Source organism: Marinifilum breve, assembly GCF_003202155.1.
Classification (GTDB): domain Bacteria; phylum Bacteroidota; class Bacteroidia; order Bacteroidales; family Marinifilaceae; genus Marinifilum; species Marinifilum breve.
This window is the reverse complement of record NZ_QFLI01000010.1, coordinates 1-57,671: the sequence shown is the minus strand read 5'-3', so window position 1 is coordinate 57,671 and position 57,671 is coordinate 1. Positions and strand designations below refer to the sequence as shown.

Sequence of the window (57,671 nt, the reverse complement as noted above, 5' to 3'; positions counted from 1 at the left end):
TTTGTTCAATTCTCCATTCTGAATGTACAACTGAGATAAATCCAATTCGAATGCTCCACTTTTAAAGTTGTTACCATTTGATTTATGGTATTGCAATGCATCTTGGTAAATTCCTATGGCTTTATCCGTCTCTCCAACTTCGGCATACATTGAACCTAAGTCATTTAAAACAGATTGTATGATCCTTTGTCGGGATAATTTCTTACCGATTTTTAGCGCTATCTCAAAATGCTTTTGTGCCTCATCAAATACACCTATTCCCTTATAATACAGACCTAACAAGTTCTCGCAAGCAGCAATTCCTCCTTCATCACCAAAGCTTTCGTATATATTGAATGCTTGAATGGTATAAGAGTATGATTTATTCAAGCGGTTGGTTTCATAATAAACCGTTGCCAATTGTTTGCTGATATCAGCTATATCATTCCTAAAGTTATTTTTCTCTGCATAATGATGTGCTTGCAAAAGATAATCCAGCGAATTATCCAATTGGTTATCGTAGTAGTAGGCTGTTCCAACATAAAACATCGCTTTTATAATTTCAGGGGTACTCTCAAGCGATTGTGCTGTTCCTAACGCATGTTTTGATTTTTCAATTGCTTGTGCTGGGTCTATGTTCCAATAAAATTTACTAAGGTCCAGTAAAGCATTCAATTTATTTTGGCCTGCCGAAGAACCATATCTCTTTTGCAGACTATCCAAACTAACTTGAGTTTCGAAGCTTTCAAAACCATAGGATGGGAAACATAATATTATAAAAATATATAGGGGGAGTTTTTTCATGCCCCTAATATACTATTTTATGCTAAAAATATCAACATTGGTCAAAATTGCATGTTTTATAACAACAAAACGGCCAGAATTCAATAAAATCTGGCCGTTTGTCAAAATTAGAGTTTTAATCTTAGAAACTAACTAAGGTAATCCCTACTGTAAACGGTGTTAACTCGGGACCTTTGCCACTTTCAAACAACTCTGTTAAACTATAAGTTGCAAAAAAGTTCAATGAACGGTAGCCTATACGAGCATGAGCTGCATATCTCAAAGTCTTCAACTTAAAGTCATCATGGTCTTTATCTTTATCGCCCCCATGTTTTATTTTGGTATGTGAACCTAGTCTTAAACCTCCCACAACACCTGCAGACATGTGAACTCTTCTCTTCTTGTATTTTACAGGAATTTGAAATTCCATTAATAATGGAACCGTAAGGTAAAGAGTTGTCAGTTTTGTCTTTTTAATATTCCTACCGGGATATGCAACGGATAAATCTAAAGGTTGTATCACTCCATTTACTTTTTGCAAAGTAATGTCATTATCAAATCTATAGTTGTTCCACTCTAAACCTAGACCTGTAACCAAACCAATTGTATTTCTTTCTTTTTGTAGGCTAATATCGTATTGCAAGAAATTTAGATTAACTGCAATAGATTTCGCCATATCCAACTCCATAAAATCGTAAGAATAGCCTGTATAATCATCATTTGAGAAGCCATTTATCCCCATTTCAAATCCAGCCCAATGTCCTCTAAAATGAGGTTCTTTTTCCATAAAGAACTTATCCTGATCTGGATCCCAAGGGTGTACTTTCTGAATCTTAATTCTGGTTCCATGCCAACCGTCGATAATGTTAATCTGCTTTCCGCCTATTCTAATTTTGGTTGTATCACGTCCTTCCTGATAGGCAAATTTTCCAATTTTACCTACCTTAATCTTGCCTCCTTTTTCGGTTTGAACAGCCTTAACTACATCTCTGTTCATAAACTCCACCTTCATGGTATCCTGATCTACAGTTTTTTGAAAGGTGTGCTTGGTTTCAGCTTTCTTCTTTTTATTGGACCAACTATCTTCTATTAGGATTTTTTTCTTCTTAAGAGTATCCGTTTTTAATGTATCGATTGTATTTTGAGCGTAAGCACTACATCCAATTGCAAGTGCAAAATACATTACAAGTAATTTCTTCATAACAATATTTTTAGGTAATTCTATGGGTAAGACGAATCAACAGCCCATTAGTTACAGGTAATTTTTATTTTATTGAAGTAGAAAAGCCTATACCTTTGGTATTGAAGTTTAAACGTGTCTTTTCTGTTTCTGAATCGTATTGTTTTTCTAATTGTACTTTCTTTCCAGCAATCTCCCCTATCTTGTCAACACCCATTTTTGCCACCGCATAAAGCAATGAGTTGTTTTTTCGTTTCGCTTTTACGCTTGATTTCCATGACATGCCTAGATTTGCCAAACCAGTGTTAACAGGAACCTCATTCATTTCCTTTTTCTGATTTGAAACCTCAATTTTTGGCTCAATCACCTCAACATTGGCTAAAACTTCAAGTTCTGCGGTTTTAATGACTGCGGGCAAACCAACTTTTTGAGTTTCGGTTTGCATATTTTCTGTTGTGCTCTCTGTAATTGCTGTGTTAGTTACAATCTTATCTAATTTTTTTTCTATTGTTTTGCTATTTGCAATCACATTTTCAACTTCCTCAAGCTCTGGTTTTATTTCGTCTTGCTTTGCTATATTCGATTCTGACTTAACACCTACCAATTTTTCCAACCTATCTGAATCTTTTGTTGGTGCAATCACCACCTTTTTTACAGAATCATTGTAGGCAACTTTTTTAGTTGAATCCTGCTCAGTACTTTTATCAGAAATGGTTGTATTCCAAACTGAGAAAAGAAGCAATACAGATGCGGCAATTCCCACTCCTGAAATCATCCAGTAAGGAATAATTTTACGTTCCTTTCTCTTAAGCTCTTCCTTATCGGGATAAATGATACCAATATCAGCTTTAAGCTTTGTTTTTTCATACAATTGATATTGAGCTTTGCCAATGAGATTCTCATTCAAGTATTTAGTGAAAGCAATCTCTTCTTCTTGTTCTAAATCACCTTCCAGTTTGGCTACACAGAAATCTTCAAAATCTGTTTCAAAAGGAATTTGTTTTAATGATGATTTATCGAAAGTAATATTCTCCTCTTCCAACTCAATAAGGCACATTTCTTCCAACTCCTCCTTTAAATCCGGATTAAGAACAAGGAAACTTTCCAGATTTTTCTTCTCTGAATCGTTTAAATTTCCTTCTAAATAATCAAGAAAGAATTCTTCGTAATTGTGTCTATCTATTCTTCTCATCATCAATCTTGCTACACCAATGTTTCTATACTACCAATGAAACTTTTCAAATTTTTCCTGGCTCTGTAAATATAAACTTTCACCTGCGATTCACTTAGATCGGTAATCTTGGCAATTTCTGCATAGGAATATCCTTCATAATCTCTCAATAATATTACGGATCTTTGAATATCTGAAAGCTTCTCCAATGCAATATTTAAAACCTCCTTTAAATCGCTATACTGTTCCGAATGTGAATATTCTTTTACATCAACATTCTCAAAATCTTCTTTTCTTTTCTCTTTTCTTATCAAATCGATCATGGTATGATAAGCTGTAGTAAAAAGATATGATTTGACTTTCTGGTAATTTACATTCTCAATATTTCGCCACAACTTCTCGAAACTGTCTTGTACAATATCACGCGCTTTATCCTCATCTTTAATGTTTTTAAGGATAAAGCGAAACATGCCATCGGCATACTTGTCTACGCTTTTATTGTACTCTACAGTGTTCATTTAGGCCAGTTTCATATCTAGGACGCACAACATATTTGAAATGTTACAGCTATTTTTTATTATCTTCGAATTTAAACCATTTTTTTTCCTTTCCGTGTAAATCCGATCACCAAAAACGAAGGTGAAAGTTTAAAATTATAACACAAACTCACATGAGAAAAATATTTTTTGCGATTCTAATCGCTTCCGGCCTGTTTGCTTGTCAGCAAAATCCTGCAAACAACAAGGATACACAAAACTCAAATGAACATTTGGTAATGGCTACTCTATGGTATCAGAGAGCATCAGAATGTAGAGCTTTATACTATCAGGCATTTAATGCTGCCAAACTATCACTAGACAAACAATTGGCTACCTATTCGGGTAATAAAGCTAAGGCAGTAGTAGTTGATATTGATGAAACAGTTTTAGATAATAGTCCATTTGAAACCAACTCCATTAGAACTGGAAAATCTTATTCATCAGCTGCATGGAAAGAATGGACCGATATGGCAAAAGCTCAAGCTACTCCTGGAGCCTTAGAGTTTTTAAAATATGCAGAATCAAAAGGTGTTGAAACTTTTTATATTTCAAACAGAGATACTTCTGCTACAAACAAAACATTACAAAACCTTAAAGAGCTAGGTTTTCCTTTTGCAGATAAAGCACACATTCTGCTAAAAACCAATACTAGCGTAAAAACTGTAAGAAGAAATAAGGTGAGCGAAACGCATGATATTCTTATTCTTGCAGGAGATAATATTGGAGATTTTGATGAAATTTTAGAAGACAGATCTGAAAATTATGGTTTCGGAAAAGTTGATGCCATGAAAGATCTTTTTGGAGCAAAATTTATTGTGCTTCCTAACCCGATGTATGGTTCATGGGAAAGACAAGTATTAAAGAGTGATAAAAACCTCAATGCAGATGAAAAAGAAAAACTTAGAGTAAAACGCCTCATTGGATACGAAGAAATATAAACTCAAAAGCCCGTAAGAAATTTACGGGCTTTCTTTTGCTTCATGCAAGAGCTCAATAAAATAAAATTATCTTTGTAAATAATTAGTGGTAATGGTACACGAATTATAATGGCTTTCATCAACTCATCAGTCTCTCCCGTTCATAAAACGGTATTTCAAGATTCTTCTCTTCAAGTCAATTTTAAGCTAGATAGCTTAAATAATGGGAAAGATACAACTGATCAGACAGCTGGCATTATTGCTGATAGTACAAAAACAGACTCAATTCACCTGAATCTCATCACACTTAAAGATTCAATTACAACGGATAGTATTGAACGACCTTTAATCAGAGAAGGAAAATTAATTGAAACATCTCAAAGTGATTGGATGGTTGGCGTTAGTCTATTTGTAGTGATTCTGATGGCAATTATACGATTTTCATTCAGCAAATACCTGCAACGCCTTATTGATGCAATTGTCAATTATCAAGTATCAAACAATTTGTTCCTGGAAAAAAACATGAGAAACCTTCGTGGTAGTATTTTCTTGAATGGATTGTTTTTTATCAATGCCTCATTTTTTGCAGTACTTTATTACAACTATTGGTATTCCGACTCTGGTATCAAAACAAGCTTGCTAACCTTCCTTTATACATTAGCTGCTTTTCTGATAATTTACTTCGGAAAATTTGTCGTGATAAGAACATTGGCATACATTTTTGATGGTGTAAAAGAGGGAAAAGAATACCTGCACAATGTTTTTATCTACAATAAAAATCTTGGAATTTTTCTTTTACCCCTTACCCTAAGTATACCTTTCATAGCTGATTTTGCAGCATATTTACTACTAAATGCAGGTTTAGTAATTGCTTTAATATTTTATTTATTTCGACTATTTCGAGGGATTAAAATATTATTTCGCAAACATGTTTCAATATTTTATATGATTTTGTACCTTTGTGCCTTGGAAATTTTGCCCTTACTTGTGATTTACAAACTGTTAATATCATTGGTATAAGGCGGTGTAAAGAATTGTTGAACTAAACTCTAGTGTTTTGAGAATCAAGACTATACTGGTATCACAACCCAAGCCCCAAACCGAAAAGTCACCGTATTTTGATTTGGCAGAAAAATACAATTTGAAAATTGATTTTCGTCCTTTCATCCAAGTTGAAGGTGTTTCAACCAAAGAATTTAGACAGGAAAGAATCAATATTTTAGATCACACAGCTGTTATTTTTACTAGTAGAACAGCTATCGATCACTTTTTCAGAGTTTGTGAGGAATTAAGAATTACAGTTCCTGATGATATGAAATATTTCTGTATTTCTGAATCAACTGCATTCTATCTTCAGAAGTATATCGTTTACAGAAAACGAAAAATCTTCTTTGGAGAAAAACGTTTCGAAGAGTTAATGGATATTATCGTGAAGCACAAATCAGAAAAATTCCTGATTCCGCTTTCAGATATTCATAAACAATCAATCCCTGCTTTGCTTGATAAAAATAAAATCAAGTATACGAAAGCAATTTTGTATCGTACTGTAAGTAGTGATTTATCTGATTTAGCTGATGTTAATTACGACATCTTGGCTTTTTATAGCCCATCAGGTATTGCTTCTTTGTTACAAAACTTCCCTGATTTTGAACAGAACAATACAATTATTGCTGCATTCGGACCTGCTACTTCAAAAGCAGTTAACGATGCGAAGTTAAGACTTGATATTCAGGCTCCAATGCCACAAGCTCCATCTATGACTATGGCTTTGGATCAATTCATCAAGAAATATAACAAAGACAATAAAGACAAATAGTCTTTAACAACATAAAAGAAAGAAGGGGAATTTGTTTTCCCCTTTTTTTGTCGATTTTTGTAGTATAATCCAGAACAGAATGACACGTAAGACACGTTTTACTTTTGAAAAAGCTGAAAGACTCACTCACAAGATTCTTATTGGCAAACTATTTTCCGAAGGGAACGGATTTACTTGTTATCCTTTTCGAGTGGTATGGAAAGCTGCTGATCTTCATTCCGATTATCCGGCACAAGTTGCCATAACAGTCTCGAAAAGAAACTTTAAACATGCGGTAAAAAGAAATCTTTTAAAAAGACGAATTCGTGAAATTTACCGTTTAAATAAGCACAAGCTTTACGAAGAATTAGAGAAAAAAGAGGTGCAAATTGCTTTTATGCTTGTATACCTTCCTAAAAAAATCATGGAAACAAAGGATATGGAAGAACAATTAAAAAAGGCATTGCAACGAATTCCAAGAGAATATGAAAAACATTCTAAACCTACTGAAACAGGCAGCTCTGTTCATCATGATTCTGCCGATTAAGTTCTATCAGTATTTTATTTCTCCCCTTACTCCTTCTGCTTGTAGGTATACTCCTACCTGTTCTTCCTACGCCATTCAAGCTTTAAAAAAACACGGCCCATTTAAAGGATCTTACCTTGCCATTAAAAGAATTTTATCCTGTAATCCCTGGGGTGGACACGGTCATGATCCTGTACCTTAAAAGGAATTTTATTCCTTTCTAATCTACTTTTATTGAACCATTTCACTTCTCAATCGTAATACCATTAGAAATTACCATGCACATACATTGTAATTCAGTACAATAGGGTTAAGAAATGTTAAAGGTGATAGATTTCCATTGGGATTAGCTATATTTGTTATTACCTACTAATAAAATTTATACTTCAGAGTGATTAGTTTGTTTTAGGGAAATCTCCGCAAGGGTGAATTAAAATATCAATTAAAAAAGAAATATATGAAGCTTCGAGGAAAAAGAGGAGCCATTTGGATGCTGGCTATTCTACTGTTTTGTAGTGCGGCATTTTTCGGGTTCAGCAGGGATGAGAGAAATTTTGAAATCAGTAAAAACCTGAATATCTACTACACCATGTTCAGAGAATTGAACTTGTTTTACGTAGATGAGATTGATCCGGGTGACTTGGTAAAAAAGAGTATGGATGCCATGCTTAAAACCCTCGATCCTTACACCACATACATATCAGAATCGGAAATTGAAGATTTTAAATTGATGACAACTGGTGAGTATGCCGGAATTGGAGCTTTAATCAGCAAACACAAAGATGAAGTAATTATTGCAGAACCTTACGAAGGATTTCCTGCCTATAAAGCGGGTTTAAAAGCGGGTGATGTAATGCTTGAAATCAATGGAACTTCGGTTAAAGGTAAGAGTACTGATGATGTTAGTAATCTTTTAAAAGGACAACCAAACGTTCCGCTTACCATTAAAATTAAGCGCCCAGGTGTTAAGAAAACCATGGATAAAAAGCTGGTTCGTGAAAAAATTCAGCTTAAATCGGTTCCTTACTATGGCATGATTACCGATTCAATTGGATACATTCACCTTAACCAATTCACAAATAAATCGGCAGGTGAAGTAAAAAATGCATTGAAAGAGTTAAAAGAACAAAATGCAAAATCCATTGTATTGGATTTAAGAGGAAATCCAGGAGGTTTGTTAGATCAGGCCATTGAGATTACCAACCTATTTGTAAATAAAGGTGAAGATATCGTTAGCACAAAAGGGAAAGTTTCGAAATGGGACAAGAGCTACAAAGCAACAAAGTCGCCTGTTGATTCAGAAATTCCTATCGCTGTATTGGTAAACAGAGGATCGGCTTCGGCATCTGAAATTGTTTCTGGAGCAATTCAGGATCTTGACAGAGGCGTTGTACTTGGTAATAGAACATTTGGTAAGGGATTGGTTCAAACAACCAGAAATCTTACTTACAACACCAAATTAAAAGTAACTACAGCCAAGTATTACATTCCTAGCGGAAGATGTATCCAGGCATTGGATTACAGTAACAGAAACGAAGATGGTAGTGTTGGTAAAGTTGCTGATTCATTGATTACTGAATATCACACAAAAAATGGTCGCAAGGTTTACGATGGCGGAGGTATTCTTCCTGATGTAAAAATAGATCCTGAAACCTATAGCATTTTAAGCATAAATATGATACGTGATTTCATGTTCTTCGATTTTGCTACGCTATATGCAAACAGCAACGAAAGCATTGCTTCTGCCAAAGAATTTGAAGTTAGCGATGAGCTTTTTAATGAATTTGTGAAGTTTGTAAAAGAAAGTAAAGATTTCACTTACAAATCGGAAAGTACTGAGATTTTAAAAGCATTAAAGAAATCGGCCGAAGAAGAGAAGAACTTTGATATTTCTACTGATGAATTTGCTGCTTTAGAGGCTAAATTAGCACCTAATTTAGATCGCGACATACAAAGATTCAAAGATGAATTAAAAGAGCTTCTGGCTCACGAAATTGTAAAGAGATACCATTATCAAAAGGGTGGCATTGAATTCAGTTTGCGTGATGACAAAACTTTACTTCGTGCCATCGAGGTTCTTGAAAGCAACAACGAATACGCAGGTATTTTAGATGGCAGCATTGGGTTGCATGCCATTAACAAGTAAAAAGGAATAAGGCAAAAGGATTAAGTAATTTGCCTGAAGCTTATAATAAAATTGATATCAAAAAGCTCATTCTTTCGATGGAAGAATGAGCTTTTTCTTTGACCACACTCCTCTTGTTGATATATACCCCCATTGAGTAAGCAATATGAGCCTATGAGTACTTTAGCTTGTCTTTTGAGTTAGAATATTTAGCAAATGAGTTAATTACAAGCCGCTCTGAGTAGCAATTTTATTGATTTGAGTTAACTCAGACGCCAATATCTGTAACTCCGATGGGTATTTCAGTAACTCAGACGGCTCACTTGGCTACTCCGATGGGTATTTAGCCTACTCAGATGGGATAATTGTTAACTCAGATGGGTATTTGGCCTACTCAAAAGGCTATCTACCTTACTCAAATGGGTCTAATGGCTACTCAGACGCTAATTTCTTAACTCCGATCGGTAAATACTGGGCTACAGAGGATTCTATTTAATCATATATAAAAAATGCCGAACAAAGAACTCAATCTCCATTCGGCATTTGTAATATTTTATTCCTGATAATTAGTGTGCCTGCAACCAGTTCTCTCCTACTCCCATATCAACGGTAAGTGGCACTGAAAGCTGCACTGCATTTTCCATTTCCTCGCGAAGAATTACTTTCATTTGTTCCAATTCAGATTTTAAGCAATCGAAGTTCAATTCATCATGCACCTGAATGATCATTTTCGATTGCATTCCCTCCTTTTTCATTCTTTTGTCGATGTTGATCATGGCAATTTTGATTACATCGGCAGCAGAACCCTGAATTGGTGCGTTAATGGCATTTCTTTCGGCCACTCCACGCACTATTGCATTGCTCGAATTGATGTCCTTCAAATATCTTCTACGGCCCATCAAGGTCTCTACATATTCATCCTCTCGCGCTTTCTCAATACTTGCATCCATAAAGGCTTTTACTTCAGGATAAGACTCAAAATATCCATCTTTAAGCTCTTTTCCCTCTTTTCTCGAGATATCCAATCGTTCGGCTAATCCCCAAGCTGAAATTCCGTAAATAATACCAAAATTGGCAGTTTTCGCACGAGATCGCATGTCTTTGCTTACCTCTTCAACAGGTAGTTTGTAAATTTTTGCCGCTGTTGCCTGGTGAAAATCAGCTGCATGATTAAATGCATCAATCATGTTCTGATCCTTACTCATGTGAGCCATCAAACGCAATTCTACCTGCGAGTAATCGGCAGATAAGAAGATGTGTTCATCTGTTGAAGGAACAAATGCCTTACGGATATATCTTCCCTGCTCCGTTCTAATTGGAATGTTCTGCAAGTTTGGATTGGTAGAACTCAATCGTCCCGTTGCGGCTTCCGCCTGATTGAATGATGTATGAATTTTGCCAGATGCTTGGTTAATATAGGTTGGTAAAGCTTCCACATAGGTCGAAATCAATTTCTTCAGCGATCTAAAATCCAAAATCTTTTGAATGATTTCGTGTTTGCCTTTGAGTTTGGCCAGTACAGCTTCGGAAGTTGAGTACTGTCCTGATTTGGTTTTCTTGGCTTTGCTGTCCAATTCCATTTTTTCGAACAAAACCTCTCCCAACTGTTTTGGCGATGCTACATTGAACTCAACACCTGCCATTTCTTTAATTTCAGCCTCTATCCCATTTACTTCTTCGTTCAGTACTTTGGCGTAATCATTCAAGGTAGGAACATCAAGCGATACACCATTGAATTCCATATCGGCCAAAATGCTCATAAGAGGCATTTCTACCTCATTAAACAACTTGATCAGGCCATTGTCCTCCATTTGCTTTTCGAGCTCCGATTTAAGCTCTAAACCCAATACAACTTCTTCGCAATACTGATCGTGCTTTACTGGTTCAGGTTCCATCATCAAACTCAATTGAGCTTTTTTCCCTTTGCCCTTTACCTCTTCCTGAATTACATTGTAATTCAAAACAGAATTGGCAACAAAGGAGAATTCATGTTTCAATTCTGGTTGAATTAGATAATGTGCAATCATGGTATCGAAAATTGGAGCCTTCACTTCACAACCCAACCAACGAAGCGCTAATATGTCTTTTTTGCAATCGTGACCAATTTTGATGATTTTCTCATCTTCGAAAATATATTTGAATTCCTGGGCCACTTTTTTGGCTTCTTCCAAATTCTCCGGAAATGGAACAAAAAAAGACTTGTCGCTCTTAAATGAAAAGCACAATCCTCTCAATTTTGAGGTGTTTGGATCGGAATCTGACAAAATTGTTCTAAAAGCAAACTCATTTTGAATACACAATTCTGCCTTTAAATCGGCCCTTACCTGCTCGTTATCAAGTACAAAAAACTTAGAGTTTAAAGTATTTATGTCTCTGAGAATGATTTCTTTTTCTTCTGTCGAATCACTGTCCGTAGATTTCTCATTCTGAGAGTCGAAAAGTTCAGTTTGATTTTTAAACACTCTTTCAGCAAGCGTAAAAAATTCCAATTCTTTAAAAATGGCTCTCAATTTGGCTTCGTCGAAATCTATCAACTTAAATTTCTCTTCATCGAAATCTATAGGAGCATTCAATGCAATTGTTGCCAACTCTCTCGAAAATCGAACCTGCTCTTCTGAAGCTACAATTTTTTCTTTCTGCTTTCCTTTTAACTGATCGGTATTCTCATAGAGTCCATCTATTGATTTATACAATCCAATCAATTTTTGTGCAGTCTTTGGTCCAATACCAGGACAACCAGGGATATTATCTGCCGAGTCACCCATTAAGCCCAAATAATCAATAATCTGATCTGCAGTTTCTACACCAAAGTTTTCTCGAACTTCAGGCAATCCCCATACTTCTACTTCTTTTCCCGATCGTTTTGGTTTGTACATGAAAATGTTTTCACTTACCAACTGGGCATAATCCTTATCGGGAGTCATCATGTAAACCGAAAACCCTTCCTTTTCAGCTTTCTTAGCCAAAGTTCCAATAACGTCATCTGCTTCAAAACCTTCCACATCCAATTCAGGAATATTAAAACCTTGAATAATGCTTTTGATGTAAGGAATTGATTTACGAAGATCCTCGGGCATTGGTGGACGCTGTGCTTTGTACTCCTTGAACATCTCATGACGGAAAGTTGGTCCTACAGGATCAAAAACAACTGCGATATGTGATGGCTTCTCTTTCTCTAATACTTCGAGTAAGGTATTGGTAAATCCAAGCATGGCAGAAGAATTAATGCCTGTTGAAGTAAATCTTGGATTCTTGATAAATGCGTAATACGATCTGTATATCAAGGCAAAAGCATCTAATAAAAATAGCTTTTTGCCGGAATTGCTAACTGATGAGTGCATAAAAAATGTATGTATTAAATGTATCCAAACAAAAATACAAGATAATACTGCTATCGCAATTATCAATGAGTAATTATTAATGAATAATTACAGGATGGATTGCAGATTAAGAGTATAAAAAAGCCCGAATGTATAATTCGGGCTCATCCTATATTTTCAAGGTATTATTCGTTATCAGAAGCATACCACTCTGCAAATGATGTTGCGGTTTCGTGCAGTTTTAATGAATGTAACTCGACTCCCTGTGGTAATCTGTTCTTAATTCTTTCTGCAAAATCAGCAATCATGTTTTCACAAGTTGGCTGGTAATCCATCACAAAAAAGCGATCGAACATCTGCGGAATATTCAATTGATCGATATCAGGTGTGTCTTTGCTAAGTACCAAGGCATGATCCAATTGATCAACAATTTCCTCTGCTACAATCCCTTTTAAATCTCCAAAATCCATTACCATTCCCAATTTAGGATTTGATTTATCGGTTATTGGTTCTCCAATTACCGTAACAAATAAAATATAAGAATGACCATGAATATTTTTACACAATCCATCATAGTTCCATAAGGCATGTGCCATTTCAAAATGGAACTCTTTCGTTAATCTAATCTTTGCCATTGTTTACTTCATAAAAAAAACCGGTTTCATCCGGTTTTAAATCTTTATCCATTAGTACAATTGCTGATGCAATCAACAATATTACTCAAACTACAGTGCTTTAAGAAATAATAAGTGTTTTTCCCTTCTCGTTTTGATGAAAGAACACCTTTATCCTTTAAAATTCCCAAATGATGAGAAGTTGTAGATTGTTCTATTTTTAATAATTCATGAATTTCAGTCACCGTTAGCTTCTTGCCATCTTCCAGATAACCCAAAATCGCAATTCTCATTGGATGGGCGATTGCTTTTAGCATATTAGCCGCCTTCTCCAGTTTTTCAGGTTCTAATTCTTTAATTTTCATACACTAAGATTAATCACGTAAATTATCAAATGCAAATATATAAATATATTCGTGAATGAAAGGCATAATCATATCGAAATATTTAAATTTCTCGTTTTGTATATAATTTATTTGTAGTCTTAATAAAAACGAGATATTTGTATCTTAAAATTTAGATTCAGCAAGGCTTCCATGAGAAGTTTAAATTGTTAACTTTGGTTTCTATGAGTTTGAAAAAAAGCAGTATTAGTATTATTAAAGCTCCTATTGAGAAGGAAATGAAACAGTTCGATTCTTACTTTAAGGAATCGATGAAAAGCAAAGTTCGCTTACTAGATATTATCAATAATTATATTATTAAACGTAAAGGAAAGGAAGTAAGACCTATCCTTACCTTTCTTAGCGCCAGATTACTGGGAGATATTCAAGAGTCGACTTACGTTGCTGCTGCTTTAACTCAATTATTACATACTGCCACACTTATTCATGATGATGTGGTAGACGAAGCCTACGAAAGAAGAGGTTTTTTCTCGATTAATGCACTTTGGAAATCGAAAGCAGCAGTTTTAGTTGGCGATTATTTACTTTCAAAAGGATTGCTTGTTGCTCTTGAAAATAAAGAGTACGATCAGTTACAAGTTGTTTCGGATGCTGTTAGAGAAATGAGTGAAGGGGAACTTCTACAACTGGAAAAATCACGTAAGCTTGATATTACAGAAGATGTTTATTTTGATATCATTTACAAGAAAACAGCAAGTTTAATTGCCTCTTGTACCCAACTTGGAGCTTTATCGGTTGGAGCAACAAAAGATCAACAAGAAAAATTAAAGAGATTTGGAGAATGCCTGGGAGTTGCCTTCCAAATGAAGGATGATTTATTCGATTACGAAAAACAGGGTAATATTGGCAAGCCAACGGGTAATGATATTAAAGAAAAGAAGCTCACTCTCCCATTGATATATGTTCTTAGAAATGTTTCTGATAAGGAACGCAAATGGGCTCTTAAAATCATTAGAAAGCACAACAAGAATTCTGAAAAAGTAAATGAATTAATTCAGTTTGTGAAGGAAAAAGGTGGAATTGATTACACTAGAAACAAAATGCTGGAATACAAACAGAAAGCATTAGAAATATTGTCTAATTTTCCTGAATCTGAAGCCAATACATCTTTGAAAGAGCTGGTAGAATACACCATCTCGAGAACAAAATAATTAATTAGCTTTAGGCAAACTAAAAGTGAAAGTACTGCCTACAGCTACTTCACTTTGCACTGTAATGCTTCCTCCATTTTTTTCTATAAACTCTTTACAAAGTATAAGCCCTAAGCCTGTACCTGACTCCTCTTTGGTTCCCAATCGGGTATAATTGGTATCAATTCTGAATAATTTTTGCTGATTTTCAGGACTAATGCCTATTCCACTATCCTGAACACTACAAATCACCTGATTCTTTTCCTCTGTGATTTGAATTTTTACACTTCCATCTGTTTCGGTAAACTTTAATGCATTAGAAACCAAATTTCGAATTACGGTTTCAAGCATATATTTATCAGACAAAACATTGGCTTTCGGATTACCATCTACTTCAATGGAAATATTTTTACTCTCGGCTACTGCCCTATGAAGAAGTAAATTTGAATCAAAAAGATCTCGAAGCTGAATGCTCTCAGGTTTTAATTTAATTGCCCCTGTTTGTGCTCTTGACCATTCCAAAAGGTTTTTCAAAAGATTGTATTCCTGCTTCACCGAAGAATCAATTAATTCAATCATTTCAGAAAGCTGTTCTCTTTTCATATCAATATGATTCTCCTTTAAAATATGCACGATAGGTAACATCGCGTTAAAAGGATTTTTTAAATCATGAGCGATAATTGAAAAGAATTTATCTTTTGTTTTTACAGCTTCTTCCAATGCCCTTTCGTTTAATTTACGAGCAGTAATATCTCTCGCTACTGCCAAAATTGTTTCAGTTTGACCTTCTTCGTCAAACTCTGGAATTAACTGCCAATCAAAATATTTATCTTCTCCATCGACCTGAATTGAAAACTCAACAGCTTTTAACTTCGAACTTTGAAAAACTTTATTCATCTCTTCCTCCCAAAACTTACACATGTGTTCTGGAAAACCAAGTTCATCGTGCGTTTTTCCAATAAACTCCTCAGGTTCAATGTTCAAAAGTGTTTTCGTGGCAGAATTAACAAACAAATGTTTGTAGTTTTTATCGAATCGCATAATCAGATCCGGAGCATTCTCGACTAAAGTTCTGAATCGCTTTTCACTTATTTTTAAATCTTCTTCTGCTTTTTTACGCTTCTCTAAATTTCGAAGAGAAACGAAAAATAGCCTTTGCCCTTGTAAAGGGATAAGCGTTGCACTTATTTCAACTGGTATTCTTTCTCCTGATTTACGAATCAATTCAGTTTCAAATAGCAAATGATCTTTCTCTTTCATATGCTCTTGGCGACTACCAAATTTCATGGAATAACGAGGATCATCAATGTCAATTACCGATAATCCTTTAAACTCCTCCACGCTATATCCTAATAAAACAGGTAATTTGGATCCAAAATCCAAAATATTACCATTGGAGTCATGAATTAAAAATGCATCTCCAGCAGATTCAAAAATATTTTTGAAAAACTCTTCTCTTTGTCCTACTTTATCTACAAGTTGATAATAACCACTAATATCCTTACTTTCAATTACCAAACGTTCAACAATTCCTTCTTCATTTAAAATGGGGCTAACCGTTTTTTCCTCAAATTTAATGGCGTTATTGAATTCGTATGATTTTAAAAATCGATTTGCATTTCTTGTACTAACAACCTCTTTAACAATACATTCTTTACATGCTTCATCTAAATCGTAAAAAGCTTTGTAGCACTTATCTCCAATAATTTCATTTCTTTTTTTACCTAATTGACTTAAACGGTTTTTGTTTACTTCTATAAGAGTAAAATCAGAATCAATTACAGACAAATATTCTTGTGTTTGACTTTTTGCATTTCTTAATAAATGTTTTACCAAACCAGATTTTGCTCCAAAAGATTCTTTTACAGCTTTTAACTCAGTTTCAAGCTCTTTTATTCTTAATAGCAGATGTTCTGTAGATTCTTTGTACATCGAGTTAAAAATTAACAGCAGGGTGATTTATATTATCAATATTTTTCTGAAGTTAAATGTTTTTTTTGCTTTAAAAACAAAAAGTCGGAAAAATTTTCCGACTCTTGCTAAAAATTATATTCACAATATTAAAAATATGTGATTGTCTTTTCTTCTCCTGTTTCTATTTTATGAATTTCGGTAAGAAGATTGTTTGCCAAACTTGAAGCACCAATTCTTAAGTACTCGTTATTCAACCACTTCTCTCCTAGATTTCTATTAGAAATTGAGTAAAATTCAATGGCATCTTTCGCTGTTGAAATTCCTCCTGCAGGCTTAAATCCAACCATTCTGCCAGTTTTCTTATGATATTCAGCAATTGCCTGAGTCATGATGTGAGCAGCTTCCAAAGTTGCATTAACAGGAACTTTACCAGTTGATGTTTTGATAAAATCTGCGCCAGCTTCCATTGCTAATATTGAAGCGGTTCTAATATTCGTTGCTGTTTTTAACTCGCCAGTTTCTAAAATCACTTTCAAGTGTCCTTTTCCACAAGCTTCTTTTTGAGCTACAATCTCATCGAATACAGTTTGATAATCGCCTGCAAGAAATGCTCCAATCGAAATAACGATATCAATTTCGTCTGCTCCTTTTTCAACAGCCATTTTGCACTCTAATGCCTTAACTTCAATGTATGATTGAGAAGATGGGAAAACACCGGCCACAGAAGCAATATTTACTCCTTCTGCTTTTAAGTTTTCATTTAATGTTGGAACCTGGTAAGGATATACACAGATCGCAGCAACATTTGGCATGTCAAAATCATTCCGGAAGTTATTTACATTATCAGCAAAACTTTTGGCTCTTTCGTGTGTATCTGTAGAATTTAAAGTTGTTAAATCGATTAACGAAAAGTTCTTCTTTAAATTCTCTACACTGTACAATGAATCAAAATCAGAAGCAATAATCTCTTTTACTTGATTTGCTACCTCCTGATCGTTCAATTCTAAATTGTACGTTTTCAAGATCTCTAAAATGTTTTTCTTCATTTTTTGACGTTTCAAAAATGTAATTAATTAAATTTTAACCGGTTGCGAATATTTTCGCTGATTTTTCCATTTCGTACTTTTCAGTACTCCTCGTAAAGCCACAAAACTATATAAAAAAACAGTTCTTTGTGTCTGATTTTGATCTTATTTCACTAATCAGTAGAAAGTTTCGTATTTTCTTTGTGTCGATTCGCATCTCGATTTGTTTTCTTCTCGAGATTTTTAATCAATGCCTCATTCAAATCAACACCAGTTTGATTGGCCAAACAGATCAAAACCCAAAGCACATCTGCCATTTCATCGGCTAAATCAATTTTCTTATCCTTTTCTTTGAAGGATTGCTCTCCATATTTCCTCGATATAATTCTAGCAACCTCTCCCACTTCTTCAGTAAGAATAGCCATATTGGTAAGCTCATTAAAATAGCGAACGCCGAATTCCTTAATCCAGTTATCCACTCTTTTTTGGGCTTCTTTAATCGTTAAATTATCCATCTATTCTTTGTTTTTGGTATCTATTAAAATCGTAACTGGTCCATCGTTCACCAAAGCAACTTCCATATGAGCACCAAATTTTCCGGTCTCTACATTTGCTCCAGATTCATTTCTTAATTTTTCCACAAAGTACTCATATAAAGGCACCGAAATATCAGGTTTTGCAGCTGCTATGTATGATGGTCTATTCCCTTTTTTGGTCTTGGCATGCAAGGTAAATTGACTCACTGCAAGTATGTTGCCTTTTACATCAAGTAAAGATTTGTTCATTACACCCTCTTCATCATCAAAAATTCTAAGATTACAAAGCTTTTTGCTCAACCAATCGGCATCTTCCTCCTTGTCTTCATTCTCAATTCCAACCAAAATCATCAAGCCTTCATCAATTTTACCAACAACTTCTTTTTCAACTGTTACTGAGGCCTTACTTACTCGCTGCACCACAACACGCATAACTAAATATTTATTAAGATGTTTATATCTGTTTTAGATTTTAAAGATAAGGCTCTCCACTTAAGTTTCATTGATGAAATCGATGACATGTTCAAAAAAAACAACTTATTAAAATTGAGTCTAAATTAAAACTTTTCACAAATATTAATCATATTTGTGTTAGAAAAACAAAATCCAAAACATGAATTATTTCATTAGCAATTCAAACGATCCATATTTTAATCTTGCCTGCGAAGAATATCTTCTTAAGAACTATGATGAAGATTTCTTTTTCGTATACATCAATCAAGACGCATTGGTGGTGGGAAAACATCAAAACACACTTGCAGAGATTAACCTTGATAGAGTAAATGAGGAAAATATTCCAGTAGTTCGTCGTTTATCTGGTGGCGGAACAGTTTATCATGATTTTGGAAATTTAAACTATTGCTTGATTAAAAAAGGTGAAAAAGGAAAGTTGGTCGACTTTAAAGGCTATAGCTCTCCAATAATTCAAGCACTGCAAAAACTTGGAGTAAATGCAAAATTCGAAGGAAAAAGTGATTTGACAATCGATGGAAAGAAATTTTCAGGAAATGCGTCCCATGTATACAAGAACAAGGTTATGCAGCATGGCACAATGCTTTTTTCAAGCGATTTAAAGCGTTTAAACCAATTACTGAAGGTAAATCCCTTAAAATTTAAAGATAGAGGCGTAAGATCTATTAGAAGTCGAGTAACGAATATCTCAGATTATCTTTCCTCTCCTATTTCCATTTCAGATTTTGCAGATAGAGTCATTCTTGAATTTGCTCTTACTTATCCAAATTCAAAACCATTTACTTTTTCAAATGTAGATATTGCTGCCATTGAAAACTTGAAAACAAATAAATTCTACACTTGGGAATGGAACTTTGGATATTCCCCAAATTACAAGTTCGAGAAAATTTGCAACTACCCTTCAGGTAAAATTCTGGAAATCGAAATGCAAATTGAAAAAGGTGTCATTACAGATATCGATATTTCGGGCAATTGCATTAAAAAAGAAGATTTTAATCTATTTCTTGAAACAATTAAAGGATCAAATCACATCAATTCATTGATTTACAATATACTTAATGACACTAATTTAGACTTATACTTTAATAAAATAAGCACAAAAGAATTATATCAATTATTTTTCTGAGCATTTATAGTGTTGTAAATGTCTGAAAAGGAGTAATTTGCGATCGATAATTACATTTAAATAAATCATTCTAATTAAAATATTTCCAAATACTTAAGCCTTTTGAATTCCCAATTTCTTCTGAAATTTCATTTAATGTAGCCTTCTTCACATTTTCAACAGACTTAAACCTTTGGATTAACTTTTGAACCGTCTTCGGACCGATTCCATCAATTCTATCCAATTCGGAACCAATAAATGCTTTTGAACGCTTTTGTCTATGGAATGTAATTGCAAATCGATGCGATTCATTTCTCAAATGCTGAATAATTTTTAATGTTTCTGAATTCTTATCTAAGTATAATGGATAAGGATCTCCTGGAAAATAGATCTCTTCTAATTTCTTCGCAATACCTATTACAGAAATTTTACCTCGCAAATTCAATTTACCCAAGCTATTTAGAGCTGCCCCCAATTGTCCTTTCCCCCCATCAATAACTATTAATTGAGGTAATGTCTGATTTTCATCCAGCAATCTTTTGTATCTACGATAAATGATTTCTTCCATCGAAGCAAAATCATTTGCACCAACCACCGTTTTAATATTAAAATGTCGATAATCCTTTTTATAAGGTCTACCATTCCTAAAGACAACACAGGAAGCAACCGGATTTGTTCCTTGTATATTGGAGTTATCGAAACATTCAATGTGTATCGGTTCATCTTTCAATCTCAAATCCTTTTTCATTCTTTCCATAATTCGATCTGCATTGGGCTGTTTTCTCGATTTCTCCCCTTGCTTTAACTTCTCGAGACGGTAATATTTGACATTACGCAGAGACAAGTCCAGTAATTTTCGTTTGTCGCCACGTTGAGGAATCAAGCATTTTACTCCGCTAAAAGATAGGTCTATTTCAAAAGGAACTAAAATCTCTTTTGCAGTGCTAAATATTTTTTGTCGAATTTCAGTAATTGCTAGAAGTAGTAAATCCTCCTTACTCTCTTCTATTTTCTTTTTTAACTCAATTGTGTGTGCTTGAATTATTGCCCCATTTACAACTTTTAAGAAATTAACGTAGGCAGATTCTTCATCCTCCAAAATAGAATAGACATCAACATTATTAATAGATGGATTTACAATAGTAGATTTGCTTTGATATTTATCTAAGAGTTCAAGTTTTTCTTTAATAGCATGTGCCTCCTCAAACTTATACTCTTCTGCCAGTTCTGTCATCTTTTCTTTAAGATGAGAAGTTACCATTCGAATATTTCCTTTGAGTATATTTCGGATGGCTTGAATGGTATCCATGTATTCTTCCTGATTGATTTTGCCTTCACATGGAGCCTTACAATTGCCAATATGATATTCCAAACAAACTTTAAATTTTCCATTTAAAATCCCTTCTGAATTCAAACTTAAATTACATGTTCGAAGCTTGTACAAAGATCGAATCATATCCATAAGTGTTCTTACCATTTTCACACTAGTATATGGACCGAAATATTCCGATCCATCTTTCACTAGGTTTCTCGTTACAAACACTCGAGGAAAATTCTCTTTCTTTATACATATCCAAGGAAAAGACTTATCGTCTTTCAACAATACATTATACCTAGGCTGATGCTTTTTAATAAGGTTATTTTCCAACAATAATGCATCCTCTTCCGTGTTTACAACAATATGCCGTATCTCAGAAATTTTTCGGACCATGATATTGGTTTTAGCATTATCATGTACCTTATTAAAATAAGAAGCTACTCTTCGTTTTAACCTCTTGGCCTTCCCTACATATATAATGGTATTATTCTCATCATAGAATTGATACACTCCTGGCTCTTCAGGTAAAGCTGAAATTAGCGATTTTAAATGGTCAATATGCTTGTTTTTAATCATCGAATCAGAAAGAGAGAATTACTATTCGTTGGCAAATAAATCTACGACTTTAAATTGGTCTACATCAAACAACCCTTTATCAGATAACTTTAATTTTGGGATAACAAGAAGCGACATAAAAGCAAGTGTCATAAAAGGTGATTCAAAATCAGAACCTAATTCTGATGCAAATTCAGACAAATCTGAGTATTCTTCCAAAAGTTGGCTACCAGTTTTATTTGACATCAACCCTGCCACTTCAAGTTTTACAGATTTACTCTCACCATTATTAACAGCTACAATCCCACCTTTTAATTCTATTAAAGTATTAATGGCATGTACCAGCTCTTCATCATTAGTTCCAATGGCAATGATATTATGGCTGTCATGTGCAATACTTTCTGCAATGGCTCCTTTTTTAAACCCAAATCCTTTAACAAAACCAACTACTGGTTTCCCATTATCATACCTACTCATGACAACCATTTTTAAAAGATCATTCTCTACATCTGCTACAAGATTCGAATTCTCAATTTTAGGCTCACATAGAATAGAATCGGTAATCAAATCTCCATCCTTGGCAACCATTACTTTTATTTTACCGTTCTTAGGTTGAACAGAGATTTCAGATAAACGTATAGGCTTGCGACTAAAATTATTCAATAGAATTTCGTTGTGAACTTCGAAAGATGGATTACCATTTTCAAGTATGCACTCCCCTTTTCTATATGCTTCCATTATGGAAAATTGTTCCAAGTTATCCACCAAAATAAAATCTGCTGAATCACCAGTTTGAAGTAATCCTAGATCCAAAGCGTAGTGATGAATTGGATTGTAACTTGCAGCTCTAAGTAAATTAAAAATGTCATATCCTTTTTTCAGACCTTTTTTAATTAAGTAGTCAATATGACCATTTTCTGCCATATCATCTGGATGAAGATCATCTGTACACAACATTACTTTATCTGGATGTGATTCGAGTAAAGAACATAGTGAATCGAAATCTCTTGCTGCACTACCCTCTCTAATTTGAATCATCATACCCAAAGTAATTTTCTCTAATGCTTCCTCAATAGTGGAACATTCATGATCTGCTGAAATTCCTGCTGCAACATATTTTTTCAGATCTGCACCTTTTAATCCTGGAGCATGACCATCTATCTTTTTTCCTAATTTTTTACAGGCAATAATTTTCCGTAGTACTTCAAGATCTTCTTCTACTACTCCTACAAAATCCATTACCTCTGCCAGGCAAACTACCTCTTCTCTTTTAAGTAAACTTTCAACAATATTACTATCTAATACAAATCCTGAGGTTTCATGTTCTGTTGCTGGGACACAGGAAGGCACTCCAAATTTAATTTCTAACGGAACCTTCTTTGCATCATTAATCATGAAATCCACTCCTATTTCCCCTAATACATTTGCAATTTCGTGAGGATCCGTAACCAAACCCAAAGTTCCACACTTTACAGCTTCCGCTGCAAATCGACTTGGAATTAACAAAGAACTTTCAATATGCATATGAGAATCGACTAGTCCTGGCAGTATATATTGATCGGGAACATCTTGTTTTGAAACTATAGATTTAATGTATCCATTGACTACTTCAATTTCACCTGAAATAATTTCTCTTGAAACTACATCTACAATTTTACCCGATATTTTAAAATTTTGATCTTTCATGATAGAGATTTTAAGAGTATAAATATACTTACAAAAAGGCCCGAAACTATCCCTTTGTTTACAACAAGGAGATCGATTTCGGGCGTTTTAAGGAGTAAACTTTTGAAAAATACTCCTTGGTTCCACGTGGAACATTATCGTCCCATAAGTACCAAAAGAACGTTTATATCACTTGGAGAGACCCCTGAAATGCGTGAAGCCTGTCCAATTGTTTGCGGCTGAATCTTATCCAACTTTTGTCTAGCCTCGGTAGATAAAGACTGTAATGTCATATAATCAAATCTACCTTTTATATCGATATTTTCCAAACGAGTTAGCTTATCTGCTATTAATTTTTCTCTATCGATATATCCACTATATTTTATTAAAACCTCAGCCGCTTCGATAATTTCCTCTTTACGATTTGGAATTTCATCTACCATCTCTTTTAATGGTGATACATCTTCAATAAGATCTTGGATACCTACTTGAGGACGTAGAATAATATCGTATAATTTTACTCCTTGTTTCAAAGGACTCGTACCTAATTTTTCCAATACAGGATTTAAGAATTTTGGTTTACAACTAAACTCCTTACAAAATTGAAATAATTTATCTCTGTACAGAATTTTCTCTTTAAGTAAATCCATTCTTTCCTGATCAGCCAAACCCAAGTCAAATGCTTTTGGAGTTAATCGGACATCAGCATCATCTTGGCGAAGCAATATTCTATATTCTGCTCGAGAGGTAAACATTCTATAAGGTTCGTCCACCCCTTTTGTAACCAAATCATCAATTAAAACCCCAATGTATGCTTCATCTCTTTTTAGAGTAAATGCTTGTTTACCTTGGACAGATAAAGCTGCATTAATACCCGCCATCATTCCTTGAGCACCGGCCTCTTCATATCCTGTGGTTCCATTAATTTGACCTGCAAAATACAGTTTTGAGATAATTTTGGTTTCCAATGTATGGAACAACTGAGTTGGAGCAAAGTAATCATACTCGATTGCATATCCAGGACGATACATTTTTACATTTTCCAAACCAGGAACTTTTTGCAGTGCTTTCAATTGAACATCCCAAGGCAAACTTGATGAAAATCCATTAATGTAATATTCGTGAGTATTCTCCCCTTCCGGTTCCAAGAATAAAAGGTGCTCATTCTTTTCTGCAAAGGTTGAAAGTTTAGATTCAATACTTGGACAATATCTTGGACCTGTACTTTGAATGGTACCATTATACATTGGCGAATCTTCAAAACCTTCTCTCAAGTTATCATGAACTTCAGGATTTGTATAAGTAATATAACAAGGTCTCTGACGAAGTGTATTCTCTACATGATTATTCAAATAAGAGAATTGGTAAAAACCTTCTTCTCCGCCCTGCTCTCTCATTACAGAAAAATCAATGGTTCTTCCGTCTAATCTAGCTGGCGTACCCGTTTTCATTCTTCCTACTTCGAAACCAAAAGACTTTAATTGTTCACTAATACCAAATGATGCAGGTTCTGCAGAACGACCTCCTGTTTCTTGTTTTCGTCCAATATGCATTAAACCATTCAAAAAAGTACCATTGGTTAATACAACAGTTTCTGAGAATATATCAATTCCCAGTTTGGTTTTTACCCCTTTTACAACACCATCTTCAACAATAATTCCAACAACAGCATCCTGCCACATGTCCAAATTGTCTGTATTTTCAACAATTTTGCGCCATTCTGCTGAGAAAATCATTCTATCACATTGTGCTCTTGGACTCCACATTGCCGGTCCTTTTGATCTATTCAACATTCTAAATTGAATGGATGAACGATCCGTAACAATACCGGTATATCCGCCTAATGCGTCAAGTTCACGAACAATTTGACCTTTCGCAATTCCACCTATTGCAGGATTACAAGACATTTGAGCAATCTTGTTCATGTCCATTGTTATTAAAAGAACAGATGAACCAAGATTAGCTGCAGCAGTTGCTGCTTCACATCCTGCATGTCCAGCCCCTACTACTATTACATCATATTTAGGCAACATACTATTATAAGATATTTGTATTCTTTATTCCTTATTTACCTACAAAGATAAATAAATTAAACTAATCCGCTGAATATCAAAACACTAGAAAACAACATCACCTTCTAACATCTTGTAATCCAGCAAAATAAATTAAAAAATTTCACAAATTTAAATAATCTTGGAAAGTAATGCTAATGATTCATCCTCCTTTTGTGTCATGATGGCCTGATCTTCATCAGTTTTATCATCAATCCCTAACAAATGAAGCACACCATGAATAATAACACGATGGAGTTCCTCTAAATACTCACATTTGTAATCTTCTGCGTTGTCACGCACTGTATCAACGCTAATAAAAAGATCTCCCGAGATAATATTGGCTACGGTGTAATCGAAGGTTATAATATCTGTATAATAATCGTGATTAAGGTGTTCACGATTCATTTCCAACAGGTAATCATCGGAGCAGAAGTAATAATTTATCTCTCCTATTTCGCCGCCATTATTAACGACAACGCGATTGACCCAATCGCTAATGCGTTTTTGATCAATCGCGGGAATTTCTGTTTCACACGAATTATATGTAATCAACATCTATGCAAATCTAAATTTCATATCAACTAATGCGCCATTTTCGCAGAATTCAATATCATCAGCTAAATGATTCATAAGGAAAATACCTCTACCATGTGTTTTTTCAATATTCTCAGGTAAGGTTGGATCAGGAATATTTTCAAAATCAAAACCAGATCCTTCATCTTCAACAATAAACTGAATGGCTTCTTCGTCGATATTGAACTCAACCTTTACGTTTTTTGAGACATCTAATCGATTACCATGAAGAATGGCATTATTAACAGCTTCTATAATAGCTACAGAAATTTTACCGTAAATTTCAGAGCTTAAATTGTAGGAAGATGAAATATCATCTATCAATCTTTCAACCCTACTTATGTTTTCTAGTTCAGATGGAAATACCAACAAGTTATCAGATTTAGTCATTATTAAGTTTTATCATATAATCCAAGTACAACTTATTATAATAGTCGAACAATTTCACATTTGAGTCATAAAACACTCCTTCAAAATCTGTTCGTACTCTTTTATACTCAAATATTTCTCTAGGGTTACTCAATTTTAAAATATTTCCTGATTTACTTTCTCGTTTCTTATCAAAATCTTTTTCCCTATGGGCGTTTTCAGCTTCTAACAATTTTGAAAAAATCCGATTTTGGCGTAAAATCATATTCGAATTTATCGAAAAATTAGAAATGTCCGACTCCATTTGGTCAAGCATTTTGGTTACTTCACGTAAGATTTTCTCACTTTCGTTTCCCAGCCCCCCATTTTGGAGCATTTCTTGCAAATTTTGACGATACATTTCTTGTTGCTGTAAGAATTTCCCCAACTTCTCTTTGGAGTCTTTTCCTGATTTTCCATTTTTCATATCAGAAATTAATTCTTCAAGCATTTTTTTAAGTGATTTTTGATCCGATTTCAAGCCAGAAAAAGATGGTTGCCCTCCTTTTTGATCTCCCATTTGATCTCCAGGCATAGTATTTGCCATTTGTTCCATCATCTGCTTCAAGGCCTCCAACAAAAAAACACTTAACTCATTAACGTCAGTTAAAACTTTTTGTTGCGCTGTTGCCGCCTGTATTTTTCTTCTCTCACTTGCTTCGGTAATGACTTTTTCCAGCTCGTTTTCGATATTAAAAATTCGATTACCAATTAATGAAGCTACTTGCGGAGATCGAGTTGATAAGGCAATTAACGAATCTTGTATAAGAGCATATTCCTCTTTTAAATCGCCTTGTTTTTCAATCATTTCAACATACTTTGGATTTAAATAACCAATTCTTTTAAAACCATTTAAAACCTCTTCTTGCTGAAAGGAAAATTCAATCAAATTATTCATTAATCGAATTAAATTACCGATATCAGCAGTCATTTGTGCTGATGTACTATTGGCAATATTATCATTCAACTTTTGAGCAAAACTTTTTTGTTTGGTAGAGGTTTTTTTCATATTCTTTGCCCCTTTACCAATTTTATTGTTCTCAAAAAATTGATTTGATTCTTGTATCATTTCATCAATTTCGTCTTGTAGATCGTTTAAATCTCCATCGAAATCATATGGTTTCTGAATAGAGGAGTTTTTATCAAGAACATCTTTTAAATCCTCTTTCAATTCATTCCACTTTTCCTCTCCCAACTTCTGATCTTGCATTATTTTCTCAGAATCTTTTCGATTCTTATTAGCCGATTTATCTTGCTCTTCAGCCAATTTATTAATTCGATCTGTCAATTGCTGAACGCGAACTTCAATTTCATATCTTTCAAGCAATTGTAAATTTCTATCCAATTGTTTTTGAAAATCATCCACGGACATTTTTAGCTTATTCCCTAACTTATTGATATCTTCAGATTTAAGATCTTCAGCCAATTTATTAAACTCATCAAATAACTTTTGCAGTTCAGGATCCATTATTTTTTCAAGCAAATCTTCTATTTGCTTCTGCTTTTCCATTAAAAGAGGATCATCCATACCAGTTGAGTTCATCAAACGATTTTTACGCTGATTTTCCTGAATCACTTCTTGCAATAAATCATCCAACTGCTTTTTCTTATTTCCTATTTCATTAAGCAATTGTTCTTGCTGCCATTTCTCTGCTGATCCATCCAATGTGTTTTTTTGCATGCGCAAAATATCTTGCTGTATGGATTCACTTAATTGAATACTCTGGTTAATTTTACTTCCTATGCTATCCTGAACAGCGGTATTCAAATCATAAAGTTGTTTCGAATCAGGAATGTAATAATTGAATTGTTCTGAACTTGCTTTCTTTGCACCATTAATTCCATCATTATCGAAAACTTCGAAATAATATTTTACGTTGCTTCCCTCTTGAAAATTTTCGGATGCAAAATCGAAAGAGAAGAAAAATTCCTGAGCACTTAAATTTCGATTTAAAGATATAGGAATATACACCGGAGGTAAATTATCTGCTTCGTAAACAAATCTCAATTTTGAAAATCCATAATCATCTTTTATCTGACCACGAAAATAATATCCCGATTCAATCAATGAGTCTTGAATACTTGCAATTTTAATTTGTGGATACAAATCCGGAACTACATCAACATTGTATTTTGCATAGGTTTCTCTATCAAATTCCTTATTACTTAGATAAATCCTATATGAATTTTGTTTTCTGATTTTTCGAGAAAACTGAAGTCTATTTCCATCTAAAATTAACGGACTAGGATTCAGTGAGTCAGAAAAAATCAATTCTCCTGTACTTGAAAAGTCTGTTTCGAACACCCATTTCAACTCAGAACCTTCTGGTACACTGACATCTCCGATGTTTTTTTCAATCCGTAAAGGTAATTTTGTATAGGTCGGAGATTTTATTGAAATAGAAAAATTTTTAATGCCAGGCTTCGAAATCACCGTAATTTTAAATTCTTCGGAAATAACTTTTCCTGATTGTAGTCGAAAACTGATGTCGGAGTTGATATTTCGGAACAAATAGGAAAATTCTATCGAATTTTCTTTTTTCATCAAAAACCTCGAATTATCTGTAAGTAAGTAAACTTCGTTGGGAATGTACTTTCCTTCAGTACGAGCTTTTAAGCTAAAATTAGAGCCTTTAACTGCTCTTCCAGTCCAATTATCCAACTCAAATGAAAAATCGGCAAGAGGCGTGTATTTTGTACGGTAATTAACGAGTCTTTCCATACTGTTTGAGTACATATCAGGAATTAAAAAATGCACTAAAGCAATTACAGTTGCAATGGCAAACAGGTACTTTAAATATTTATAATTTGCTTTAAACGAAACTGCATTTCGGAAAGGGATAATTTTAACCGATTCGATTCTTTGATTGATACTGGCCAAGAGCAAAGAATTCTCTTTTTGATTAATTTGCTCAGCTTGCTCTGTTAATTCGAGGGTATTGATTAGTTTGTCCTGAAGATCCGGAAAATGTGTTGAAATAATATCAATTGCTTGGCGGTACGAAATTCGTTTTCCAATTTTTAATAATCCAATAATTGGACGAATTAGAAACTGATATCCTAAAACAATAATTAATACAACAGAAAAAAAGATTAGTGTTGTTCTAATAGCTACCGATAGGTATAAGAAATACTCGGAAAAAGAGATTAGGAAAAAGTAACTTAAAAGCAATACAATACATAGCAGAAATCCACGTAACAGTAAATTTTGGTAATGTTTGCGAATAAAACGATCCAGTTTCGCAATAAAAATATCCCGATTATTTTCCATTACTTATCTTCTACGCAATACAATCAGTTACGATACAACCACTGTGCAGGATTTAATTTGGTGCTTCCCTTCCACAATTGAAATTTTAATACGGTTTGGTCCTGTGTATTATCAGTGTAAACTACACCTATTTTTTCTTTTGATTGAACTAAATCTCCCTTTTTTACATTTACACTCGCCAAATTTGAATATACCGAGAAGAACTCACCATGTCGGATAATAACAACATTATTTAGACCAGGCATGGAAAGAATGTGAGTAACCTCACCTTTAAACACCGATCTGCAATCCGATTTGGAATCTGTTGTAATATTTACACCATCGTTACGAACGGTAACATGCCTTAAAACCGGGTGTGGATGTTCTCCAAATTTTTCTGAAATAAAACCGGTTTTGGTTGGCCATGGCAGCTTTCCTTTATTCTTGTCAAACGATAGGGAAAGAGTTTTATCTTCTGGAGTAATGGCATATTTTCCTGAAGATTTGCTCGATTTTCTAGCCAATCGTGCCTGGCGTTCTATAATTTTTTGGATTTCCTTTTGTAGCTTTTGAGCGTATCTCTTTTGCTTTCTCAGATCATCGCGAAGTTGTTTCTCGCGCTTTTTTAACTTTTGAACTAATGCTGATTGTTGTGATTTTTCGGCTGATAACTTGTTGTTTTCTTCTGTTTTTTGAGCCAAAAGATCCACTTTTTCCGCCTTAACTTTATTTAATTCCACAATTTTAGCGGATAAAGAATCCTTTTTAACTCCAATGTTTTTTCCCTGTTTCCTACTGTATTCGGAGAATTGCTGAAGGTATTTGTACCGTTTATAAGCTTGATTAAAATCCTTGGAAGAAAGTAAAAACATTAACTTTTCGTAGGAATTTCTCTGCTTGTGAGCGTAAACAATAACCTTGGCATATTGCTTTTTTAGTTTCTCCAACTCATTTTCCAGTTTTGAGATATCTCTATTCTTTTGGATAATTTGTTTGCCAATGTAGCTTATTTCACTCTCAATTGAATTTATTAATGATTGTCGTGATCGAATTCTTTGGTTCAATAAATTCAAGCGACCTAAACTAACTTTCTTGTCTTTTACGGTGTTTTTAATGAGCGTATTCGTGTATGCTATGTCTTTTTCGTTCTGTTCTTTACGTTTTTTTAGTGTCGACATGCTTGTCTGCGAAAATCCATCTACAGTTAAAATTACCAGTAGAAAAATTATGCACAGCGGAAATTTAAAGAATCTTTTTCTTGAAACGCCCATAATCTATTTTAAGGATATATTCTTTCGTACTTACTTGAAATCTTAAATGAAAACTTCAGTTTATCATCGAAAGCAATCTTATTAAATTTAACACTACAAGATAATAAATGTTTCGGATCAATAACCTCAAAACTTAATCGCTGTGGAAATTTACGATCTTCATACATTTTAAAATCTCGGTATTTTACGCTAACATCTCGCAAATCAACAAAATCCTTAACCAAAACATCCGTAATCCTCATTAATGATGGATCAATATCAACTCTTTGGTATCCAAATCGAGACAATCTTTTCAATTTATCCTTACGAAGTTTACGATCAACTTTTCGCGATTTTTCAGAGGTGAAAACGTACATGTTATCTATAATTCGCCCGTTGAAACTTCGAATAAAAGATTTTTCTTTCTCCCCATTTGTTGCCTGAAAAACCGAATTGGTAAGAATTGCTTGCAAAGATTTAAAATTTAAGTCTACATTCAGTTTTTTTCTAAAGAAATCATAGTCATCTATGAAGTATTTCTTTTTCATTCTGTCAATCATTTTAACAGAATCCTGACTAATCATTAAACGAGCTACTTCTAAACCTCCAACCGGCGCGGTGATTGAAATCCAAATCAAACTGTCTTTTTGAATTTTTATAGCTCCCTTAAAGCTCTTCTTTACACCATCAACAGTATAATTTGCAGAGAATTTCTTTACGAATAAGGTGTTGTAATGTAAACTGCTGTCAATTAAATTCCTATACAACTTTGCATCCGACATTGGTTTCGCTTTTATCACACCAAGGTCGTAGGTTGTTTTACATGAAAACTGAATAAAAGCCATGATTAAAACCATGGCTCCCAAGTATATTTTTGAATGTAACTTATTCTTCATCTTTTTGTTCTTCAGGAATTGTTCCTGTTTTTACTTTTTCTGCCAGATATTCTGATCCTTCACCCAACTCCATTGCTTTCTTCCACTCTACCATGGCTTTCTCACCTTCTCCTAACCTGTATAATATGTCGCCATAATGTTCCACCTGTACAGCAGAATCATCGCCTCCGAACTGTAAAGCCCTCTCCATGGTTTCCTTTGCCTCTTTGTATTCTCCTAATCGGTACAGAACCCAAGCATGAGTATCAAGGTAAGTTGGATTTTCTGCTTCCAACTCAATACATTTTGAGCTCATTTTTTTTGCTTTTTCAAGCTGTTCACCACGAACCGAAAGATAATAACTATAGTTATTTAATACGATCACATTATCAGGCTCATACAAAAGAACTTCATCATACGATTTAAATGCTTTTTCAGCGTCACCATTTTGGTAATAAGCATCACCCATATAAGTTTTGAACTGGATACGCAATCTTATATTGTCGCCAACGTACATCATTCCATTTTCGAATGCAGTAATGGCATTTTTATAATCGTTCTTTTGAGCTGCTGCTACTCCTTTAAAAACATACAAAAGAGGTTGACTTGGAAAGTATGTTAATGCTTCTGTACTTACCTTTAACATACCATCAAAATCCAACAATTCATTATAGATCAGCAATAATTCTTCCCAAACTACATAATTGGATTTTTCATCTTCCAATACCTTTTCCAAATGATATTTGGCACCTTCATTGTCTTTTCTTTTTCTTAAAAAATCAGCGTACAAAGCATGAACACGAACATGTCCTGGATGCACATTTACTAAAGTGTCAAGTAAAGACTTCAAATAATCATCAGATAATTCAGGTTGATCGGGTGCCATTAGCATGGCAATTAAATACTGGATTTTCTGATCTGCCTGCACCTCTTCTTGTTCAAATGCCTTTGCTAATGAAGCATTCGCCTTTTCGACTTCACCTTTCTTTCTATAAAAATCAGCCAAATAAAAATGAACCAAACCATTATTTGGATCAATTTTTAAAATTTCCTGATATTGCTTAAAGGCTTTTTCTTCTTCGTTATCAGCCAAATATAAGTCGGCTAACATTCCATAAAAATCAGCACGATAGGGATACTTTTTAATCAGTTTTTGAACCTCTGCATATGCAGATTTCTTATCTCCCATTTTAATGTAAAGCCTCTCCTTTTCAAGAGAAACACCTTCCTGAATTCCTTCTTTTTTCTCCAATCGATCGTAAACCTCTATAGCTTCTTCAAACTTCTCAACCGAAGCATACAAAGCAGCTTGCAGATAAAAGAAATCATTTCTTTCTGGATACATTTCAATCAACTCATCGTAAACCTTACAAGCATGATCAATCATGCCTTTCTTTTGGTAAATATTTGCCAATTGAATCTGATACCAAAGATTACGAGGCTGCTGTGCTACCGCACCTCTAGATAATTCAAGAGCACTGTTGTAGTTTTCTTTACTTAGGTAAATATTCGCTAATTCGTATCGTACAACAGCACTCGAAGGATCTATTTTAAGACAGGAAACATACAAAGAAATTCCTTTTTCTACCTCACCAAGTAAAATGGCCTTGGTGGCCTCGGCAAAAGCGTAGTCAAACTCCAACTTTTGCTGTTCTGTAAGTTTCACTTCTTTTTGAAGCTTATCCTTTTTGGTAGATTTTACACTCTTTGCATGAGAAGGAATGCTGCATAAAACACAGCCTCCAACCAAGATTGATAATAACAATTTTCTTCCCGCCTTCATCCTTTATCTATTTTGTAAAGCTCGCAAAGTCGCCAACATTTAACTCAGCAACATCACCCTGAATATCTACATGATTTCCGATCATTGAATTTTCAAGATTTAAATGTTCCAAGTTCGAATTGCGTTGAACAATTGTATTGCGAACCATTGTATTACTAACTACTGTTCCTGCTCCCACAGATACGTGTGGCCCAACAATAGAGTTTTTTATTACCACATTTTCTCCAATGTAACATGGAGGAATTACAATAGAATTCTCAATACTCGATGAATCACATACCAATTCATCATCTTTATGATATTCCAGAATTCTTTGATTAGTATGAACTGTAGCATCCTTGTTTCCACAATCCATCCACTCGATAACTTGACCTGGCTTAAATACCAAACCTTTATTTTTCATGTTTTCTAACGCATCGGTTAACTGGTATTCACCATTCACAACCACCTTGTTATCCAACAAGTACTGTAATTCACTTCTTAGGTTTTCACCATCTTTAAAGTAATAGATTCCGATAATCGCTAAATCAGAAACAAACTCCTGAGGTTTTTCAACAAAATCAGTAATTCTATTATCACCATCAAGTTTAACGACTCCAAAAGCCGATGGATCTTCAACTTTCTGAACCCAAATTACACTATCAGCCTCTGCATCTAGCACAAAGTCGGCTTTGAATAATGTGTCTGCAAAAGCAACCACAACCTTTCCCGAAAGAGACTCTGCAGCACAATGAATTGCATGTGCAGTTCCCAAAGCTTCATTTTGATAGTAAATGCTATACTTTGCACCAATATTTTCAGCTATCTCGCACAACTGATTCTCAACTTCCTTGCCAAAATCTCCAATAATGAAAGCAATTTCTTCGATACTCTCATTCGAAACTTTTGCAATTTCTTCAACTAATCGTTGAACAATAGGTTTTCCTGCAATAGGAATTAATGGTTTTGGCACTGTTAAAGTATGAGGACGCATACGCTTCCCCATTCCTGCCATAGGTACTATAATTTTCATTGCTTTGTAGTAGTAATGTTTAAATTAGCTAAAATTCGGATCAAATTTAAGATTTCGGCTTAAGAATCAATCCGAATTAATATTTTTTAACGATTAAGCTTTTCCTGTGTGACCAAATCCGCCAGCACCACGCTCTGATACTTCAAGATCTTCAACTGGCTCCCATTGTACTGTTTCGTGAGCTGCAATTACCATTTGACAAATTCTGTCACCATCGTTAATCTCAACAACCTGATTGGATAGGTTTACCAAGATTACACCTATTTCACCACGATAATCAGCATCAATAGTTCCAGGAGTATTCAAAACTGAAATACCTTCTTTTAATGCCATTCCACTTCTTGGACGAATTTGAGCTTCGTAACCAGCTGGTAATTCAATAAACAAGCCCGTTGGAATTAATTTTCTTTCCAATGATTTAAGAAAAACTGGTTCACTCAAGTTTGCTCTTAAATCCATTCCTGCTGATAATTCAGTGCTGTATTTAGGTAAATCGTGTTTCGATTTATTAACGATTTTTACTTTCATGTGCTAATATTTTGAAGTTTTTACACTCTATTTTATCGATTCGCTAAGATACATTATTCATCTCTCTTATGAAAGATAAATTAGTGATTAAGAATGAGTGGATTTTATTTAATTCGAGCGCTTTTTTAACATCCCCCATAATTGTTCTTTTTGTATTACAACAGCAATAAAAGCCAATAATATTGGTGTCTTGGCAAGCATTTTAAGCCATTGATTTTCAATTCTTATTTGAGAACCTACTGCAAAAAGAATCATCGCGAAAATAAAATAGAAAAGAATTCTTTTAATATCGTATGGAACAGGATAATGCCTTTGCCCCAATATATACGAAACAACCATCATTATACCGAAGCAAAGAAATACTGCATATGCTGCTCCTTGATAGCCAATTTTAGGAACTAAAATAATATTAAGAGCGATAGTAATTATCGATCCAATAATCGCCATAATGGCACCATATCTTGTTTTATCGCTTAGTTTATACCAAAGCGATAAAGAAAAGAAAACACCAAAGAATAAATTCCCAAGAAGTACATAAGGAACAATGCTTAAACCTTCATGGTAATTCGATTTAATTAACAATTTTACAATGTCAATATAGAACATTACACCCAAGAAAATTAGCAAACAAAACACCGTAAAATACTTCAATACATCAGCATAAACCTGCTTTGAGTTTTCTTGCTTTGATTGAGCAAAAAAGAACGGTTCAAAGGCATATCTAAAAGCTTGAATGAATAACGTCATGATAACAGCCAACTTGTAATTTGCACCATAAATCCCCGTTTGATACATTGGATCCATAGATTCAGGAATTAGATTTGGCATTAACATCTTATCCAAATTTAAATTGATTTGCCCGCAAACACTTACGATTAATATTGGCCATGAATATGACAAGATCTCCTTCAGCAAACCAGAATCTATTTTAAATTGTAAGGATTTTAGGTCAGGCAACAACAAAAGAAAATTGATAACAGATGCCACACAAAAGGCGATAAATATATAACCTACACCAATATCAGGATTCCAAATTGTTTCGATTGGAACATTTGGGAAGTTTTTATGAATCCAAGGACATAAAACCAAGAAAAACAGATTGATACCTAAATTCCCAAATATATTTATCAGCTTTAGTCCTGCATAACGGAAAGCTCTGTTTTGTAACCTGAGCCTGGCAAATGGTAAGGCTGTTATGGCATCTAATCCCAAAGTTGCAGCCAACAATAATATGTACTCTTTGTGTTCCGATATCTTTAAATAATCAGCCAAAGGATTCAAAAACACAAAAATCAATAACCAAAAAACAAGTGTGGAAGCGCTTAAGCTAAAGAATCCCGTTGTAAATGTAATTTCTGCCTTTCCTTCCTTATTGGAAAAACGGAAATAACCAGTTTCCATTCCATAAGTAAGAAAAACTAAAAATAAGGCTACATACGACATTAAATTAGCAACAATCCCATACTCATCAGGTGCAAAAATATAGGTATATACTGGAAATAATAACCAATTTAAAAATCGACCAACAATGGAGCTTACGCCATAAATGGCGGTTTCGCCAGCAAGTTTTTTAAGAGGATTCAATTTTGTTCAATATTTTGATTAAAAATGCAAAGATATTAGAAAATACGATTTATAGCATTATTGTAAACCAACTGAAAATGAATTAGAAAAGATAAAAAGAATGTTCCACGTGGAGCAATTCCATTTTTTTATCGAAAAAAAGACCTGTCAGTATTTAAATTGAAAATAAATAAGGTTTATACAAACGTTTTCGGTGTAAGTATTTGATATTTTTGACATTATAAAGACCAAATCATTTTCATATCCAAAATATTTTTCTCACATTTGCTCTCCATACGCGTTAAGGAACGTTTATGTTAGTGTTTGTTGTTTAAGTATTTTGTGATTATCCCGTGCCTCTCCGGCCGGGATATTTCTTTTTATAGAACTTTGTGTTTTTATTCTATCGAATACTTTTTCCAAACGGTGTAAGAGCAAAACCAGCTAGCTTTACATGTTGAGCAGCAAAAGGAATTCCTATAATGGTTATTGCAAAAATCAAAGCAAACACCAAGTGCGTTAAAGCTATCCACAAACCTCCAATAAAAATCCAAATCACATTCAAAATAATGCTCAAGCATCCTCCTGCATGATCGTTGTATTCGACCTTTTGACCAAAAGGGGCCAAGCCTAAAATGGATAATTGCATAATTTTAATTCCAAAAGGAATTCCAACAATGGTGAAGCACATTAAAAGACCAGCAATTAAATATTCAAAGAATATAAAAAGACCTCCAAAAATGATCCAAATAATATTTCCAATAATACTCATAATCGTAATGGGTTAAAGTTTATATGAAACACCAAATTGCAATACAAAATCCGGTGAAGTATTTACAATTAAATCCTCTGAGAAAGAGAATGATAAATTTAAGTCATCCGATATAAAATAATCGGTCCCTAGTACCAATTGAATAGATTCTCTACCCAATTGCTTGGTAGCGGATTTTTTATAAAAACCCGAATGAAAATCAAACTGAATTTTTGGAACCCAACTTTTACTCAAGCTAAAAGCCGATCCTAAACTTCCAAACACAATATTCTTGGTTAAAATATCAGATAGAAGGGCACCTGAACCAATGTGCATATATCCTGCGGAGTAAAAATACGTAAATGTTTTCTCTTTATTTTTAGGTATAATTCTACCTGACAAGTTAGCTCCAATATCGTTCGTACCACTCCCAATCAACTGTCTTTTATTTCCCGTTGAAAATTTAAAAAAAGTACCCACCGATAGAGCATGCTTATTTGAATTTACTACAGGTACATCGAACTTTAAAGCAATATCACCAAACTTCAATTCGCTCTCATTCATTAGAATTTGAGTATTTTCATTTTCACGGTACAAATAGGTAAGATTGAAATTGGTCATAAATTCCCTTGCTTTACCTGGTAACCCAAATGTTTCATGCCACCCACTAATTATCGGATCCATTACTCCTGTAGAATGTCTTACCAATGGAATATTTAACTCTATTTGAAGATTCTTTAACAATCCATATCTAAGGATTATATCATTTCGGTACATTTCTCCATCTAGGTAAATGGCCTCAGTGATCAATTGTGAAGATGTTGCGTTATTGGCTATATTTAGATAATTGCCAAACGAAAAATCACCTTTTGCTAAAACTTTACCTCCGTAATGATTGGGCAATCCGAAAAAATGGATTAATGGGCTTTGATTATGGGTAGCAAACGGTTCCACCGTTTTTTGAGCATAAACTTTGCTCGTTAATAAAAAGAGGATAATGCTAATTAATCGCAGGCTCATCTAAAATTGTTTGGCTTAATTGAGTGAGAACCAAAGCTACAAATAATTAAACAAGATTCCATATCATAGCCGCAGAACCTAAAATCCCTGAATTTCCATTAACAGAAGTTACTTTCAAAACAGTTTTACCCTTATAGACAGAAAGCAGATTTTCTTCCATATGATATTGAGTAGGCTTCAGCAGTAAATCTCCGGCTTTAGAAAGTCCACCCGCCAAAAATATAGCCTCTGGATTATTAATCGCAACAACATTTGCTAGCGCGATGCCTAAAATTTTCCCGGTATATTCGAATGATTCCAATGCAATTTCATCTCCATGGTAGGCTGCATCTGCCAATTTTTTTGCGCTCATGCGATCAAAAGGTATCCCCCTTAATTCACTCTTAAAGGAATATTTGGCCAATAGCTTACTTACAGTCCTTTTTATACCCGTAGCCGAAGCATAAGTCTCCAGACAGCCAAACCTTCCACATCCGCATTGTCTTCCATCAGGTCGGGCTATAATATGCCCAAATTCGCCTGCAAAACCTGAATGACCATATACAATTTCGTTATTAACAACAATACCACTACCTAAACCAGTGCCAAGGGTTAGAACCATAAAATTTTTCATGCCAATAGCACCACCGTAAATCATTTCAGCCATTGCCGATGCATTTGCATCGTTGGTAACCTTAACTGGTAAGCCAAATTTTTTTCGTAATAAATCACCCAAAGGTAAAATTCCTTCCCATGAAAGGTTTGATGCATTTTCGATAGTTTGATTAATGTAGTCGGCATTAGGTGCACCCACACCAATTCCAATAACTTTATAATTTGCCTGATTGGGTATTTCTAATGCTTTTATTTTAGCTGATAGGGTCGAAATAAAGTCAGAAAAAGTATCAAAATCCTTGGTATACATCCTGTTTTGGGCCAAACAATTGCCTAGCTTGTCCACCAAACCAAAAACGGTATGTGTACCACCAATATCAATACCAACTGCAAGTTCTTTCATATCACCGATTTTGATTTACGGGATTGGAACTTACAAACGCTCTTTTAATAATGCACGTATTGGGTTGAAAATTCGTTGAAGCAATCGAAGATTTTCTGTAATGATCTCCGCTTTACCCTCACTATCCTGAGCAAACTTTAATTCAGTTCCGATATTCGTAACCAAACCATTAGACAAGTTAACATCGAGAGTATATTTTTGATTCTCTGGCACCTTTGAGATAGATTGTATCGTCCCTTCTAGCATCCCGTATTCAAGATAAGGATAATTATCGAGTTTTATATTCACTCTTTGCCCAACTTTTACTTTACCCGCATCTCGCATTCCCAACTCTACACGTGCAACTATCTTAGTTGAATCGTTAGGAAGAACAGTAAATACCCTATCTCCAGTTTTGACATTCTGATTCGAGCTGTAAAACTTATTAAAAGTTACCTTACCATCTATCGGTGTTTTAATCAGATACTTTTGCTCCCAAATATCAATTTGAGCCTTTAACTGATCGAAAGAGTGAATCATTAGATTTTGCAGATCTTTTCTTTCTGTCTCCTTCTTTAGTTCAAGGTCGATAATTTGTTGTTCTACATCCGAAATTTTAATCTGTGTTGAAGCAAGTGCAGATCTGGATCCGTGAAAAGAATAAGAACTCTCAAGATATTTTTTCTTTGAATTCTGGAAGTTTTGCTGTGCTATTACCCCTCTTTGAAATAAGGACGAATCCCTCTCGTATTGCTTCTTAGATATCGCTAACTCGCTTTCCAAAATTTTCTTTTGCTGATATTGGCGATCATAAAACATGTTGTATTTACTAATCTGCTTCTTGTAAGAATCTATTTTTCTGTCGTAATACTCCAATTCAAAAAAACGTTGATAATCAACACAGGATTTTAAAAATGTATTGTAGTAGCTTTGCACTTCTCCAAGTCTGAAAGTTCCCTCTACAATGTCAGCATTCACATTTTCGGCTCCTGTTAGGTGTCCCTGAAAGGTTTCCAGTTTTTCTTTTAGCTCAAAAATATCCTTATTAAAAGCAGGGTTCTCAATAATGGCCAACAGGCTTCCCTCCTTTACAGCTTCATTATCTTTCACATACAAATCTTGTATTTTACCACTTGATCGGGCTACCAATTCAGCAGGCGGATTCAAAGTTGTCAACACCAATCTTGAATCAATAATATCAGGATATCGGAAAAAATTACTTCCAATTACAATTGCAGCAATCACAACAAAAAACAAAGTAGTTCCACTCCTAATTATCCAATTAGGAACTCGTCCAAGTATCTCTTTTACTTCGTCTGATCGTAATTCTATATTCGGGTCTTTCTCCATGTTATTTAAACTTTTTAGACGCAGATTTTTATGATTTCATATGATCATTAAGATTTACTTTCCTGCTATTAGCAAAAACCTTGCGTTTAATTTGAGGTTTATTACCAAAATTTAAAAGTAACCCAACTTCTATATTAGTTGCTCGTAAATAATTTACCAATTGAACTTCATGCTCTGCTCGAATAGATTCAACTGCTTTTAATTCAATTAAAAGAGAATTTTCATATACTTTCTCTTAAAATCCAATTCCAAGTTGATTATAAACTTTATAAAATGCTTCAATAATCTTATCTGTAAGCTCAGTATATTTATAATTCTCAATCATGTCCTATTCCATATCATAAAAATCATAATCATCTTATAAAATCAGCGTCTAAATAAATCAATTACCGAGTTCTAACTGATTTTTAACCAACTGATAATACTTACCCTCCAAGCTAGTAAGCTCTTCGTGCGTACCTTGTTCTACGATTTCACCTTTCTCCAGTACAATGATTTTATCTGCATTTCTCACGGTGCTTAACCTATGCGCAACTACTACAACCGTTCTGCCTTTATTAAACTCATCAAGATTATCCATAATGGCCAACTCATTGTTTGCATCCAATGCATTGGTCGCTTCATCGAAGAACAAAAATTCAGGGTTTTTATAAACCGCTCTTGCAATCAATATTCTTTGTTTTTGTCCCTGGCTTAACCCATGCCCATTGGCTCCAATATTGGTATTGTAACGCAAAGGTAAATTTTCAATAAATTGGTCGATACAAGCAACCTGAACCGCATACAACAATCTCTTTTTATCGATATGCTCAACTCCTACCGCAATGTTCTTGGCAATGGTATCCGAGAAAATAAATCCATCTTGCATTACTACCCCACAGTTTTGGCGCCACATCGCCGAGCTATAATTTTCCAACGTGGTTCCTCCAAGCGAAATTCTACCTTTCGTAGTTGGATAAAATCCCAACATCAATTTAATTAAAGTGGTTTTTCCACTACCCGAGGCACCAACAATAGCGGTCGTTTTTCCCTCTTCTACTTTTAGGTTTACATCATTCAAAACCATTTCGGAATGCGGACCTTCGTATTGGAAACAAACATTTTCAATGTCAATGGTTTTCTCATCAGGTATCTCGGTAAGCGTTTGTTCATCTACACTCTCCTCCTCTTTCATTTCGTGAATTTCACCCAAACGCTCCAAAGAGATCTTTGCATCCTGCCATGAGTGAATTACCTGTACCAAATTATCAAGTGGAGAGTTCAACTGACCAATGATGTATTGAACTGCCAACATCATACCCAGTGTCATTCCTCCATCTAAAACCGCTTTTGCAGCCAGAAAAGTGATAATGATATTCTTGGTTTCGTTAAAAAATACCGAACCAGAAATCTGATACTGATTTAAAGCCAAACCTTTGGTTCGAACCTGGAACAACTCTGCCTGAATTTGTTCCCACTCCCAACGTTTTTGTTTCTCACAGTTATTTAGTTTGATTTCCTGCATTCCGGTGATTAACTGCACCAACGAGTTCTGATTGCTCGACATTTGAGCAAATCGTTTTCCATCCAATTCCCTTCGTTTTCGCAAAAATAAATTCACCCAAAGAATATACAGTCCTGATCCTAGTACAAAAACCAGGAATATTTGCAGATCGTAAATTGCCAATACCACCCCAAAAATCAGGAGGTTCACCATTGAGAACAACACATTTAAGGTTGATGATGTAAGGAAGTTCTCAATTCGGGTATGATCTTGAATTCTTTGCAATAAATCTCCAATCATTTTAATATCGAAGAAGCCTATAGGCAGTTTCATCAATTTGATCAGGAAATCGGATATCAAAGAAATATTAATTCGAGTTGAAATGTGCAGTAAAATCCAGGAGCGAATAAACTCTACCGACATTCTGGATATGAACAATACCAGCTGGGCTATCAATACCAAGTAAATAAAACTCAGGTTTTGGGTGTTGATCCCAATATCAACAATGGATTGGGTAAGAAATGGAAAAATCAGCTGTAGCAAAGAGCCAAATAGCATGCCCAATACTAGCTGGATCATGAATTTGCGATAAGGTTTTAAGTATTTTAGCAGAAAACCTATGCTTTTTTTCTGAGAAACTTCTTCCCCATTCTTGCTGTAAAAATCAGGTGTTGGTTCCAGCAACAAGCACAATCCTTTCAGCTCTCCCTGACTTTGGGTACTTGCCCATTGTTTAATAAACTCCTCCTTGGTAAATTTTAACAATCCCGATCCAGGATCGGCAACATGCACAATGGTTTTGTTGCGCTTCTCCTCTACCTTGTGCACCACTACAAAATGGTTTTGTCCCCAATGACAAACTGCCGGAAGTGGAGCTTCTTTCGCCAACTGATCGAAAGAAATGCGAACGCCCATACTACGCATTCCAATACTTTCGGCTGCATCGGCAATACCCAACATCGAAACGCCTTCGCGGGTAATGTGCGATTTATCGCGTAGTGATTGTAAAGTGTAATTCTTGCCATAGTGCTTGGCAATCATGCGCAAACAGGTTGGGCCACAATCCATGGCATCCAACTGTCGAAAGTGTGGAAATCGTTTTTTCAAGCTAAGTAGGAGTTAGATTTAGTATCAAGCCTAAAAATAAGGAAAATTGTTGAAACTATTAAACACCTGTTTACAGGAAGAGCCGTAGCATGCTACGGTTCTGGAATATATTATCTGATCTCTTTATACGCTAAATCCTCTACTTATCATCTGCAGTAGGCAGATCTTTAAATCCATGATTGTATTTTTCATTTATTTTAGAGAAATCATCAATAAAGAATTCATCCTGATTCGCATGCGGAAATGAATTGTATACTTGCAGTTCAACCTTAGTCTTAAGCATGATTTTATCTAATAAGCTGGCATTTTTGGTTTTGGAAATGGAATCCTTAATGGCCTTAAATGGATATTTAGCATACCAAGTATTAGCGAGAATCTCTTTATTGTCATCTGATAAAGGCATTAAACCAATGGCTAACCTATTTGCGTTTTTCTTAGCAACTTGTTCGGGTTTTAAACTCATAAAAGGAGAAACTGTTTCCTTATCGAAATCAATTTTAATGGCTGCCTTTCCAAAAGGATTGCTATAATCGTTATACATTACAGCATTAGAATAAAATTGCGGATCGATATTTCCTTCAGATAATTCTTGTAGTAAGATTTTCTTCCAATTTAATGCGTCAATCTCCTTATAAATGCCCGATTTTTCTTTTATTTCCGGAGTGTTATCTGCATTGTTTTTCATCCCAAAATAATGACGGTACAGTATATAATACTTGGTATACATACTATCGCTTTGATGAATAAAATCAGGAATTCCATCCTCCTTATAATACTCTTTTAATCGCTTTGATAATGCCAACATGGCGCTGTCATTTTTAAACTCTCCATAGCCATATTGGTTACTGGCAACTTTTTGATCTTCCAGATAAAGCTGATGATACTTCTCTCTCAAATCTTGATTTAAACCGCTCTCATATTGCAATCGTAATTTGGGATAAGTTTTTAGGAATCCTTTCCACTCTTTACTGTTTCTAAAATCTTTAAATGCATTTTTTTGAAATTCTTCCAATTGATACCCAAGGCTTACCAATTCTTCAGCCAAGTTTCTAGCCACTTTATTCTTTTTACATTTTATGGCAGAAACACAGGCATTGTGAACATCTTTATAAAAATGCTTGGGATATTGCCTAAACACATTTTGATGGATTTCCAAAGCCTTATCATATTTTGATTGCGCAATCAATAGCTTGGCTTGATTCAACTGAGTGTGATAATTGATGTAATTTAATTCTTGATTTTTTTGTGCTGATGCCACACTTAAAAGTGCAATCAAGAAAAAGTTAAGGATTAATGTTTTCATATTTTAGTATGCTACAGGGGATTAAAATTTTAATCTGGAAATGTTAAATATTTTTCTTTCTCCCTCACTATTCTCAATAACCAAACTCACTTGGTCATTACCGCTGAAATAATCCTTATATTGAGCATCACAAATATCAATCTGCTCAACATTCTCTCCATTAATTTCAATCAGCTGATTACCTACTTCAATACCGTTTAGGTTTTCATCCCATATGGCTGATATTTCAACTCTATTTTTATTAAAAAGAAAATCGATAGGCCAATATGTTTGTCTCGAACTGGTTTCTTCCTCGTAAGGAACAAATCCGAAACTTCTGTTTTTAAAATCCAACAAAACATCACCATATTCAATTAATTCACAGCCTAAACACGACAATTGAACATCCCTGGTTATTACATTTTTAATTCTAGCTTTATTGATTTTTAATTCAGGAATTCTGTTAATTTTCAAAATAGTATCCTTAGCAGCACCAAGCAAACCCGCTCCACTTATTCCGCAGGTACTATCAAGCATATGTAATACCTTTTTTTCGCTAAAAACTTTAGAAAAATGAGGGCTTAAAGTAATCAAACAATTGGCACCAGTATCGAATACAAACTCGCCTCCAACTTTATTTTTACCATTTATCAATTCAGCTCTAACCAATGGCATATTCCTATTCTCTGGCATATTCATTAACCATCTGTATTTTCCTTTTACTGGTATTTTCTTTCTATCGTTGGTAATTCTTATGGTTTTGTGTTTATACGAAATGTATACAATGCTATTGCGAAATAAATTAGCTCCTATGATGCCACTTTCATAATCATCACATCTATCATATAGATCTGGAAATACGGAAACAGGAATATTTTTAAAACTCAAATCAGCCAATCGCAATTCGGATACAAGTACATTCTCAACACTATCTTTCAAATGATTAATAGCACGCAATTCAGTAGCCTGTAACTTTTTACAATCAAGTACATTTTTAAGTTCCTTAGAAATCATAGTGGGCGCACCTGTATCAAAAAGAAAACTATAATCTTTTCCACCAATTTTTAAGGATACATACATGTGCCCTTTAATGTATTCGAATGGAATCGACACATCGTATTCCTCATTTTCAAGTATCAGATTATTAAAATTTAGCTCTTGAGCCTTAAGGCTTAAGCTCGCCAATAACAGGCAAAGTGGTAGTAGTAATTTTTTCATTTTTTTTGTTTAATTAGTAGATACGTAGCATGCTACGTCTGTACAGGTACAAATCGAATTTTTATCATTCTTACAAAAAGTAATACCTCCTTCGCATAAGTAAGCTTTCCTTACACAAAGTAGGCATCCCTTAGGTATAAATTCGCTCTCCTTCTTAAAAGTACGTTTCCCTTACAAAAAGTAAGCTATCCTTCGGCCCGGGAAGCTCCCCTTACAAAAAGTAAGTAGTCTTCTCGGGGCTTTCAGAGGCTTAGGCCTCTTCTTGAAGTTTGGATTCACGCTCTTCTCTAAGCTCTCTAAAATATACGCTAGCATACAGTTCTGCCTTTTCTGGATTCTTCCAGAATACGAAACGACCAGCATCACGAACTGCATCTACAGCTTGTTTTAGATAAGTAAATGCTCTGTCGCGCATTTCTTTTGCAGGCCTGTCATTTTCTGCCTTATCACCATTTACACTCGATAGTGTTAAACTACACTCTTCAGCAAGAGTTTGTGCTTTTGTTGCTTTAGCAGGATCGCCACCTACTGCCTGAAATGCCTCTGGCTTGCTTTCAATCAATTTTGCCAATTCCGAAAGATCCTGAATCATGTCGGTATTGGTATAACCTTCGGCAACATGATAGACAATTTGCATTGCCATATTATCTTTGCGGTAGGCATATCTACAGAAATGTAATAACTCATCTCTAGTCTCGAAAGCCTCTTTCGAAAGTGTGGTCCACTTTTCTTCAGCTTCCGATCTTTCTTTACGCACTTGTATCCAATTACCTTGTGCTTCTCGTAATCCTTCTGCACGAATTGGTAAATCTTCTATTGTCGCAATATCCAAATCTGTTGCCGTTAATGCATCCTTATCAGTTGTAGCATAACGATACAAATCAAAAGCTTCACCAACTGCTATATTTATAGGCAAATTGGGATCTTTTACATCATCCTGTTCAATTAATAAATACTTAGGTTTTAGGGCTTCAAAACTTTCTTTGTCACTCATTTTTAAATGATTTTTGGGTTAATAAAATGGTTTGCTTTATTATAATATTCTTTTAAAAACGAGAATTAAGTTAATTTATTTTGCAAGCCACACCAAAATACAAGTGTTAAATATTGTTAATCTTAATTTCAGATATTGTTATTAATAAGCGCAACACCTAACTTTTACAGGCAATTCAGAAGAATTAATTTTATGAAAGATTATTTATTGGTATCCGCAACTATCCTTTGTCTCATATTCACATTATTTGTATCATTCCGAATTCCCGAAACCGATGGTTATATAGCATTCGTAATAAGTACGATAGTTTTTATTTTATTGGTTCGCACAACAATAAAAAGCATGTGGGAGAAATACTAACTACACTCTTAAGAAGGGATAACAGATTGCCTAGGCTGTACAATAGAAAATTTGACTGTTTGACTATTCCACTATTAGACTGTTAGACTTTGTAACTTTTAGACCTTTCTAAACATTTAGTAACAAAAAAACCCGCTCAACAAATTGAACGGGCTCTTTACATCTATATCATATTTTTTAAATCAAACCGCCAGTTTTTCTAAGCGATTCGCTATTTAATATCTTTATTTTTCTACCGTTTAGTTCTATCAGTTTATCCGATTTAAATTCCGATAACAATCGAATTACCGACTCGGTAGCTGTACCAACCATATTGGCCAATTCCTCGCGTGTAAGCGAAATTTTTAAGGTTCCTTCTTCATTTAAACCGAAAGTATCCTCAAGGTGTATTAGTACTTCAGCCAATCGCTCTCTTACCGTTTTTTGTGCAATATCGGTAATGTAATTGTTGGCCTCACCCAATTCGGCACAGGTAACTTTCATTAGCTGCAATGCAAAATTTGAATTTTCCTGTATCAGCTTTGTTAGTACATTAGCCGGAATAAAACACACTACAGCATCTTCGATAACCTTTGCGGAAGTACAAAAACGTTCATGACTCAAGACCGATCTAAATCCAATTAAATCGCCCTCTTTTGCAAATCGTATGATTTGTTCTTTTCCTTCTAAACCTGTCTTAAAAACCTTTAAAATGCCTGAAAAAAGGAAAAAGCATCCCTTGGCAAAATCGCCTTCTTTATAGATTACACTTCCACGTTTTAAGAGTTGTACTTCTTCATCCCAAAATAAAAGATTTTGATCGTCGACACCCAGATCAGGAAACTTAACACTGAATTTCTCAGCTAACTGATTACAGTTAGGAAGATTAATATTTTGCTTCATTTCAACGCTTACTGAATAAACTTGTTATAAAATAGCTTTATTATACATCTTAAAAACATAACCAAGTGGTAGTTTTTACTGATGTTTTAATCATTTCGTAATTCTAATTTCACCAATTTTAGAATCAGGTTTAAATATAGTAATTTAAGTTTTACTTCTCCAATAGCAAATCACACACTTATTTAATTTAAACTTTTGTAAATTTTTGCAGCATGCAGCATAAATTAAACGCAGAAAGAAACAAGTTTCAAGCCACAAGAATTTTTAATAATTTTGATTGAACACTTTTGATTCACAAAATATACACATAGAGTTATAATAGTTGGTTATCTGATACTTGAAACCCACAACTTGTAACTTGCAACTTTTACAACAATGAAACACAAAGTAGAAATGAGTTGGCAAGGTAGACTTGCCTATAAAGCCGATATGGATGGACACGAAATTATAACAGATGCCAGCAAACAAGTAGGTGGCGATGGCTCAGGTGTTAGTCCTAAAAAATTAATGTTAACAGCATTAGCGGGTTGTACAGGTATCGATATCGCCATGATTCTTAAAAAAATGCGTGTTGAAGTTCGAGATATAAAAGTTTCGGTTGAAGGCGAATTAACCGAGGAACAACCAAGTTATTACAAAAACATGCATATCGTTTATGAATTCTTTGGCAAGGATATTCCTCATGCGAAGATTGAGCGAGCTGTAAAATTATCGGAAGAAGAATACTGTGGAGTTAGTGCCTTGTACAAAAAAGTGATTCCTGTTACTTCTGAAATTATTTACCACGAGGAATAAATCGGATAGAGACGCACGACCGTGCGTCTGTACACTGTAAAAAATAAAAAATGCCTCCCATTATGGAAGGCATTTATATTTTAAATCTATTATGATTTTCTTAGAATCCTGCTGCAGTAAATTGCTCAAGGAAACGGATATCGTTCTCGAAGAACAAGCGAAGATCTTTAATACCATATTTCAACATGGTAATACGCTCAATTCCCATTCCCAATGCAAAACCAGAGTATTTCTTGCTGTCGATACCATTTAATTCCAATACATTTGGATCAACCATACCGCAACCTAAAATTTCAAGCCATCCGGTTCCTTTACATACATTACATCCTTTTCCGCCACAAAGCGAACAAGTAACATCTACCTCGGCCGATGGCTCAGTAAATGGAAAATATGATGGACGCAATCTAATTTCAGTTTTCTCACCAAAGAACTCTTTTGCAAAATAAGTAAGTGTTTGCTTCAAATCAGCAAAAGAAACTTTCTCATCCACATATAAAGCCTCAATTTGGTGGAAAATACAGTGTGCACGAGCCGAAATTGCTTCGTTACGGAATACTCTACCTGGAGTTAAACAACGAATTGGCAATTCCATTTCTTGCAAATCATGAACCTGTACTGATGATGTATGAGTTCTCAAAATTACATCCGGATTTTTCTCGATAAAGAAAGTATCCTGCATATCACGTGCTGGATGCTCCTCTGGGAAGTTCAATGCCGAGAAGTTGTGCCAGTCATCTTCAATCTCTGGACCTTCAGAAATGGTAAATCCTAAACGAGCAAAAATTTCTGTAATCTCATTTCTTACCAACGAAAGCGGGTGACGAGAACCTAATTTTACAGGATCGCCAGACAAAGTCAAATCCAAACCAGACTTGCCAAATTCTGCACCGGTAAAACTTTCCTTTAAAGCATTTACTTTATCCATAGCTACTGTTTTAAGCTCATTTAGAGCTTGTCCAACGGCTTTTTTCTCCTCGTTTGGAACAGTTTTAAAATCGGCAAACAACGAAGCAATGCTACCTTTTTTACTAAGGTGTTTAATTCTGAACTGTTCTATCTCTTCCAGTGTTGTAGCTGAAAATCCATTCAACTCATCAAGCAGGTTTTTTATTTTGTCAAGCATGATATAACTTCTTTATTTATTGCAACAGTCGGCAAAGTTACAAAAACTTTTTTCTCATTGGCTAAAAGCAAATGGCTAAATACCAAAAGCATTTAATACTTTAAGATTTTTACTTTCATCTTAACATCAGTATAAGGTCGATCATTGGAATCTGTTTTTAGCTTTACAATTTTATCTAAAACCTCTAATCCTCTAATTACCTCTCCAAAAACTGTATAATTATCGTCTAAGTGTGGTACGCCTCCTACTGTGGTATATGCCTTTCTTTGCTCAGGCGTAAATTCCAATTTTTCAGATGATGCAGTGTAATCAAACTCAATTGATTCTTTTATTTTTTTTGCAATTGCACGAAACTCCGTCACCTTTTTGGCCTTTTTCAAAGAATCCAAAATCTGTCTTTTTTTCGGAGTCAAATATCTCTTTACAATTCTCTTACGCAAAGGCACATTCACCTCCTTCTCCATGGCATCTAATTCTTCATTTGTAAATACCCTTCCATGTGCGATATAGAACTGCGATACATCCGATTCTTTAAAAATATTCACCTTATCTGGCTGTCGTGGCGAAGCAAGCGCTCCCTTTTTATGGAAAAACTTTTCATTAAACTCAGATTGTATGGTTCTATTTGCATCTCCATATCCGATGGCTTTACCCACAGGAGCATTTCTCGAATCTTGCGATCCACCCTGAGCCACAAAACCTTTAATTACTCTATAAAAAAGTGTGCCATCAAAATGGTCGTTCTCCACCAATTGTAGAAAATTTTGACGATGCTTAGGTGTTTCCTTGTATAGCATCACCTTCATATTACCCAAATTAGTCTCAATAAGGATTATTGAATTGGTTCCTTGGGCAAAAGTATTCTTCGCAGAAAATTGAAATAAAAATAAAATCAGAAGTATGACTAATTTTCTCATTGTTACTCTTTTTAAAAAAACTGAACTAAGATAGATATCATTAAAATTCATCACAAAAAAAGCTCCGAAATAATTTCCGGAGCTCTCACATACATTCTAATCATTTATTGAACGATTTTTATTTTCATAGCTACGTCCTCTAATGGACGATCAAAATCATCCTTTTTTACTTTCGCAATGCTATCAATAAATTCAATACCTTCAATTACTTCACCAAATACCGTGTAATTCCCATCAAGGTGAGGAATTCCACCAACAGTTGTGTAAGCATCAATCTGAGCCTGTGTAAACTTAATTTGCTTAGTCTCAAAAATAGAGTCAACTTCTACTTGAATCTTATCTATCAGTTCTGATACTTTATCCATATCACCTTCCGATTGATATTTCATAATCTCGGTAGCCTTATTTTTTTGAGCCTTTTCAAAAATTTGATTTTTTACTCTATCATTCAATTTCATTAACAAAGTATCCAAACCACCGTGAGTATATACTCTACCTTGAGCCAAATAAAACTGCGATCCAGATGATTTCTTTTGTGGGTTAACTGCATCACCTTCTCTTGCTGCTGCAATTACGCCTCTCTTGTGAAATAAAGCAGGATTAAACTCAGCATCTATCTGATATCCCGGACCACCTTCTCCTAACCTGGCACCAGGTTTTGCTGCTTTTGAATCAGGATCTCCGCCTTGTATCATGAAGCCATCAATTACTCTATGAAACAATGTGCCATCGAAATAATCCGCATGGGCAAGTTTTACGAAATTATCACGATGCAGTGGTGTTTCGTCATATAGCTTAATTTTGATATCACCATACTCAGTTTCTATTTCAACAATTCTGTTTTTCTTTCCTAATTCCAATTTTTTTTGGCAAGATACCATTGCTAGTATAATAGCCAGGTAAAGTAGTTTCTTCATTTTAGTGTGTATAGGTTTGTTATTTTAATCGTTCAAATATCCATTGTCTTTAAAATATTCCACAATTGATGATTTTAACAATTGATTTTCTTTGTCCTTCGAAAAGCGCGGAACCATTTTGTTCTTTACAAATATAGGCCAATTGTCTTCATCATATCCTTCGATAGAATAGTAATTCCATTTCATAAGCAATGTACATGTTGCCAAATCGATGTGGTCCCACTTTTCCTCTTTTGAATAAGTTTCCTTAAAGCCTAAACCTCGTTCTTGTATGCCAATTAAAAGCAAAGTTCCATTTAAATCAGCATCAACATTAAATTCTTCAGAAATTTTATATAACAAACTATTCCAGTCTCTCTCTAAATTATTATCCATAGTATCAATTTTTTACGAGTGATAAAATTAAAGCTTTCCTCGAATTTTAGGGTCATTCAGAAATATTTTTTTCATTTTTTTAAAAATTATTCTTGCAGATAAAAATATTCCACCTTATATTTGCATCGCTTTTAAGGGCAAGGGCGATTAGCTCAGTTGGTTCAGAGCACTTGGTTTACACCCAAGGGGTCATAGGTTCGAATCCTATATCGCCCACAAAAAAGCAAAATTTCCCAATAACAGGGGCGATTAGCTCAGTTGGTTCAGAGCACTTGGTTTACACCCAAGGGGTCATAAGTTCGAATCTTATATCGCCCACGAAAAATCGGTTTTCATTTGAAAGCCGATTTTTTTGTTTTTATACTTTCTCTTAATTGAACGTTATTTTGTAGTCGAATAAATTGTCTACGCTATTCTTAAAAATCAAGATTAGTAAAATTGATTTCAAAAATTTAATCTTGACATTTATTTTGCATCAAACTTAAAGCATAATTGCCTTACTAGACTATAGTACAATGCGGCATTCACTTCCTTTTTTAGTACGCTTACACCACTTTTTTATTATTTCATCATAAAAAAATAGGCTTAAGCAGTAACCAAATTTGAATATAAATAGTATATTGCTTTAGTTTATGATAACAAATAAAAAAAAGACAAAAAAAAGTTAGTTTTTTTTATTTTTTATTTATTTAATTTTCAATCACTTACGTGTAAGATTGATATTTTTTTAAATTTTTTTCACTTTTTGAGGGTTACCTTTTTGCCATAAAAGGAATAAAGGGATAGAAAATATGGATTACACTACTGAAGCGATACTTGAGGGAATAAGTATGAGCAACAATGATGTATTAAATTACATCTACAAAAAGTTCTTTCCGAGTATTCGCAATTTTATCGAGAACAATAATGGGAACGAGGAAGACGCACGCGATCTTTTCCAAGAGGCTATTATTGTAATCTATCGTAAAATGAAAAAGGAACCTTTGGTTCTTAGTTGTAACTTTAAAACATACATCTATTCCATTTGCAGACTTTTGTGGTTAAAGCAACTTGAAAAGAAAAAGAACAGTAATGAAATCAATTCGGAAGGAGTTCTGGATAATCGATTAGACGAAGCTTCTGAGACTTATGACCAAACTGAGAAGTATCGACTATATCAGAAACACTTCCAAAAACTTGGACCGGATTGTAAGAAAGTTCTTCAACTTGCTTTAGACAAAATCTCACTTAAGGAAATTGCTGACATAATGGGCTACAAGAGTGAGAAGTATGCTAAAAAAAGGAAATTTCAGTGTAAACAAATGCTGATAGAGAGTATTAAAAGTGATAATGAATTTAAAGAAGTATATGATGAGTGATATGAATTTTGACCGTATTGAGGATTTCCTAGATGGTGGTTTATCTGACGACCAGCTAAAGGAATTTGAAAAGGACCTTCTGGATGATCCGGATTTACAAATGGAACTGGATTTACATCAAGAAGTTGACGAGGCTATAATGGAAAATGACATTATGGACCTTAGAAGCAAGCTAGAGGCGATAGAAATACCTCCTAAAGAACAAGAGAAGCGCAAGTTTAAGTATCTAACCAAATGGAATATTGTTGCAGCTTCATTAGCATTATTTATTGGTTTAGGTAGTTTAATGTTTCTCGTAAACAACAAGAACTCCTATTCGAATGAAAAGGTATACAGTAATTACTACAAACCATATGCAATAGTAAATACTACTCGTTCGGCTGATGCTAATATCGACAATATGCTTGTTACCGCATTAAAAAGTTACGAAGCCAAGGATTATCAAACGGCCTTAACCCTTTTTAAGCAAATTTTAGACAAGGATAGTACAAATATTACAAGTAACTTTTATTCAGGCATTTCTAATTTAGAAATTAATGAGTATCATAAAGCTAATAAGAATTTTACTAGAGTAATAAAGCACAAAAACAACTTGTTTATAGAACAATCCGAATGGTATTTAGGATTTTGTTACTTGATGACTAACGAAAGAGATAAAGCCATAAAGCAATTCAATACAATTGCACGAGGAAACAGTTTCTATAAAGCAAAAGCTCAGGAAATTCTTAGTAAGTTGGAATAGATTACACTCATTCATTAGCACATATATAAGGCCGTTCAATTTATTGAATGGCTTTCCTTTTTTCTAAAATCCAATACATGAACTAATAACTATAAGTATTGTAACACAAACATTGTTTTATTACTTAAATGTATCTAAGAATGTAGAAACCAATTTTAATACCATTCAAGTTTGATGTGAAATTACAAACCACTAATAGTTTTTGGCAAGATTAAACCTCCTTGTTACCCCCAAAAAAAAGCCTAAAACAATGTTTCAGGCTTTCAAACTATATCTCTTAATACTTATGCTACTCTTCTTCTAATTCTTCGCCTAAAAACGATTAAAAACAATAAGGCAATCCCACCAAATCCAAAATAAACCAAGTTATTCATTATATCGAAATCATATAATGGTTCAACATCACCCATGGTAACATATCCTGACCAAAAATAAGGATGTGACTTAAGTGGATCGGCAGTTTCTAAATATTTTAACTTGGCCTTTCGAAGAGCATCATCCTTCTTTAATCCTTGAGAAAGATAGCCATAAAAATTCGTCATTAAATTAGATCCAGTTTGGTCTTCAACTGTCCACAAAGTCATTATAATACTAGGACAACCGGCATAAAAGAATCCTCTGGCCAAACTCATCACACCCTCACCTTTTAAAAGCTTACCATCTCCTGTATTACAGGCACTAAGAACTACCATTCTAGCATTAAAATTCATGTTATAAATTTCATGTGTATTTAATAATCCATCCTGAACTGTATCACTTGTTTGAGTGAAAACCAACTTCGAATACATTGGATTCTCATCATCTATAATTGTATGCATAGCTAGGTGAAGAACATCATAATCACTTGCATGATCTTTAAAGTTTTGTTCCGTTGCAAATTCATCCAAATATAGATCACCTTCCATTACGTTCGAAATATTATTAACCTCTTCTTTTGTGTAAGGCAATGGATACAACTTATCTCTATAAGCTCTTTCTGTGTATAAAATTGAATCATCAATCCCTTTATATGATGGTGCAAATGCCAATACCGATTTACTTGTTGAGAAACTGAATCCTGCAGGTTCAATTGAAAAACCAATTGTAGCAGAATTTTGGTAAGTTATTGTGTTAGATTTTATTAAATAATCTAAATCTCGATAGTTCATTCGTTCAGGATTAGCTACTTGCTTAATTAAAACCCCGAAAGGAACATAAGCCATCTTACCATCTGGAACTATAATTAATTGTTTATTTTGAATTACCTCACTATGAGGAGCTATAAAAGTTTGATATAAGTTAAATGCAGACTTAGTATAACGCTGATAATATTCTGAACTATTTTCTGCAAAATCATTTGTCTTCAAAGCACTCCTAACTTCTTCAATATGATGATCTATACTATCTGAATTAATTTCTTGTTTTTTAATTTCAAATGAATCTGAGGTAATAATAAAAGTAAAAAGCGAAGAATCTGAAATGGAATACTCAATTAATATTTCATCTGAGGAAAGCCTTGATTGTAGGTCAGACATTTCAATTGTATAATTTCTATATTTCAGATCATAGTATTTAGGATAATCTTCTTCGAAACGAAGTACCATTTGGTTGTAGTTTTCATTTAATTCGAACAATTTTCCCTGCCAATCTGAAATCTTTTTTCGATCTGAATTTATCCTCTTTCGTTCTTCGTAAATTTTTTCTCGATATCTAGCGATATCTTTTCTTAATTGCTGCTCCTCCTCCTGCAATTCAACAGGAATTCCACCTACATTTTTGGCATTCACATCATTCAAAGAAGACATCAAACTTGCTGCTTTAGATCGCTCTGCATATTTAAAAGCTCTTTCCTTATAGCTTATATCCTTAGTAAGTTCATACAATTGCACCGCAATTTCAATTGCTAAGGTATAGGTATCTTTTTCGTTCTGCGATAAAGCAAACTTACTTTGTTCATCCTGGTAACCAATTCTAATCTTATCAATAATATTTAGGCATAAATCATATGTATCCAAGCTAAAATCTAGGTCACTAACTTTCTCATTTTCCTTGTATAAATTTGAAAATCCCTTTGCTTTACCTTTTAAAATACTAAGTATTGATATTTGCGGTTCAATTTTATTTAAATCAGGATTAGTATAAATTATACTATCTGAAAAGTTATCTAATTCAGAAATAATCGCTTTTTGGTAATATTTTAAAGAGGTTAAGTTCTGCTTCTGCTCTTCATAAAAGTCACCCATATTCATTAAGCAGTTAGCAACATCTGGATGTTTAGCACCGTAGTTACTTAAATAAACTTTATAGGCTAATTCAAAATATTTTAATACACTGTCCGTATTTTTAATTTCATTTTGGAGGATTCCATAGTTTAGATATAGAGTACCTAATCTGTAATGATTATCATCACCAAAACTTTTAATATTATCAATACTTTGCAGATAGTACAAGTCAGCTTCCTTATATTTTTTCAGTTGTTTATAACAATTAGCAATCCCATTTAGTGTTGATGATATATTATTATCATTTACATCCTTTTTTATCAATAATGATTTTTTAAAATAATCTAATGCATTATTATACTCATGTCTATTATAATAGTTATTCCCAAGATTATTATTTATTTGTGAAAGATAACGTGAGTTATTATCACCTATGATTGATAGTGCTTTTTCATAATAACTTTGAGCTTTATATAAATCATGTAAATCATTATATATATTTCCTGTATTTACATAGATTGGAACAAGCTTAGAATCTTCATATCCATAATTATCAACAATATATTTTTCAGCTAAGCTGTAATATTTTAAAGCATCACTTCTCTTTCCAAGCCTTCCTTTAATCACTCCAAAATTAACATAGGTACGATAAATCATATTTTTATCGTTAACACCCCCATTTTGTATTGTTTGTACAGCATTTTCAAAAGACTGTACGGCATATTTATATTCTCGAGATTTATAAAATTCTAGTGCCCTATTAACCTGCTTAACAAGAACAGAATCAGGAGATAAATTTTCAGTTTTCTGATCTTCAGAAAAAATTGATGTAAGTGCTAAATTCTTGTTTTCGCCTGCCAGCAAAACAAGTAAAAGAGAGAAAAGCAGAATTTTTTTTAGATTTTTTTTCACGCTCAAGTAGTTTTTCTTAATCTTCTTAGAAACAATGCATTATATACGCAACACTTCTTAAAAGGATTTAAATATATGCAGTTTTTTTCACTTTTTTTTAAAAAAACTTTCAATCTCAGGGTTACCTTTTTCTAAAAAGCAGAATAAAGGGGTGTAATTGTTTCCTTAAAAATTAAAAACCAAATAGCAATGAAGAATTTTGAAGTATTAAACACTGAAGATTTAAAAAACATTAAAGGCGGTTACCAAGACAAATGTATCAATGAAGACATTTTAGTGTAATCTAACTCGACCCAAGTAATCCAAATTTTCAAAAAGTATTTTCCTAGTTATTAACGACCAAATAAAAATAGCAATGAAGAATTTTGAAGTATTAAACACTGAAGATTTAAAAAACATTAAAGGCGGTTACCAAGACAAATGTATCAATGAAGACATTTTAGTGTAATCTAACTCGACCCAAGTAATCCAAATTTTCAAAAAAGTATTTTCCTAGTTATTAACGACCAAATAAAAATAGCAATGAAGAATTTTGAAGTA

At 34.1% G+C, this 57,671-nt stretch carries 50 protein-coding genes, 2 tRNA genes and 1 pseudogene (1 of these 53 running past the window's edge); 15 read left to right on the top strand and 38 right to left on the bottom strand.

Annotated features, from left to right (window positions below):
* From DF185_RS18490 to DF185_RS18475, 4 genes are all read right to left on the bottom strand, one after another.
* On the bottom strand, positions 1 to 783 hold the beginning of the coding sequence (locus tag DF185_RS18490) for a tetratricopeptide repeat-containing sensor histidine kinase (protein WP_110362402.1). Its footprint begins 1,224 nt before the window's first position; 783 of the gene's 2,007 nt are visible here — the first part of the coding sequence; its start codon is at positions 781 to 783; its stop codon lies off the left edge, out of view.
* 121 nt (positions 784 to 904) lie between these two features.
* Positions 905 to 1,963, bottom strand: a complete 1,059-nt coding sequence (locus DF185_RS18485) for an outer membrane beta-barrel protein (protein WP_110362400.1) — start codon at positions 1,961 to 1,963, stop codon at positions 905 to 907.
* A 64-nt stretch (positions 1,964 to 2,027) separates the two neighbouring features.
* Entirely contained in the window at positions 2,028 to 3,137 is a 1,110-nt protein-coding gene (locus tag DF185_RS18480) for a hypothetical protein (RefSeq protein ID WP_165836070.1), read from the bottom strand.
* A gap of 8 nt (positions 3,138 to 3,145) precedes the next feature.
* On the bottom strand, positions 3,146 to 3,631 hold the full coding sequence (locus tag DF185_RS18475; protein ID WP_110362396.1) for an RNA polymerase sigma factor: 486 nt from the start codon (positions 3,629 to 3,631) through the stop codon (positions 3,146 to 3,148).
* 152 nt (positions 3,632 to 3,783) lie between these two features.
* Here DF185_RS18475 and DF185_RS18470 point away from each other — a divergent pair, with 152 nt between their 5' ends.
* The 6 genes from DF185_RS18470 (at position 3,784) to DF185_RS18445 (ending at position 9,036) form a co-directional block, all read left to right on the top strand.
* The gene (locus DF185_RS18470) at positions 3,784 to 4,590 is read left to right on the top strand and encodes a 5'-nucleotidase, lipoprotein e(P4) family (RefSeq protein WP_110362394.1); all 807 of its coding nucleotides are present in this window, start codon (positions 3,784 to 3,786) and stop codon (positions 4,588 to 4,590) included.
* Positions 4,591 to 4,698: 108 nt separating this feature from the next.
* Positions 4,699 to 5,589, top strand: a complete 891-nt coding sequence (locus DF185_RS18465; RefSeq protein WP_110362392.1) for a DUF4271 domain-containing protein — start codon at positions 4,699 to 4,701, stop codon at positions 5,587 to 5,589.
* Between the two features lie 37 nt (positions 5,590 to 5,626).
* Positions 5,627 to 6,385: a uroporphyrinogen-III synthase gene (locus DF185_RS18460; RefSeq protein WP_110362390.1), complete on the top strand. Its 759-nt coding sequence runs from the start codon at positions 5,627 to 5,629 to the stop codon at positions 6,383 to 6,385.
* A gap of 79 nt (positions 6,386 to 6,464) precedes the next feature.
* Entirely contained in the window at positions 6,465 to 6,911 is a 447-nt protein-coding gene (locus DF185_RS18455; RefSeq protein ID WP_110362388.1) for a ribonuclease P protein component, read from the top strand.
* A complete protein-coding gene (gene yidD / locus DF185_RS18450; protein WP_243421796.1) occupies positions 6,895 to 7,092 on the top strand; it encodes a membrane protein insertion efficiency factor YidD in 198 nt (65 codons plus the stop codon). The genes DF185_RS18455 and yidD overlap by 17 nt, the downstream gene beginning before the upstream one ends.
* Positions 7,093 to 7,347: 255 nt before the next feature.
* On the top strand, positions 7,348 to 9,036 hold the full coding sequence (locus DF185_RS18445; RefSeq protein ID WP_110362384.1) for a S41 family peptidase: 1,689 nt from the start codon (positions 7,348 to 7,350) through the stop codon (positions 9,034 to 9,036).
* A gap of 545 nt (positions 9,037 to 9,581) precedes the next feature.
* Here DF185_RS18445 and polA read toward each other — a convergent pair.
* The 3 genes from polA to DF185_RS18430 form a co-directional block, all read right to left on the bottom strand.
* A complete protein-coding gene (polA, locus tag DF185_RS18440) occupies positions 9,582 to 12,356 on the bottom strand; it encodes a DNA polymerase I (protein WP_110362382.1) in 2,775 nt (924 codons plus the stop codon).
* A 164-nt stretch (positions 12,357 to 12,520) separates the two neighbouring features.
* Positions 12,521 to 12,970, bottom strand: a complete 450-nt coding sequence (locus tag DF185_RS18435) for a 6-pyruvoyl trahydropterin synthase family protein (protein ID WP_110362380.1) — start codon at positions 12,968 to 12,970, stop codon at positions 12,521 to 12,523.
* 44 nt (positions 12,971 to 13,014) lie between these two features.
* The gene (locus tag DF185_RS18430) at positions 13,015 to 13,314 is read right to left on the bottom strand and encodes an ArsR/SmtB family transcription factor (protein WP_110362378.1); all 300 of its coding nucleotides are present in this window, start codon (positions 13,312 to 13,314) and stop codon (positions 13,015 to 13,017) included.
* A 203-nt stretch (positions 13,315 to 13,517) separates the two neighbouring features.
* On the opposite strand from DF185_RS18430, the gene DF185_RS18425 reads away from it, so the two are divergent.
* Complete coding sequence (locus DF185_RS18425; RefSeq protein ID WP_110362376.1) at positions 13,518 to 14,504, top strand: polyprenyl synthetase family protein; 987 nt, start codon at positions 13,518 to 13,520, stop codon at positions 14,502 to 14,504.
* Here the strand turns inward: DF185_RS18425 and DF185_RS18420 are convergent, their stop codons facing one another.
* The 4 genes from DF185_RS18420 to dtd all read right to left on the bottom strand — a co-directional run bounded on the left by DF185_RS18420 (position 14,505) and on the right by dtd (position 18,390).
* Positions 14,505 to 16,415 carry a PAS domain-containing protein gene (locus tag DF185_RS18420; RefSeq protein WP_110362374.1) on the bottom strand — a complete coding sequence of 637 codons (1,911 nt, stop codon included), beginning with the start codon at positions 16,413 to 16,415 and terminating at the stop codon, positions 14,505 to 14,507. It lies immediately after the preceding gene.
* 128 nt (positions 16,416 to 16,543) lie between these two features.
* Positions 16,544 to 17,443 (bottom strand): deoxyribose-phosphate aldolase, encoded by a 900-nt coding sequence (gene deoC, locus DF185_RS18415; protein ID WP_110362372.1) that lies wholly within the window; start codon positions 17,441 to 17,443, stop codon positions 16,544 to 16,546.
* Positions 17,444 to 17,595: 152 nt separating this feature from the next.
* Positions 17,596 to 17,937, bottom strand: a complete 342-nt coding sequence (locus DF185_RS18410) for a nucleotide pyrophosphohydrolase (RefSeq protein WP_110362370.1) — start codon at positions 17,935 to 17,937, stop codon at positions 17,596 to 17,598.
* Entirely contained in the window at positions 17,938 to 18,390 is a 453-nt protein-coding gene (dtd, locus tag DF185_RS18405; RefSeq protein WP_110362368.1) for a D-aminoacyl-tRNA deacylase, read from the bottom strand.
* 181 nt (positions 18,391 to 18,571) lie between these two features.
* On the opposite strand from dtd, the gene lplA reads away from it, so the two are divergent.
* Entirely contained in the window at positions 18,572 to 19,555 is a 984-nt protein-coding gene (gene lplA, locus DF185_RS18400; protein WP_110362366.1) for a lipoate--protein ligase, read from the top strand.
* A gap of 70 nt (positions 19,556 to 19,625) precedes the next feature.
* Here the strand turns inward: lplA and uvrC are convergent, their stop codons facing one another.
* The 22 genes and pseudogenes from uvrC to DF185_RS18290 all read right to left on the bottom strand — a co-directional run bounded on the left by uvrC (position 19,626) and on the right by DF185_RS18290 (position 47,791).
* Positions 19,626 to 21,428 carry an excinuclease ABC subunit UvrC gene (gene uvrC / locus DF185_RS18395; RefSeq protein WP_110362364.1) on the bottom strand — a complete coding sequence of 601 codons (1,803 nt, stop codon included), beginning with the start codon at positions 21,426 to 21,428 and terminating at the stop codon, positions 19,626 to 19,628.
* Positions 21,429 to 21,449: 21 nt separating this feature from the next.
* The gene (gene ade, locus DF185_RS18390) at positions 21,450 to 23,093 is read right to left on the bottom strand and encodes an adenine deaminase (RefSeq protein WP_110362362.1); all 1,644 of its coding nucleotides are present in this window, start codon (positions 23,091 to 23,093) and stop codon (positions 21,450 to 21,452) included.
* A 134-nt stretch (positions 23,094 to 23,227) separates the two neighbouring features.
* Complete coding sequence (mnmG, locus tag DF185_RS18385) at positions 23,228 to 25,105, bottom strand: tRNA uridine-5-carboxymethylaminomethyl(34) synthesis enzyme MnmG (RefSeq protein ID WP_110362360.1); 1,878 nt, start codon at positions 25,103 to 25,105, stop codon at positions 23,228 to 23,230.
* 150 nt (positions 25,106 to 25,255) lie between these two features.
* Positions 25,256 to 25,681 carry an rRNA maturation RNase YbeY gene (gene ybeY / locus DF185_RS18380; protein WP_110362358.1) on the bottom strand — a complete coding sequence of 142 codons (426 nt, stop codon included), beginning with the start codon at positions 25,679 to 25,681 and terminating at the stop codon, positions 25,256 to 25,258.
* Complete coding sequence (locus DF185_RS18375) at positions 25,682 to 26,089, bottom strand: ATP-binding protein (protein ID WP_243421795.1); 408 nt, start codon at positions 26,087 to 26,089, stop codon at positions 25,682 to 25,684.
* Positions 26,082 to 29,378 (bottom strand): coiled-coil domain-containing protein, encoded by a 3,297-nt coding sequence (locus tag DF185_RS18370; protein WP_110362356.1) that lies wholly within the window; start codon positions 29,376 to 29,378, stop codon positions 26,082 to 26,084. The genes DF185_RS18375 and DF185_RS18370 overlap by 8 nt, the downstream gene beginning before the upstream one ends.
* A 23-nt stretch (positions 29,379 to 29,401) precedes the next feature.
* Positions 29,402 to 30,535 (bottom strand): murein hydrolase activator EnvC family protein, encoded by a 1,134-nt coding sequence (locus DF185_RS18365; protein WP_165836069.1) that lies wholly within the window; start codon positions 30,533 to 30,535, stop codon positions 29,402 to 29,404.
* Positions 30,536 to 30,636: 101 nt separating this feature from the next.
* Positions 30,637 to 31,503 carry a lipoprotein insertase outer membrane protein LolB1 gene (gene lolB1 / locus DF185_RS18360; protein WP_110362352.1) on the bottom strand — a complete coding sequence of 289 codons (867 nt, stop codon included), beginning with the start codon at positions 31,501 to 31,503 and terminating at the stop codon, positions 30,637 to 30,639.
* Positions 31,493 to 33,265, bottom strand: a complete 1,773-nt coding sequence (locus DF185_RS18355; protein ID WP_110362350.1) for a tetratricopeptide repeat protein — start codon at positions 33,263 to 33,265, stop codon at positions 31,493 to 31,495. The genes lolB1 and DF185_RS18355 overlap by 11 nt, the downstream gene beginning before the upstream one ends.
* A 7-nt stretch (positions 33,266 to 33,272) precedes the next feature.
* Positions 33,273 to 34,277: a sugar phosphate nucleotidyltransferase gene (locus DF185_RS18350; protein WP_110362348.1), complete on the bottom strand. Its 1,005-nt coding sequence runs from the start codon at positions 34,275 to 34,277 to the stop codon at positions 33,273 to 33,275.
* 93 nt (positions 34,278 to 34,370) lie between these two features.
* Positions 34,371 to 34,805, bottom strand: coding sequence for a dUTP diphosphatase (gene dut, locus DF185_RS18345; RefSeq protein ID WP_110362346.1), 435 nt, complete (start codon positions 34,803 to 34,805; stop codon positions 34,371 to 34,373).
* 108 nt (positions 34,806 to 34,913) lie between these two features.
* Positions 34,914 to 36,389 (bottom strand): oligosaccharide flippase family protein, encoded by a 1,476-nt coding sequence (locus DF185_RS18340; RefSeq protein ID WP_110362344.1) that lies wholly within the window; start codon positions 36,387 to 36,389, stop codon positions 34,914 to 34,916.
* A gap of 382 nt (positions 36,390 to 36,771) precedes the next feature.
* On the bottom strand, positions 36,772 to 37,140 hold the full coding sequence (locus DF185_RS18335; protein WP_110362342.1) for a YccF domain-containing protein: 369 nt from the start codon (positions 37,138 to 37,140) through the stop codon (positions 36,772 to 36,774).
* A gap of 12 nt (positions 37,141 to 37,152) precedes the next feature.
* Positions 37,153 to 38,139: a DUF3187 family protein gene (locus DF185_RS18330; protein WP_110362340.1), complete on the bottom strand. Its 987-nt coding sequence runs from the start codon at positions 38,137 to 38,139 to the stop codon at positions 37,153 to 37,155.
* Between the two features lie 46 nt (positions 38,140 to 38,185).
* Positions 38,186 to 39,136, bottom strand: coding sequence for an ROK family protein (locus tag DF185_RS18325; protein ID WP_110362338.1), 951 nt, complete (start codon positions 39,134 to 39,136; stop codon positions 38,186 to 38,188).
* A gap of 30 nt (positions 39,137 to 39,166) precedes the next feature.
* Positions 39,167 to 40,465, bottom strand: a complete 1,299-nt coding sequence (locus tag DF185_RS18320; RefSeq protein ID WP_110362336.1) for an HlyD family secretion protein — start codon at positions 40,463 to 40,465, stop codon at positions 39,167 to 39,169.
* 28 nt (positions 40,466 to 40,493) lie between these two features.
* Positions 40,494 to 40,679 (bottom strand): annotated as a pseudogene (locus tag DF185_RS24235) (GxxExxY protein); the annotation flags it as partial.
* Positions 40,680 to 40,847: 168 nt separating this feature from the next.
* Positions 40,848 to 43,055 carry a peptidase domain-containing ABC transporter gene (locus DF185_RS18310; RefSeq protein WP_110362334.1) on the bottom strand — a complete coding sequence of 736 codons (2,208 nt, stop codon included), beginning with the start codon at positions 43,053 to 43,055 and terminating at the stop codon, positions 40,848 to 40,850.
* Between the two features lie 139 nt (positions 43,056 to 43,194).
* Positions 43,195 to 44,358, bottom strand: a complete 1,164-nt coding sequence (locus DF185_RS18305) for a hypothetical protein (RefSeq protein ID WP_110362332.1) — start codon at positions 44,356 to 44,358, stop codon at positions 43,195 to 43,197.
* 21 nt (positions 44,359 to 44,379) lie between these two features.
* Positions 44,380 to 45,555: a retropepsin-like aspartic protease gene (locus tag DF185_RS18300; RefSeq protein WP_110362330.1), complete on the bottom strand. Its 1,176-nt coding sequence runs from the start codon at positions 45,553 to 45,555 to the stop codon at positions 44,380 to 44,382.
* Positions 45,556 to 45,805: 250 nt separating this feature from the next.
* A complete protein-coding gene (locus tag DF185_RS18295; RefSeq protein WP_110362328.1) occupies positions 45,806 to 46,549 on the bottom strand; it encodes a hypothetical protein in 744 nt (247 codons plus the stop codon).
* 537 nt (positions 46,550 to 47,086) lie between these two features.
* Entirely contained in the window at positions 47,087 to 47,791 is a 705-nt protein-coding gene (locus DF185_RS18290; protein WP_110362326.1) for a Crp/Fnr family transcriptional regulator, read from the bottom strand.
* A gap of 375 nt (positions 47,792 to 48,166) precedes the next feature.
* On the opposite strand from DF185_RS18290, the gene DF185_RS18285 reads away from it, so the two are divergent.
* Positions 48,167 to 48,586, top strand: coding sequence for an OsmC family protein (locus DF185_RS18285; RefSeq protein WP_110362324.1), 420 nt, complete (start codon positions 48,167 to 48,169; stop codon positions 48,584 to 48,586).
* A 100-nt stretch (positions 48,587 to 48,686) separates the two neighbouring features.
* Here the strand turns inward: DF185_RS18285 and pheS are convergent, their stop codons facing one another.
* From pheS to DF185_RS18265, 4 genes are all read right to left on the bottom strand, one after another.
* A complete protein-coding gene (gene pheS, locus DF185_RS18280) occupies positions 48,687 to 49,709 on the bottom strand; it encodes a phenylalanine--tRNA ligase subunit alpha (RefSeq protein ID WP_110362322.1) in 1,023 nt (340 codons plus the stop codon).
* A 92-nt stretch (positions 49,710 to 49,801) separates the two neighbouring features.
* Complete coding sequence (locus DF185_RS18275; protein WP_110362678.1) at positions 49,802 to 50,626, bottom strand: peptidylprolyl isomerase; 825 nt, start codon at positions 50,624 to 50,626, stop codon at positions 49,802 to 49,804.
* A gap of 104 nt (positions 50,627 to 50,730) precedes the next feature.
* Positions 50,731 to 51,543: a peptidylprolyl isomerase gene (locus DF185_RS18270; protein ID WP_207784695.1), complete on the bottom strand. Its 813-nt coding sequence runs from the start codon at positions 51,541 to 51,543 to the stop codon at positions 50,731 to 50,733.
* 24 nt (positions 51,544 to 51,567) lie between these two features.
* Positions 51,568 to 51,918 carry a hypothetical protein gene (locus DF185_RS18265; protein WP_110362320.1) on the bottom strand — a complete coding sequence of 117 codons (351 nt, stop codon included), beginning with the start codon at positions 51,916 to 51,918 and terminating at the stop codon, positions 51,568 to 51,570.
* Positions 51,919 to 52,059: 141 nt separating this feature from the next.
* Between DF185_RS18265 and DF185_RS18260 the strand changes: the two genes are divergently transcribed.
* From DF185_RS18260 to DF185_RS18245, 4 genes are all read left to right on the top strand, one after another.
* Positions 52,060 to 52,134, top strand: a tRNA-Val gene (locus DF185_RS18260).
* Positions 52,135 to 52,161: 27 nt separating this feature from the next.
* Positions 52,162 to 52,236 (top strand) — tRNA-Val (locus tag DF185_RS18255).
* 473 nt (positions 52,237 to 52,709) lie between these two features.
* On the top strand, positions 52,710 to 53,276 hold the full coding sequence (locus DF185_RS18250) for an RNA polymerase sigma factor (RefSeq protein WP_110362318.1): 567 nt from the start codon (positions 52,710 to 52,712) through the stop codon (positions 53,274 to 53,276).
* On the top strand, positions 53,248 to 54,018 hold the full coding sequence (locus DF185_RS18245; protein WP_110362316.1) for a tetratricopeptide repeat protein: 771 nt from the start codon (positions 53,248 to 53,250) through the stop codon (positions 54,016 to 54,018). The genes DF185_RS18250 and DF185_RS18245 overlap by 29 nt, the downstream gene beginning before the upstream one ends.
* A 284-nt stretch (positions 54,019 to 54,302) precedes the next feature.
* Here the strand turns inward: DF185_RS18245 and DF185_RS18240 are convergent, their stop codons facing one another.
* On the bottom strand, positions 54,303 to 57,131 hold the full coding sequence (locus tag DF185_RS18240) for a CHAT domain-containing protein (protein WP_110362314.1): 2,829 nt from the start codon (positions 57,129 to 57,131) through the stop codon (positions 54,303 to 54,305).
* A gap of 189 nt (positions 57,132 to 57,320) precedes the next feature.
* On the opposite strand from DF185_RS18240, the gene DF185_RS24230 reads away from it, so the two are divergent.
* Complete coding sequence (locus tag DF185_RS24230; RefSeq protein ID WP_110362312.1) at positions 57,321 to 57,413, top strand: bacteriocin class II family protein; 93 nt, start codon at positions 57,321 to 57,323, stop codon at positions 57,411 to 57,413.
* Between the two features lie 73 nt (positions 57,414 to 57,486).
* Positions 57,487 to 57,579, top strand: coding sequence for a bacteriocin class II family protein (locus DF185_RS24225; protein WP_110362312.1), 93 nt, complete (start codon positions 57,487 to 57,489; stop codon positions 57,577 to 57,579).
* Positions 57,580 to 57,671 lie beyond the last annotated feature (92 nt).

Excerpts from the sequence above, each read along its gene's own strand:
- DF185_RS18485 (WP_110362400.1), bottom strand. The coding sequence starts at position 1,963 with ATGAAGAAATTACTTGTAATGTATTTTGCACTTGCAATTGGATGTAGT.
- DF185_RS18480 (WP_165836070.1), bottom strand. The coding sequence starts at position 3,137 with ATGATGAGAAGAATAGATAGACACAATTACGAAGAATTCTTTCTTGAT.
- DF185_RS18475 (WP_110362396.1), bottom strand. The coding sequence starts at position 3,631 with ATGAACACTGTAGAGTACAATAAAAGCGTAGACAAGTATGCCGATGGC.
- DF185_RS18470 (WP_110362394.1), top strand. The coding sequence starts at position 3,784 with ATGAGAAAAATATTTTTTGCGATTCTAATCGCTTCCGGCCTGTTTGCT.
- DF185_RS18465 (WP_110362392.1), top strand. The coding sequence starts at position 4,699 with ATGGCTTTCATCAACTCATCAGTCTCTCCCGTTCATAAAACGGTATTT.
- DF185_RS18455 (WP_110362388.1), top strand. The coding sequence starts at position 6,465 with ATGACACGTAAGACACGTTTTACTTTTGAAAAAGCTGAAAGACTCACT.
- yidD (WP_243421796.1), top strand. The coding sequence starts at position 6,895 with ATGATTCTGCCGATTAAGTTCTATCAGTATTTTATTTCTCCCCTTACT.
- DF185_RS18445 (WP_110362384.1), top strand. The coding sequence starts at position 7,348 with ATGAAGCTTCGAGGAAAAAGAGGAGCCATTTGGATGCTGGCTATTCTA.
- polA (WP_110362382.1), bottom strand. The coding sequence starts at position 12,356 with ATGCACTCATCAGTTAGCAATTCCGGCAAAAAGCTATTTTTATTAGAT.
- DF185_RS18435 (WP_110362380.1), bottom strand. The coding sequence starts at position 12,970 with ATGGCAAAGATTAGATTAACGAAAGAGTTCCATTTTGAAATGGCACAT.
- DF185_RS18430 (WP_110362378.1), bottom strand. The coding sequence starts at position 13,314 with ATGAAAATTAAAGAATTAGAACCTGAAAAACTGGAGAAGGCGGCTAAT.
- DF185_RS18425 (WP_110362376.1), top strand. The coding sequence starts at position 13,518 with ATGAGTTTGAAAAAAAGCAGTATTAGTATTATTAAAGCTCCTATTGAG.
- DF185_RS18420 (WP_110362374.1), bottom strand. The coding sequence starts at position 16,415 with ATGTACAAAGAATCTACAGAACATCTGCTATTAAGAATAAAAGAGCTT.
- deoC (WP_110362372.1), bottom strand. The coding sequence starts at position 17,443 with ATGAAGAAAAACATTTTAGAGATCTTGAAAACGTACAATTTAGAATTG.
- DF185_RS18410 (WP_110362370.1), bottom strand. The coding sequence starts at position 17,937 with ATGGATAATTTAACGATTAAAGAAGCCCAAAAAAGAGTGGATAACTGG.
- dtd (WP_110362368.1), bottom strand. The coding sequence starts at position 18,390 with ATGCGTGTTGTGGTGCAGCGAGTAAGTAAGGCCTCAGTAACAGTTGAA.
- lplA (WP_110362366.1), top strand. The coding sequence starts at position 18,572 with ATGAATTATTTCATTAGCAATTCAAACGATCCATATTTTAATCTTGCC.
- uvrC (WP_110362364.1), bottom strand. The coding sequence starts at position 21,428 with ATGATTAAAAACAAGCATATTGACCATTTAAAATCGCTAATTTCAGCT.
- ade (WP_110362362.1), bottom strand. The coding sequence starts at position 23,093 with ATGAAAGATCAAAATTTTAAAATATCGGGTAAAATTGTAGATGTAGTT.
- mnmG (WP_110362360.1), bottom strand. The coding sequence starts at position 25,105 with ATGTTGCCTAAATATGATGTAATAGTAGTAGGGGCTGGACATGCAGGA.
- ybeY (WP_110362358.1), bottom strand. The coding sequence starts at position 25,681 with ATGTTGATTACATATAATTCGTGTGAAACAGAAATTCCCGCGATTGAT.
- DF185_RS18375 (WP_243421795.1), bottom strand. The coding sequence starts at position 26,089 with ATGACTAAATCTGATAACTTGTTGGTATTTCCATCTGAACTAGAAAAC.
- DF185_RS18370 (WP_110362356.1), bottom strand. The coding sequence starts at position 29,378 with ATGGAAAATAATCGGGATATTTTTATTGCGAAACTGGATCGTTTTATT.
- DF185_RS18365 (WP_165836069.1), bottom strand. The coding sequence starts at position 30,535 with ATGTCGACACTAAAAAAACGTAAAGAACAGAACGAAAAAGACATAGCA.
- lolB1 (WP_110362352.1), bottom strand. The coding sequence starts at position 31,503 with ATGAAGAATAAGTTACATTCAAAAATATACTTGGGAGCCATGGTTTTA.
- DF185_RS18355 (WP_110362350.1), bottom strand. The coding sequence starts at position 33,265 with ATGAAGGCGGGAAGAAAATTGTTATTATCAATCTTGGTTGGAGGCTGT.
- DF185_RS18350 (WP_110362348.1), bottom strand. The coding sequence starts at position 34,277 with ATGAAAATTATAGTACCTATGGCAGGAATGGGGAAGCGTATGCGTCCT.
- dut (WP_110362346.1), bottom strand. The coding sequence starts at position 34,805 with ATGAAAGTAAAAATCGTTAATAAATCGAAACACGATTTACCTAAATAC.
- DF185_RS18335 (WP_110362342.1), bottom strand. The coding sequence starts at position 37,140 with ATGAGTATTATTGGAAATATTATTTGGATCATTTTTGGAGGTCTTTTT.
- DF185_RS18330 (WP_110362340.1), bottom strand. The coding sequence starts at position 38,139 with ATGAGCCTGCGATTAATTAGCATTATCCTCTTTTTATTAACGAGCAAA.
- DF185_RS18325 (WP_110362338.1), bottom strand. The coding sequence starts at position 39,136 with ATGAAAGAACTTGCAGTTGGTATTGATATTGGTGGTACACATACCGTT.
- DF185_RS18320 (WP_110362336.1), bottom strand. The coding sequence starts at position 40,465 with ATGGAGAAAGACCCGAATATAGAATTACGATCAGACGAAGTAAAAGAG.
- DF185_RS18305 (WP_110362332.1), bottom strand. The coding sequence starts at position 44,358 with ATGAAAACATTAATCCTTAACTTTTTCTTGATTGCACTTTTAAGTGTG.
- DF185_RS18300 (WP_110362330.1), bottom strand. The coding sequence starts at position 45,555 with ATGAAAAAATTACTACTACCACTTTGCCTGTTATTGGCGAGCTTAAGC.
- DF185_RS18295 (WP_110362328.1), bottom strand. The coding sequence starts at position 46,549 with ATGAGTGACAAAGAAAGTTTTGAAGCCCTAAAACCTAAGTATTTATTA.
- DF185_RS18290 (WP_110362326.1), bottom strand. The coding sequence starts at position 47,791 with ATGAAGCAAAATATTAATCTTCCTAACTGTAATCAGTTAGCTGAGAAA.
- DF185_RS18285 (WP_110362324.1), top strand. The coding sequence starts at position 48,167 with ATGAAACACAAAGTAGAAATGAGTTGGCAAGGTAGACTTGCCTATAAA.
- pheS (WP_110362322.1), bottom strand. The coding sequence starts at position 49,709 with ATGCTTGACAAAATAAAAAACCTGCTTGATGAGTTGAATGGATTTTCA.
- DF185_RS18275 (WP_110362678.1), bottom strand. The coding sequence starts at position 50,626 with ATGAGAAAATTAGTCATACTTCTGATTTTATTTTTATTTCAATTTTCT.
- DF185_RS18270 (WP_207784695.1), bottom strand. The coding sequence starts at position 51,543 with ATGAAGAAACTACTTTACCTGGCTATTATACTAGCAATGGTATCTTGC.
- DF185_RS18265 (WP_110362320.1), bottom strand. The coding sequence starts at position 51,918 with ATGGATAATAATTTAGAGAGAGACTGGAATAGTTTGTTATATAAAATT.
- DF185_RS18250 (WP_110362318.1), top strand. The coding sequence starts at position 52,710 with ATGGATTACACTACTGAAGCGATACTTGAGGGAATAAGTATGAGCAAC.
- DF185_RS18245 (WP_110362316.1), top strand. The coding sequence starts at position 53,248 with ATGAATTTAAAGAAGTATATGATGAGTGATATGAATTTTGACCGTATT.
- DF185_RS24230 (WP_110362312.1), top strand. The coding sequence starts at position 57,321 with ATGAAGAATTTTGAAGTATTAAACACTGAAGATTTAAAAAACATTAAA.
- DF185_RS24225 (WP_110362312.1), top strand. The coding sequence starts at position 57,487 with ATGAAGAATTTTGAAGTATTAAACACTGAAGATTTAAAAAACATTAAA.